We start from the raw sequence: 56,197 nt of genomic DNA, 5'->3' as shown, positions 1-56,197 counted from the left end.
GCTCCAGCAGCGCGATCAGCTCCCCCGACGCCAGCTCCGCCGCGCAGAGGTACCGCGGCAGCACGCTGACGCCGAAGCCCGCCAGCACGCCGGCCAGGACTCCGCGCAGGTCCGGGACCACGACCGCCGGCCCCGCGGACGGGCGCGTGCCCAGGACCGAACGCCAGTAGCGGCGGATGATCGGCAGGTCCTCGGCGTAGGCCACCAGCGGCGCCGTCCGGGGGTCGCCGGTGAAGCCGCGGGGGCCGACCAGGACGAACTCCTCGTCGGTCAGCGGGGTGGCCGTGAAGCCCCGGCCACGGGGGCGGATCGTCGAGACGACCAGGTCGAAACGCCGCTGCGCGAGCCCCGCCAGGAGGTCGTCGGCCAGGCCGAACGTCACCCGCAGTTCGAGCCCGCACGCCACCAGGCCGGCCAGCGCGGGCAGCACCCGGGCCGTGGTCAGCTCGGCGGGCCCGGCCAGGTGCACGGGCGCCGCGAACGGGTCGGGCCGCCCCGCGACGACGCCGGTGAGCGCGTCGATGTGCGGGGCGATCCGGGCGGCCAGCTCGTCGGCCACCGAGGTCGGGGTCACGCCGCGGGCGCACCGGACGAACAGCTGCTGGCCGAGCTGCTCCTCCAGGGCCCTGACCTGCGCGGTCACCGTCGGCTGGGACAGGCCCAGCGACGGTGCCGCGCGGGTCAGCGAGCCGGCCCGGTGGACGGCAAGGAACGTGCGCAGCAGGTCGAGGTCCAGCTCAGTCCTCGATCAGCTCGATCGAGTCCACGACGTTCGGGTAGAACGCGACGTGGTCCTTGATCGGCGCGACCGCGTCGTACGGCTTCTCGTACGTCCAGACCGCGTTCTCGCCCTTCACGTCGCCCGCGTTCAGCGAGTAGTAGCCGGCCTCGCCCTTGTACGGGCAGTACGTCTCGTGGCCGGTCCGCTCCAGCACCCCGGAGTCGACGTCCGCCAGCGGGATGTACTGGACCGCCGGGTACGTGGATTCCTGCAGGGTGAGTGCGTTGCGGCTGTCCGCGATCACGCGACCGCCCGCCTTGACCACCACCCGCGCCTTCGTCGGCTCGACGGTGATCGGGTGGTCCGGGCCCGGCTGCAGAACCTGCTTCGCCATGTCAGCTCCCTAAGAGTCCTGTGTACAGGGAGTAGCACGCCGGGCCCGGTGGTTATTCCACGCTCAGGGCAGGTAGTACATCGGGTTCGGCAGCTTGACCGGGCGCAGCGCGTGCCCGCCTTCGAGGTCGCTGAACTGGTCGCCGAGGTTGAGCACGATCTTCGTGCCGGTCGCCTCGATGTGCGCCCGCGTGCCGGACTTGTACTGGATGGTGGTGCAGGTCAGCCCGCACGGCAGGTAGTCCGGCGCGGTCGTCTTCGGCTTGAAGAACGCGCCGGCCGGGGCCGGGAAGCCCTCGCCGGCCAGGTTCTTCAGCGACTGCGGCCCCTGGAACTCGTTGCGGCCGGTCAGGAAGTAGACCTCGACGCCGTGCTGCGCCGCCCAGTTGGCCAGCTCCAGCACCGGCTTGTTCGCGACGAACGTGCCGTTGTCGATGGCCTGCTGCTGCTTGACCGGGTCGAAGCCGAAGTCGTTGTCGGCCTCCCAGCCGTAGGTGATCTCGGAGGTGTCGTCGACGTCGAGCACGATCGCCGGGCTCTTCACCCGGCCCAGCTGCTGCTGCAGGAAGCGCTTCGCGTCGGAGACGACCCGGCTGGTGTCCTTCACGAACCGGCTCGTGTCGGAGTAGTGGTGCTTGCCCGCGGCGTCGACGTAGTCGCCGTAGTACGCCTTGACGTCGAGCTTGACCTGGCCGATGTTGGCCGGCTCCTTCGACCGCGCGGCCGTCGATTCGTCCGAGCCGGCGAGCGCGGTGGCCCCCGAGGCGACGGTGGCGCCGATCGCCGCGGCGGCGGCGAGCTCGACGAGACCTGACCATTTCTTCGGCACGGCGACCCTCCGGTGAAACTCGGCAACTCGGGGAACCTACGTCACGTTCACCCGGAGTTCCACCCCTCGAAAGTTTCCGTTCACGTGATTCTTTCCGCACGACACAGGAACGCCACGGGTGAGCGCCCGATCCGCGTCAGCACCACCGACGCCTCCGCGCCGCCACGGGGTTTCAGGCGCCGCCGCAGCGCGTCCGGGTCGACGTCGAGGCCCCGCACCAAGATTTCCAGCCTGCCGACGTCGTGTCGCTTGAGGACGGCCTTGAGCGCCTTCTCGGTGTACGGCCCCTGCTCCAGGACCCGGAAGGCCCGCACGCCCGGTGGCGGGGTGTCACCGGTCAGGTACGCGATGCGCTCGTCCAGCTGCCACAACCCGTGGCGCGCCGCGTAGTGGCGGACCAGCCCGGCCCGGACGACGGCGCCATCGGGGTCGACGATCCACTCCCCCGGCTCGCGCGCGGGCAGCTCGTCCGGTTCGGCGTCGGTGACCGTCCACTGTGTCCCGTCCGAGCGCAGCACGGTCGCCCGGCGGGTGACGCCGGTGCCCAGGCCCCGCCAGAGGCAGGATTCGCGGACCTGGCCGTCCAGGGACACGAGTTCGACCTCGTCCGCCCACGGCGTGAGCGCGAAGTCGAGGCCGGGAGCGCACTTGATCGCCAGCGAACGCCCGGGGTAGGCCTCGACCAGCCCGTCGAGCGGCGGGGCGAAGTCGGCGGGTTTCCACGCCCGGCGCCCCGCCGAATCCCGGCGGGCCGGATCGGCGACGACGACCCCGGACCGGCTGGCCGGACGCAGGGCGTCGGCCCGCGCGAGCCCGAACGCGACCCCCGCGGCGGTTCCGTTGTGCCGGGCCATTTCCAGGCGTACCGGGTCCAGATCGGACCCCAGCGCGCGCCGGGCCACGCGGGCGATCTCGACGAGGTCGGCCCCCACCGAGCACGTGACGTCGTGGACGTCGAGCCCGGCCAGCCGCGCCGCCCGGTGCCGCGCGACCGGGGTGGCACTCGCCTGCTGAAGCGCGTCCGAGGTGAACAGCCAGCCGTCGGAATCCACTTTGGACGCGGCTTTGCGACGCAGGAGCACGGTTTCCAGCACCGCGCTCGCGTGTTCCGTGCCGACCAGGCGGCGCACGGCGGCGACGGACGCGATCGGGTCGGTCAGCGGCAGCGCCGAGACCTCGGCGAGCGCCGCCACCCCCGCGCCGGAACGCAGGTGGGCGACGTCGCCGAGGCTGAACGAATATCCCAATTCAGGACGGCCGCTTGGTCCCGGTGATCATGACGTTGTAGAACAGCTCGCGCGGCAGGATCTTCGCCAGGACCTTCTTGTCCACGGCGGACAGCCGCAGCCACAGGTGGTAGGCGAACAGCCGCCAGCGCACGGTGAGCTTCTCGGCCGGCACCGCGGCCTCGAACGTCCGGATCGGCCACCCGGCCAGCGCGGCGGCGAACTCCTCGGTGACCGCGCGGACGTCCTGGGCGCCGGCCCCGCGGGCCCACGTCTCCAGCTCCGACGGGTCGAAGGTGTGGATGTCGACGACGGCTTCGAGCGCCGCGGCGCGCGAGGACTCGTCCAGTTCGGACTGCGGACGCCGCCAGCCGCTCAGCACCGGCAGCTTCGTCACCCGGGTCGTCAGGAACCAGGTGAACTGGCCGAGCTTGCGGGCGTAGAAGTCGCCGATCTTGGTCGGCTCGCCGGCGAAGACGAACCGGCCGCCCGGCTTGAGCACGCGCAGCACCTCGCGGAACGCCGCCTGGACGTCCGGGATGTGGTGCAGCACCGCGTGCCCGACCACCAGGTCGAAGGTGTTGTCGTCGTAGGGGATGCGCTCGGCGTCGGCGACCCGGCCGTCGACGTCGAGGCCGAGCTTCTCGGCGTTGCGCAGCGCGACCTGGACCATGCCCGGCGAGAGGTCGGTGACCGAGCCCTTCTTGGCGACGCCGCCCTGCATCAGGTTCAGCAGGAAGAAGCCGGTGCCGCTGCCCAGCTCCATCGCGTGCTGGTACGGCTGGCCGTCCTCGCCCGCGACGGCGTTGAACACGTCGGTGGCGTAGGAGATGCAGCGCTCGTCGTACGAGATCGACCACTTCTCGTCGTAGGTGCCGGCTTCCCAGTCGTGGTAGAGCACGTTCGCCAGCTTGGGGTCGGCGTAGGCCGCCTGGACCTCTTCGGCGGTGGCGTGCGGGTTCGGCGCCGGGTCGTTCACGTCGGTCAAGGCGTCATTTCCCTTCGAACGTGGCCTTGCCGGGCCCGTTTTCGATGAACGACTTCATGCCGTTCTGCTGGTCTTCGGTCGCCCAGAGGGCGGCGAACAGGTGCGATTCGAGCTTGAGCCCGTTCGCCAGGTCGGTGTCGAGGCCGCCGTCGATGGCCGCCTTCGCCGCGCGCAGCGCCACGGCGGGACCGTTCGCGAACTGGGCCGCCCACTTGTGCGCGGCCGCGTAGACGTCGTCCGGGGCGACGACCTGGTCGACGATGCCCAGCGAGAGCGCCTCTTCGGCCTTGACGAACCGTCCGGTGTAGACGATGTCCTTGGTCTTGCTCGGGCCGATCAGCCGGGCCAGGCGCTGGGTGCCGCCCGCGCCGGGGATGACGCCGAGCTGGATCTCCGGCTGGCCGACCTTGACGTTGTCGCCGGCGACCCGCCAGTCGGCGGTCAGCGCCAGCTCCAGGCCGCCGCCGAGGGCGTACCCGGTGATGGCCGCGACGACCGGCTTCGGGATGTTCGCGATGGCCGCCAGCGTGCCGGTGAGGGTGGCGCCGAACTTCGCGATCTGCGGGTACGTGCGGGTGGCCATCTCCTTGATGTCCGCGCCGCCCGCGAAGGTCTTCTCGCCGCCGTAGAGGATCACCGCGCGGACGTCGTCGCGCTCGGTGGCTTCCTTCGCCAGCTCGGCGAGCTCGGCGGTGACCTGGGCGTTCAGGGCGTTGACCGGCGGGCGGTCGAGCCGGATCGTGCCGACCCCGTCCTTGACCTCGAGGGTTACGAACTCTCCCACGTCACTCCTCCTCGTTGAACAGGTGCCAGCAGGCTACCGGTCGGTAAGCCACACCTTAGCGACGGCGGGCGAAGAAGCGGTCGCCGGAACGCTCCAGCACGAGGTCCTGGTCGAACGTCTTGGAGAGGTTTTCGCTGGTGATGACGTCGTCGACCAGCCCGGACACCACCGCGTGGCCGTCGCGCAGGAGCAGCGCGTGGGTGAACCCCGGCGGGATCTCCTCGACGTGGTGGGTGACCAGCACCAGGGCCGGGGCGTCCGGGTCCAGCGCCAGCTCGGACAGCCGGGCGACCAGGTCCTCGCGGCCACCGAGGTCGAGGCCGGCGGCGGGCTCGTCGAGCAGCAGCATCTCCGGGTCGGTCATCAGCGACCGGGCGATCAGCGCGCGCTTGCGCTCGCCTTCGGACAGCGTGCCGAAGGTGCGGTCCGCCAGGTGCCCGATGCCCATCGCGTCCAGGAGTTCGGTCGCGCGGGCGGTGTCGAGGGTGTCGTACTCCTCACGCCAGCGGCCGAGCACCGCGTAGCCGGCGCTGACCACGACGTCCTTGACCAGCTCGTCGCCCGGCACGCGCTGGGCGATGGCCGCCGAGGTGAAGCCGATGCGCGGGCGCAGGTCGAAGATGTTGACCCGGCCGATCCGCTCGCCGAGCAGGTCGACCTCGCCGGTGGTCGGGTGCAGTTCGGCCGCGGCGAGGCGCAGCAGGGTGGTCTTGCCCGCGCCGTTCGGCCCGAGCACCACCCAGCGCTCGTCCAGTTCCACGGTCCAGTCGAGGCCGGCGAGGAGGTCGTTGGTCCCCCGGCGGACGCCGACACCGGCCATCCGGACCACGAGGTCGTCAAGTTCGCTGGGCTGGATCGGCTCGCTCACGAGGCCCATTCTGTCTGCCGTCGCGCGCGGGTGCGCACCCGCCCGGGTGAGACGGCGAACGGGCAGGTCGGAGCCCGTTCCACGAGGTGGAACGGCGCGAGCGGGAACGCCGGTTGTGGCACCATCCGGACCATGACCGCCGACGCGCCCGTGACCCCGGTGACCCGGGGCTCGTTCTGGCGCCGTCGCGCGATCGACCTGCTCCTCGTCGCTTCGGCCGGGTGTACGCGGGCGCGGCTCCGCTGATCCCTCGCGTCCGCTGACGCGTGCGGTGCCGCGCTGCTCGAGCGTCCCGATCACTCCACGTTGCGAGGAGCACCCGCGTTGACCACGTCCCTGGTTCGCCCGCCCGTCGAAATCCACCCGCAGCTGACCGACCCGCTCCTGCCCGAGCTGCTGCACCCCGCACGCCTACTCTGGACGCCGCGCGAGCTGGCCGAGCTGACCACCACCGTCACCACCGAACTGACCGCGGGCCTGCGGGGCATCCTGCGGTTCGACGAGGACCGCCGCTGGTGGGCCCGGCTGGCACTGACCGACGGCGTCGAGCTGTGGCTGCTGTCGTGGCTGCCCGGCCAGTCCACGAAGCCGCACGACCACGGCGGCGCGTCCGGCTCGTTCACCGTCCTGCAGGGTGAACTCGGCGAGGAGTACCGCTACCCGGGCGGCCCGATCCGGCGCCGGACGCACGTCGCCGGCGAAGGCCTCGGCTTCGGCGCCGGCCGCGCCCACCAGGTCACCGGCCTCGGCGACCGGCCCGCGGCGAGCGTCCACGCGTATTCGCCGCCGCTGGTGGCGACGCGGGAGTACGCCACGCTCGCCGACGTTCCGGCGGAAATCCCGCCGCTGCCCGCTATCGTCCGGTCATGAGCGCTGTCGATTCGCTGCTGACTTCCGCACGGTCCGGCTTGGACCGGGTGACGCCCGCCCGGGCCCGCGAGCTGCAGGAGGCGGGGGCGCTGCTGGTCGACATCCGGCCGCTGGCGAACCGCGAGGCGGAGGGCGAGATCCCCGGCGCGGTGATCGTCGAGCGGATCCACCTGGAGTGGCGGCTGGCACCGGACAGCGAATGGCGGCTGCCCGGGGTGACTCCCGATGCGACGGTGGTCGTGGTGTGCAACGAGGGCTATTCCTCGAGCCTGGCGGCGGCCGACCTGCAGCGGCTCGGCCTGCCCGGCGCGACCGACCTCGACGGCGGGTTCCGCGCGTGGGCCGCCGCCGGCCTGCCCGTGCAGGCCGGCGGGAGCCCCGCGGTGCCTTAGCAGCCCCCGTTTTCCACGCTACCGAAGGGGACCGACGGTTTTCAGCCGGCCAGCGTCGGGGCGATGTGCTTGGTGAACAGGTCGATGCCGGAGCGGTCGTACGCGGCTTCCGGGAAGTTGAAGATCGCGTACGACATGCCCAGCTCCCCCATCGCGGCGAGCTTCTCGGCGACCTGCTCCGGCGTGCCGGTGGCCGGGCTGTTCTCGAAGTTGGCCGCCCAGCGCTCGACGGCGTCGGCCTCGATGTACTTGCCGAGGTGGGACCGCAGCCAGGCCAGCTTGTCCCGGACGTCCTTTTCGGTCTCGCCGAGGACGATGTTGTGGTTGGCCGAGCGCACGATCGCGTCGAAGTCGGTGCCGACGTCCTTGCAGTGCTGCGCGAGGATCTCCGACTTGCGGGTGAACGTTTCCGGGTCGGCGGCGAAGTTCGTGTACTTCGCGTACTTCGCGGCGATCTTGAGCGTCTTCTTCTCGCCGCCGCCGGCGATCCACAGCGGGAGCCCGCCTTCCTGGGGCGGCAGCGGACGCAGGATCGCGCCGTCGGTCCGGTAGTGCTTGCCGTCCAGCGTGGACTTTCCGGTCGTCCACAGGTCACGCATGATCTGCACGCCCTCGTCGAGCTGGCCGAGCCGCTCGCCGGCGGACGGGAAGCCGTAGCCGTAGGCCCGCCACTCGTGCTCGTACCAGCCGGCGCCGATGCCCATCTCGACCCGGCCGCCGGAGATGAGGTCGGCGGTGGCGGCGACCTTCGCCAGGTAGGCGGGGTTGCGGTAGCCCATGCAGGTGCACATCTGCCCGAGCCGGACGGTCTCCGTCGCGGCGGCGAACGCCGAGATCAGCGACCAAGCCTCGTGCGTGGCCTCTTCGGTGGGGACGGGCACGGTGTGGAAGTGGTCGTAGACCCAGATCGATTCGAAGGGCCCGGCCTCCGCGTGTTTCGCGAGGCCGAGCATGGTCTTCCAGTGGTCCGCGGGGTCGATGCCGGCCAGGTCCAGCCGCCAGCCCTGCGGGACGAACATTCCGAAGCGCATGCGTCCAACCTAACGCCGCCCAAGCCGGGCTGCGCAACGATTTCCGGCTGGAGCAGCTCCAGGTCAGGCCAGCACCACGCGCGCCAGCTCCGCCGGCGTCGCCAGCAGGCCGTGCTTCGGCAGCACCCGGACCGTGTACCCGATCGCGCCCGGCCGCGGCAGCTTCACGCGGGCCGCGAACGCCCCGACCCCGTCGCCGGACATCGGGACCGTGACCGGGTCGCGGAGCTCGTCGTCGTCGGCCACGCGGCCGACCACCGCCTGGATGTCCACTTCGGACGGATCGAGGCCGGCCAGGTCGATGCGGGCCCTGATCGTCACCTCGGTGCCCACCACCAGGGGCTCGGTCGCCTCCACCAGCAGCTCCGAGTCGAAGATCCGCAGCCGCGGCCACGACACCTCGAGCTTCGTGCGGTAATCCGCCAGCGACAGCGCGCCGCGGTAGCCGTCGCCGGTGGCCGCCGCGACCGTGCGGGAGGCCGGCAGGTAGCCGTTGTCCACATACTCGCGGACCATCCGGGACGCCTGCACCCGCGGGCCGAGCGTCTCCAGCGTGTGCCACACCATCGACAGCCAGCCCGTGGGCACGCCGTCGGAGGAACGGTCGTAGAACAGCGGCGCGATCTGCTGGCCGAGCAGCTCGTACAGCGCCGCGGCCTCGAGGTCGTCGCGGCGCAGCGGGTCGGCGACGCCGTCGGCGGTCGGGATCGCCCAGCCGTTGCTGCCGTCGTAGCACTCGTCCCACCAGCCGTCGCGGATGGACAGGTTCAGGCCGCCGTTCAACGCCGACTTCATCCCCGACGTCCCGCACGCCTCCAGCGGCCGCACGGGGTTGTTCAGCCAGACGTCGCAGCCGCGGTAGAGGTACCGCGCCATCGACATGTCGTAGTCGGGCAGGAAGACGATGCGGTGCCGCACGTCCGCGCCGTCGACGAACCGGACGATCTGCTGGATCAGCTGCTTGCCGTTCTCGTCGGCCGGGTGGGACTTGCCCGCGACGACGACCTGGATCGGCCGCTGTTCGTGCAGCAGCAGCGTCCGCAGCCGGTCGGGGTCGCGCAGCATCAGCGTCAGCCGCTTGTACGTCGGGACGCGGCGGGCGAACCCGACGGTCAGCACGTCGGGGTCGAAGACCGAGTCCACCCAGCCCAGCTCCAGCGGGGAAGCGCCACGCTGCAGCCACGCGGCGCGCACCCGGCGCCGCACCTCGTGCACCAGCTTCTCGCGCAGCTCACGCCGCAGCTCCCACAGCTGGGCGTCGGAGACGCCGTCGCGCAGCGGCCCTTCGCCGACGTCGAGGCCCCATTCGCGGCCGAGCAGCGTGCTCAGCTCACGCGCCACCCACGTCGGGCCGTGGACGCCGTTCGTCACCGACGAGATCGGCACCTCGTCGTGGTCGAACCCGGGCCACAGCCGGGAGAACATCTTGCGCGTCACGCGTCCGTGCAGCTGCGAGACGCCGTTCGCGCGCTGCGCCAGCCGCAGGCCCATGTGCGCCATGTTGAACAGGCCGGGGTTGTCCTCGGCGCCGAGCGCGAGCACGCGCCGCGGGTCGATGTCGGGCACCAGCCTGCCGTCGTTGAAGTAGCGCTGCACCAGGTCCACCGGGAACCGGTCGATCCCGGCGCTGACCGGGGTGTGCGTGGTGAACAGCGTCCCGGCGCGGACCGCGGGCATGGCCTCGTCGAACGCGAGCCCGTCGGCTTGGACGATCTCTCGCGCGCGCTCCAGCCCCAGGAAGCCTGCGTGTCCCTCGTTCGTGTGAAACACCATCGGCTGCGGGTGCCCGGTGAGCTCGCAGTACTTCCGCACCGCCCGGAACCCGCCGATGCCGGCCAGGATCTCTTGCCGCAGCCGGTGGTCGGCGTCGCCGCCGTAGAGCCGGTCGGTGACGCCGCGCAGGTCTTCGTCGTTGGCCTCGGTGTCGGTGTCGAGCAGCAGCAGCGGCACCCGGCCGACGCGGGCCTGCCAGATCTGCGCGCACAGCTCGCGCCCGCCCGGCATCGCGACGCCGATCAGCACCGGCCGCCCGCCGACGGTCAGCAGCTCCAGCGGGAAGGCGTTCGGGTCGATCACCGGGTAGTGCTCGACCTGCCAGCCGTCGAGCGACAGCGACTGCCGGAAGTAGCCGTTGCGGTAGAGCAGCCCGACGCCGACCATCGGCACGCCCAGGTCGGACGCGGCCTTGAGGTGGTCGCCGGCCAGCACGCCGAGGCCGCCGGAGTAGTTCGGCAGCGCTTCGGTGACGCCGAACTCCATCGAGAAGTAGGCGACCGCGGACGGCAGGCCGTCGTCGTCACGGCGCTGGTACCAGCGCGGCTCCGACAGGTACTTCTCCAGGTCCTCGGCCGCGGCGCGGGCACGCGCGAGGAAGCCGTCGTCGACGGCGAGCTCGTCGAGGCGGGCCGGCGGCAGCGCGGTGAGCATCCGCAGCGGGTCGCGCACGGCGTTGAAGAGCTCGGCGTCCATCGACGCGAACAGGTCGCGCGTCGGCGGGTGCCACGTCCAGCGCAGGTTGGTGGCCAGCGCGCCCAGGCCGGACAGCGAATCCGGGAGGCTGGCGCGGACGGTGAACCGGCGGACTGCACGCATGGGAAGCGACGATATCGGGCCACCGGCTCGACTGCGCAGGGAGGACTTCGGGGATTACGTGCACGCTCGGCGAATGCCCTGGGTAGGGTCCTGCGCGTCGGGTACCGGGTGGGCACGAGAGCGAGTTGGACAGATGATCCCAGGGGGAGGACGGCGGGCGCTGGTCGCGCTGCTGGCCGTCGCGGCGGTCGCCGTGAGCGGGTGCAACAGCAAGGGCGGTGCGAACGGGGATCCGGCCAAGGACACCGGTGCGGGCTCGGTCTCCGGGCTGCCGGTGACGCACTTCGAGAGCGGTCTCAAGCCGGACGCGCCGACGCCGAGCCTGAACGTCCGCAACGCCCAGGGCGGCGAGGACGACAAGCTCGCCACCGCCGCGATCGACGACGTCCAGACCTACTGGGGCGAGATGCTGCCGGGCAACTTCGGCCGGCAGTTCGAGCCGGTCAAGTCGCTGCTGTCCTACGACGCGCAGACCGACACCGAGAAGACCGGCTGCGGCAGCGTGAAGAAGCTCGTGAACGCGTTCTACTGCCCGGTCGACGACTCGGTGGCGTGGGACCGCGGCGTGCTGCTGCCGATGCTGCGCCAGCGGTTCGGCCCGATGTCGGTGGTCGTGGTGCTCGCGCACGAGTTCGGCCACGCCGTCCAGTACCGGCTCGGGGACAAGGCGGGGATCACCAAGAACACCCCGACCGTGGTCAAGGAGCAGCAGGCCGACTGCTTCGCCGGCGGCTACTTCCGCTGGGTCGCCGAGGACAAGAGCAAGTACTACCGCGTCTCGACGTCCGAAGGCCTGAACCAGGTGATGGCGTCGATGTTCCTGATCCGCGACCAGGCCGGCACCAGCGCCGCCGACAAGGGCGCGCACGGCACGGCGTTCGACCGCACGTACGCCTTCCAGGCCGGGTTCGAGAAGGGCCCCAAGGAGTGCGCGGGGATGACGGCCGAGAACATCAAGCCCCGCCTCACCGAGCGCCCGTTCGACAAGGGCGACCAGGGCAAGGGCGACGCGAAGTTCACCGCGCAGACGGTCGCGCTGCTGAAGAAGAGCCTCGACGAGGCCTTCAAGGGCGCCGGGGTGACCGCCCCCGAGATCACCGACGGCGGCAGCTGCCAGACCACGCCGCCGGCGTCGTACTGCCCGGGCGACAACACCGTCAGCATCGACCTGGCGAAGCTGGCCCAGCTCGCCCAGCCGATCGACCGCGACGCCGAGATGAAGGGCGAGGACCCGGGCGGCATGGGTGACTTCGCGGCCTTCTCGGAGGTCGCCGCGCGGTACGCGCTGGGCATCCAGAAGGGCGTCGGCGCGTCGATCGACAACGCGAACGCGGGCCTGCGCACCGCCTGCCTGGTGGGCGCCTGGGCGGCGTTCACCAACCGGCCGGGCGACCTGCGGCTTTCGGCGGGCGACCTCGACGAGGCCATCGCGGACCTGCTGCAGCCGGAGAGCCTGGTGTCCGCGGACGTCAACGGGAAGCGCCCGGACAGCGGTTTCGACCGGGTCGAGGCGCTGCGTCGCGGGTACCTCGAGGGTTCGGCGGTCTGCTCGAAGCAGTACGCCTGATTTTGACGTGAAAAAGGGCCCCCACCGCGGTGGGGGCCCTTTTCGTCTCAGAAGAGGGCGCTCGCCAGGTCGCGGCGGGCCTTCATGACCCGGTCGTCGGCCGGGTCGAACAGGTCGAACAGGGCCACCAGGTGCTCGCGGACCTTGTTGCGGTCCTCGCCCGCGGTGCGGCGGACCGCGTCGATCAGGCGCTTGAACCCCGCCTCGACGTCGTTCTCCGCGATGTCCAGGTCGGCCGCGTCGAGCTGGGCCGCCAAGTCGGACGGGTCCGCGTCCGCCTTGGCGCGCGCGTCCGGGTCGGCGCTTTCGGCACGGGCGGTGAACTTGACCTGGGCCAGGGCGTTCTTCGCCAGCTCGTTCGCCGGTTCGACGTCGAGGATGCGCTCGTACGCGGCCTGCGCGGCGGCGAAGTCGCCCCGCTCGAAGGCCTCTTCCGCCTCGGTGAAGCGCGGGTCTTCCGGCTCCTCGGCCGGGCCGCCGCCGGCCGCCTCCGCGTCACGGATGCCGGGCAGCTTGTCGCGCAGGGCGTCCAGCAGCGCGTTGATCCACTTGCGGATCTCGGGCTCGGGCAGCGCACCGGAGAAGGCGTCGACCGGCTGGCCGCCGGCGATCGCGACGATCGTCGGGATGGACTGCGCGCCGAACAGCTGCGCGATCCGCGGGTTGGCGTCGACGTCGACCTTCGCGACGACCCACGCGCCACCGGACTCGCCGGCCATCCGCTCCAGGACCGGGGACAGCTGCTTGCACGGGCCGCACCACTCGGCCCACAGGTCGACGACCACGAGCTGGTGCAGGGACCGTTCCACGACCTCGGCCTGGAAGGTGGCCTCGGTGACATCGATCACGGCATCGCCCGAGGCGGGCCGCGGCGGCCCCTCGCCACCGGCCGGCCCTGCGGACGGGGCCGGCTGCCGTTGCGCCGCTTCGGCGCGGGCCTTGAGCGCGGACAGGTCGACCGCGCCGGAGAGGGCGGCGGACAGGGCCGCTGACTTCGCTGCAGATCCGCGTGGTTGTGTCACGGTTCCATCCTGGCACGCGCACCGGAGAAGTTTCACGGGGTGCCCGGCCCCGTCCACGGTGTGGCCGGTTCGGGCGCCGGCGGCGCGGGGTTCGAAAGCCGCGTGCGATCGCGGGCGGCTTTCGGCAGCGAGCTGGGCCGGCCTCCGGCCCCCGGTATCCAGCTTACCGACCGGCACCGACGATTCCGGGCCGCGCGCGCAGCCCCCGGGAACTGTCGGTGGCCCCCGGTAGCGTGGAAAACGGGGGCTGCTCAGCGGGTGACCGGGCCGATCCACGGGGTTTCCGCACGCTGCCCGGGCCGTCCGCTTGGCAGGGACGGCACCGCTGGGGCAGGCTCGGCCGGGTGCACATCCGGCGTGACGTGAAGGTGGGTCTCTCGGTCGCGGCCGCCGTCGTCTGGATCGGGGCCGTGACGCTGCTCATCGTGCACGAACCGGACCCCGGTGCGGCCACCCCGGCCGAGCTGCGCGACCGGCTCGCCTCGGCGCTCTCCGGCCACGACGCCGACGCCTTCGCCGACCTCCTCGACTACCCCGGCTCGGGCGGCGGCGACTTCGCGAAGGACTACGTCTCGGTGCTGGCCGACCGCGGGGTCCACGCCGTGCGCGTGGACCTGGGCCCGGACGTGGCCGCCCCGACCCGCGCGACGGTCTCCGGCGCCCTCGGCGACGGCCAGCCGTTCAGCTACCCGCTGACGGTGACGAGCGAAGACGGCCGCTGGACGGTCGCCTTCACCCCGCCCCTCCCCTGACCAGCCGGCCCGCGCACCTGGACAGTCGGGCCGCGTACCCGGACGGTCCGCCCGCGTACCTGGACGGTCGGCTCGCGTACCCGGACGGTCGGACGGCGTACCTGAAGGGTCGGACGGCGAGCCGACCGTTCCGGTACGCGAGCCGACAGGTGGGGAACGCGAGCCGACCGTTCCGGTACGCGAGCCGACCGGTGGGGAACGCGAGCCGGCCGTTCCGGTACGTCAGGACTCGCGGAGGTGGGCTTCCACCCGGTCCACCTTGGCTTCGAGCTGCCCCTCGAAGCCCGGCCGGATGTCCGCTTTCAGGACCAGGCCGACCCGGGCCGAGCCCTCGCCCGCGGCCTCGACCGCGCGCTTGACGACGTCCATCACCTCGTCCCACTCGCCTTCGATGTTCGTGAACATCGCGTTGGTCGAGTTGGGCAGGCCGGACTCGCGGACGACCTTCACCGCGCGGGCCACGGCCTCGCTCACTCCGCCGTCGGGGTCCCCGCCGGACGGGCTCACGCTGAACGCGACGATCATGCTCGGAAGTCCCTTCTTCGGTGGCCATTTCCGCCAGTCGTGCGACACCCGCCGGTACCCGCTGGTAACTTCGCGTGTCATGAACCGTCCGCTGCCGTTCGACCCGATCGCCCGCGCGGCCCGGATCTGGGAGGACCGCATCGGGCCCTCCGGGACCATGGCCGCGGTGACCGGGGTCATGCGGGTCCAGCAGATCATCCAGTCCGCGGTGGACGGCGCGCTCAAGCCGCACGGCTTGACCTTCGCCCGGTACGAAGCACTGGTGCTGCTCACCTTCGCCCGCAGCGCCAGCCTGCCGATGCGGGTGATGGGCGAGCGGCTCCAGCTGCACCCCACCAGTGTCACCAACATAGTGGACCGCCTGGAGCGCGACGGGCTCGTCAAGCGGGTCCCGCACCCGACCGACCGCCGCACGACGCTGGTGGAGATCACCGACGAGGGCCGCCGGCGCCGCGAGTCCGCGACCGAAGCCGTCACCGCCATCGACTTCGGGCTGAGCGGGCTGACCGAACGGCAGACCGAGCAGCTGACGGACCTGCTGACCAAGGTGCGCCGCGCCGCCGGGGACTTCAGCGAGTAAGCGCTCGACAGCGGAAAGGCCCGCACTCGGCCGAGTGCGGGCCTTTCTCACGCCTTGGGAATCAGACGGCGACGGGTTCCTTCACCTGGAACAGGCCGACACCGCCGTGGGTCAGCCGCTGCGGGCCGTCGAGCTTGCCGTTGCGCAGCGCCCACTTCTCGAACAGCCAGGTGAACAGCGGCGGGATGCTCGCGAGCAGCGCCAGGACCAGCGTCTTCGGGCGCCAGCCGAGCGGCTTCGCCACGGACAGGGAGACGACCACGTAGAGAGCGAAGATCACGCCGTGCACCATGCCGAGGACGGGCACGCCGCCCTCGTGAGAGGAGTGGACGACGTACTTGAGGAACATCCCGACAAGCAGCGCCGCCCAGGAGAGGGCTTCGGCGACTGCGGCCACGCGGAAAACTAGAGCGGCCTTGCTGGACACTTCTTCCTCCTGTGGGGTCTCACCACGTTGGTTCATGACACGAGAAAACGCCCGACACACCGTCCAAGGCGGACTGCCTGTGGACGTCAACGGCGCTGTCGGACGTGCTGATACCCAGTGTGAGGCGTGACGGCGCTCACCGGAACACCGGGGCCCGTGACGATGCTCACGGCCGTGGTCCATTGTGGTCTGAACCACGGCCGCGAGCGGTGGGTGACTACCCCGCGCAGGGCGAAGCCGGGGCGGCCGAAGGTGACGTCCCCCACTTCGCCGTCGCGTCGCCGGTGAGGCCGAAGTCGAGCGTCGTCCCGCGCTTCAGCTGGTCCACGTTGACGTACACGTGGTCACTCGGCCGCGAACCGACCTTCAGCCCCGAGACGTACTGCAGCTTCGAACCGTCCGCACCGGGCGCCTTGATCGTGACGTCGCGCCCGTTCTCCAGGTGCAGCACGGACTTCTCGAACCGCGGCGCGTTCAGCACGAAATTCCCAGTCCCTGGGACGGCGGGATAGAGCCCGAGCGCGCTGAAGACGTACCAGGCCGACATGGTGCCCAGGTCGTCGTTCCCGGTGACGCCGTTGGGCGCGTTCGTGAACAACGTGTGCGCCGCCCGCACGACCGTCGACGTCTTCGCCGGCTGCCGGGTGAGCGCGTACATCCACGGCGAGTGCAGGTCCGGCTCGTTGTTCGGGTTGTAGCGGAACTGGTCGTAGTAGTCGTACGGGCCGACGACCCAGTTCTCGCGCACCGCCGTCGCCGGGTTCTTCACCAGCTCGTCGTAGGCGAAGAAGTCGTCGAGGCGCTTCCCGGTGGCCGCCGGGCCGCCCATCCGCTGCATGAGGCCCGGCACGTCCTGCTGCACGAGCCACTGGTACTGCCACGCCGTGCCCTCGTGGAAGCCGTCCTGGCTCTGCGGGCTGTAGGGCTTGTCGGCGGGCGAGAACCACGCGCCGCCGAGGACCTTCGGCCGGAAGAAGCCGGTGAAGCCGCGGTCGGACTGGGTGGCATCCCACAGCGTCCGGTAGGTCCGGCCCTTCGCCGCCAGCGCCGCCGCGTCGTCCTTCTTGCCGAGCGCGGCCGCCATGACCGACAGCGAACAGTCACCGAGCGCATACTCCAGGGTGGCCGAAGCGCCGTGGTTCGGGTCGGTGTCCTGGCCCTTCTTCGGGAAGTCCGGGTCGTACTGGACGAACCCGTCCTTCTGGTAGCTCGCGTTGCCCGAGCGGCCCTGGAACGGCGACGCGGCGGGCGGGATCTCGCGCGAGTTCTGCAGCAGGGCCTGGTAGGCGTGCATCTCTTCGCCCGACAACGCGCCGAAGCGCCAGAGGTCGACCAGGAACGGCGTGACCGGGTCGCCGGTCATCGTGTTCGTCTCCTGGCTCGCGTACGCCCACCTCGGCAGCCAGCCGCCCTGGTCGTGGATGGCCAGGATGCTCTTCGCGATGTCGCGCGCCCGGTCCGGCCGCAGCAGCGCCAGGAGCTGGTTCTGCGTGCGGTAGGTGTCCCACAGCGAGAAGAAGTCGTAGTACGTCCAGCCGATCGCGCGGTGGACCTTCTTGTCGAAGCCGTAGTACCGGCCGTCGGCGTCGTTCGCCGTCAGCGGCTGCAGCAGCGCGTGGTAGAGCGAGGTGTAGAAGACCGTGCGGTCGTCCGGCGTGCCGCCCTTGATGTCCACAGTGGACAACTCGCGGCGCCAGGTGCGCTGGACGTCGGCCTTCGCCGCGTCGAACGACCGGATGTGCTCCGACGCCAGGTTCACCCGCGCGCCGGCCGCGTCGACCTGGGAGATCGCGGTGGTCGCGGTGACCTGACCGCCGCCGCCGAAGGTCAGCCAGGCGCCACGCAGGCCCGCGCCGCCGCTGGTCTCGCGGGACCCGGGCGTGCCACCGGCCGGCGACCACGTGCCCGAGGACTTGAAGGGCTTGTCGAACTTCGTCGTGAAGTACGTCGTGTAGGCCTTGCCGCCGCAGAACGCCTGCGACTCCACGGTGCCCTCGACGGTCCGGTCGTCGAGGACGCGGATGCTGCTGCCCGTCACCGGTTCCTTGTCGTTGGCCTGCCCGACGTTGACGAAGACGTTGGCGTCACCCGGTTTCGTGAAGGTGTACCGCTCGACCCCGGCCCGGGTCGCCGCGGTCGTCTCGACGTCGACACCGCCGTAGCCGGTCAGGTGGACCTTGTAGTAGCCGGGCTTGCCGACCTCGCCGTCGTGGGTGAACGGCGCCGCGTACTGCTTCTGGTCGAAGGTGGCGGGCTTGGTCGTGTCGAACGCCTTGCCGGGACCGATCTCTCCGGTCGTCGGCAGGGTCGAGACGAGGCCGCCCTGCTCCCAGCAGCCCGCGCCGGACAGGAAGAAGTGCCCGAAGCCGCGGATGGCCGTGTCGGTGTAGCGGTAGCCGGCGTAGTGCGAGGTGATGGGGCTGACCTGCGTCATCCCGAACGGCGCCGACGCGCCGGGGAACGTGTTGCCCTCGTCCTGCGTGCCGATGAACGTGTTGACGGCGTCGAGAGCGTCGCCGCCGGAAGCCGAAGCGGCAGCGGGACTCACCCCCGTCGCCACCACGGCGAGCGCCAGCGCGCCCGCCAGGACCTTGCTCTTCAAAACAGCCCTCCGGAGAACAGGAAAGGCCGCCCGCGCGGAACGCGGGCGGCCTTTCACGGATGGATCGTCACGCGCCGATGCCGATGGCGAACACGTGGAGCGCGCCGCCGCTGACGTTGTCCGGCAGCGTCACGCTCGCTACCGTCTTGCCCGCGGCCAGGGTGATCGGGTTGGTGCCGAACACCATCGTGCGAATCTGCTGCGGGTCGCTGCCCGAAGCGTTGCGGTACGGCGTCGACAGCACGATGCGGTTGCCGAACGCCGGCTGGGCGCCGCCGCCGCCGAGGGTCCAGTCGGAGAACCCGATGGTCGCGGTGGAGGTGCTGCCGTCGGTGTAGGTGATCGTCAGCGTGCCCGACGCGTTGCCGTTCGACGCCGAGCCGAGCAGCGCGAGCCGCCCGGAGCCCGTGACGTTGACCGTCTGGCCGCCGGCGACGACGTTGTCCGGGTCGCCCGCCGGGAACGACGGCCAGGTGAACTTGATGCCGTCACTGGTCACGGTGCTGCCCGGCGTTGCCCCGGCCGCGGCAAGGGCGTCGGCCGAGTAGCTCCAGCCGCCGCCGTCGAAGTTGGCCGCGCCGGAGTTCGCGTCCGGCGAGATGCCGGCGTTGTTCACCGTGGCCAGCCAGCTGTTCGGCTGGGCCACCAGCACCGTCAGGACGGCCTGCGAGGAAGCCACGCCGGGCGCGGAGAACGTCACCGGGATGCGGCGGGCGCCGTCGGCCAGCCCCGCCGGAACGGAAACCGTCAGCTCCGCGCTCGCCTTGCCCGCGGCGGGCACCGCGATGCTGCCCGTCGCCGGGGTCAGCGTGATCCCGTCGACGCTGCCCGCGCTGTAGGTCCAGGTCCGGGCGGTGCCGGAGAGGTCCTGGACCCCCACGGACGCCTTCGACGTCGACCCCGCGGGCGTCACCGCGCGCGCCGGGTCCACGAAGGACAGGCTCGGCTTCTCCTGCTCGCGGAACGACGGCGGGGCGTCGGCCGCCGCGCTGCCCCACGTGGTCGCCGTGGCGGAGCGGGTGTAGTCGAGCGTGCCGCCACCGGAGATCAGCGCCTCCGGCAGCCACGCCTTCGCGGCGGCACCGCCGTTGACCTTCAGGCTGCCCACGTAGTCGCCGGTGCCCGGCGCGTTGATGGTGACCTTCTTGCCCGAGCCGGTGGTGAGCACGGCGTGCTCGAAGCGCGGCGTGACGAGCAGCGTCTCGGCGCGGCCCGGGATCTCCGGGTAGATGCCGAGCGCCGACCAGACGTACCAGGCCGACATCTGGCCGAGGTCGTCGTTGCCGATCAGGCCTTCGGGACGCGGGTTGTACAGCTCGTCCATCGAGCGGTGCACGATCGCCTGGGTCTTGGCCGGGGCGCCCGCGTACGAGTAGACGTATGGCGCGTTGGAGTTCGGCTCGTTGCCCATGAAGGCGTAGGGCTCCTGCGTGCCCGCGTTCAGCTGGGTGAAGAAGGTGTCCAGCCGGGACTGGGTCGCGGTGTTCCCGCCGAACGCCGTCACGACGCCGCCCAGGTCGTAGGGCACCATCCACTCGTACTGCGCGCCGTTGCCCTCGACCCAGCCCTGCGAGCTGGCGGGGTCGTAGGTGCCGGCGAACGAGCCGTCCGCGTTGCGCGGCTGCAGGTGGCCGGTGCCCGGGTTGTAGAGGTTCTGCCAGTTCTGCGCGCGCTTCATGAACGTCGTGTAGGTCGCGCTGTCGCCGAGCCGCTTCGCGAACTGGGCGATGGAGAAGTCGGCGCTGGTGTACTCCAGGGTGTCCGCGCCGGCGCCCGGCACGTAACCGAGCTTCTGGTAGTCGTCCAGGCCCGGCCGCTCGGTGTAGCCCTGGGTCGGCTGCGTCGCGCCCTTGATCATGAGCAGCAACGCCTTCTGGGCGTCGAAGTCCCGTGCGCCGAACGCATACGCGCTCGAGACGATGATGTGGTACGGGTCGCCGTTCATGACGCCGGTGTAGTCGTTGGCGACCGTCCAGCGGTCCCACGAGCCGCCCTGCTCGGCGTAGGCCATCATCGACCGGACGATGTCCGAGGTCTCCTTCGGGTCGATCGTCGCCAGGAGCGGGGCCTCCGAGCGGTAGATGTCCCAGCCGGAGAAGTTGGTGTACATCGCGTGGCCCTTGTCGGCCTGGTGGATCCGCCCGTCGAAGCCGGGGTACTGACCGTCCACATCGGAGAAGACGTTCGGCTGGATCAGCGAGTGGTACAGCGAGGTGTAGAACGTCGTCAGGTCGGCGTCGGAGCCACCGCTGACGGCGATCTTGCCGAGCTGGTCGTTCCACGCCTTGCGCGCGCTCGCGGCCACCGTGTCGAACGACTTCTTGGTGTTCTCCGCCTTGAGGTTGGCCTTCGCGCCGTCGACGGACACGAAGGACAGTCCGACCTGGACGTTCACCTGCGCGCCGGTGAGGTTGGCGAAGGTGACGTACCCGCCGCTGCCCGGACCGGACACGGTCGTGTCCTGCGTCTTGGCCTTGGCCGGGCGCGCGATCGAGGCGTCGACGCCGTTGGGTTGCGCGACCTTCGCCTTGGCGCCGCCGGTTTCGGCGGCCTTGTTCGGCGTCACGGCGCCGTTCTTCCAGGTGCCGATCGACGCGAACGGCGTGTCGAACTTGGCCGAGAAGTAGACGCGGTAGCTGTTGCGCGCACCGCAGAAGCGGCCGCTCGTGGCCCAGCCGCTGATGGTGTCCTTGCCGATGGTGATGGACGCGTCGTCGGTGCCGTTGACCGAGCCGGACGTGTTGACCAGCAGCGTCGAGGACGCGCCGGCCGGGTAGGTCACGCGCGCGGAGCCGGTGCGCTGGGTCGCGGCCAGTTCGACCTTCGCGCCGCTGTCGAGGGTGACGTCGTAGGCGCCCGGGGTCGCGTGTTCGTTGGCGTGCGAGAACTTCGACGTGTAGTGGGCCGGGTCGGTCGCCGGGGAAGTCGTCACTTCACCGACATACGGGATGAACGGGATGTCCTGATAGGTCGAACAGCCCGCCCCGGAAAGGTGCGTGAGGCTGAACCCGGTCAGGGCGTTGTCGTCGTAGAAGTAGCCGCCGGGCTGGGATTTCACCGTGTCCGGGCTCCACTGGACCATCCCGAACGGTGCGACCGCGCCCGGGAACGTGTTGCCGGCACCGCCCCCGGTGCCGTGGTCGGCCCCACCGGGCCGGGTGCCCACGAAGGGGTTGACCCACTTCGCGTAATCCGTGCCGGCCGCCGCCGCGGCGGGCACAGCGGGAGCCACCGCCGCGGTCACCGCCAGCGTCAGGAAGGTCAAACCGGCTCTTAAGCGCGCTCGCGCCATGGCCATCGCCTCTCCACCTCGTCAGCGCGACCAGAAACGGTGTGATGACAACCTTGTCGCGCAGTCGGTCGAACCCGGCCACCTTGGGCAGTGGCTCACGAGACAGTCAAGGGACACGTCAAGACCTGTCCGCTTCCGGACAGCGTCATCAGCCGTCTGTCCTACGCCGTCGGTAGCCGAATCGGCACAATCCACGCGACAGGCGTTGACAAGCACCGGGGGCGTGGCGTTCAATCCCCGTCACTATGACAACGTTGTCTCCTCTCGGCCGGGACCGGGACGGCAGCACGCGCACCGCGAGCAGGCGAGCCACGATGAGCGACGTGGCCCGGCTGGCGGGCGTGAGCATCAAGACCGTCTCGCGCGTGGTCAACGACGAACCGGCGGTGCACCCCGACACCGCCGAGCGGGTCATGGCGGCCATCGAGCAGCTGGGGTTCCGGCGCAACCTGGGTGCGCGGAACCTGCGCCGCGGGTCGACGACCGGCACCATCGGGCTGATCGTCGAGGACGTCGGCAACCCCTTCTACTCCGAGCTGAACCGCGCGGTCGAGCGCATCGCGACGTCGTTCGGGCGCCAGGTGCTCACCGGCTCGTCCGAGGAGAACTCCGACCGCGAGCGCGAGCTCGTCCTCGAGTTCTGCGCGCGGCGGGTGGACGGCATCCTCGTCGTCCCGGCCGGCCTGCAGCACGGCTACCTGGTGCCGGAGATGCGGGCGGGCACGCCGGTGGTGTTCATCGACCGGCCGGCCGGCGACATCGTGGCCGACACCGTGCTGGTGGACAACCTCGGCGGCACCATCGAAGCCGTCACCCACCTGGCGCAGCACGGGCACCGGCGGATCGCGTTCCTCGGCGACAGCCCGGACATCTTCACCGCGGCCGAGCGCCTGCGCGGGTTCCGCGAGGGCTGCGTGCGCAACGGGATCTCCTACGACGAGTCGCTGGTGTCGATGGGGACCCCGACGCCGGACGCCGTCGGCAACGCCGTCAAGCGGCTGCTCGACGGCCCGGACGCGGCCACGGCGGTGATCGCGGGCAACAACCGGATCGCCGTGCACCTCCTGCGCGCCCTCGCGCACGCCGAGCACCGCCCGGCGATGGTCGGGTTCGACGACTTCGAGCTGGCGGACCTGCTGAACCCGCCGGTCACCGTGGTCGCGCACGACGTCAGCGCGCTGGGCCACGCCGCGGCCGAACTGCTTTTCGCCCGAGTACAGGGAGATCAGTCCCCGCCGAGAAAGGTAGTCCTGCCCGTGCATCTCGTCGCCCGTGGTTCCGGTGAGGTCGCCCCGTGACCCTCGAACCGATCCGGCTCCCCGCCAACCAGCCGCCGCAGTTCTACCGCGGCGGCGACGCCATCGCAGGCCTGCGCGGCGCGTCGCCGGACAAGAAGTTCGGCCCGGAGGACTGGGTCGCCTCGGCGACCACGATGTTCGGCCAGGAGACCAACGGCCTCACCCGGCTCCCGGACGGTGCCTGGCTGCGCGACGCCGTCGTGGCGAACGCCAACGGCTGGCTCGGCGCGAAGCACGTCGAGGCCCTCGGGACGTCGACCGGCTTGCTGGTCAAGCTGCTCGACGCGGGCCAGCGGCTGCCCGTGCACTTCCACCCGGACGACACCTTCGCGAAGCGCCACTTCGATTCCCACTTCGGCAAGACCGAGGCGTGGATCGTCGTCGGCACCTACGGCGACGACCCGCGCGTCTACCCGGGCTTCAAGGAGACGCTGCCGAAGGCGACGGTGGCCGAGTGGACGCGCGAGCAGGACGTGCCTTCGATGCTGGGCGCACTGAACAGCATCCCGGTGTCCGCCGGCGACACGGTCTACATCCCGGCCGGGCTGCCGCACGCGATCGGCGAGGGCGTGTTCGTCGTCGAACTGCAGCAGCCGACGGACTTCTCGCTCACCATCGAGTGGCGCGACTTCCTCGCTTCGCCGGAAAAGGGCCACCTGGGCCTCGGCTTCGACACCGCCATCGAGGCGCTGGACACCTCGGGCTGGGACGCCGAACGGCTGGACACGATCATCAAGCGCACCGCGGGCGACCGCTCGTCCAGCGTGGACCTGCTGGCCGGCGGCTCGGAACGGTTCTTCCGAGCGGAACAGCTGCGCACCGACGAGCTGACAACGTTGTCACTCGACCCGTCGTTCGCGGTCCTCGTCGTCCTCGACGGCGAAGGCACCCTGCGGACCGAGCACGGCGGCGAGCACGCCCTGGCCAAGGGCGACACCTACGTCGTCCCGTTCGACGCCGGCCAGACCGAGCTGTCCGGCACGGCGACGGTGATCCGCTGCCGGCCGCCGGCGCCGGAGGAGAGGCACGGATGAGCGAAATCCTGCTGGACGCGATCGACCTCACCAAGCACTACGGGTCCGTCGAAGCCCTGCGCGGCGCGTCGTTCCAGGCCCGCGCGGGCGAGGTGACCGCCCTGATCGGCGACAACGGCGCCGGCAAGTCGACGCTGGTCAAGTGCCTCTCCGGCGCGGAACAGCCGACGTCGGGGAAGATCGTCCTCGACGGCGAGGAGGTCCGCTTCGACTCGCCGACCACGGCGCGGCGGCTGGGCATCGAGACCGTCTACCAGGACCTCGCGGTCGCACCCGAGCTCGATCCGGCGGCCAATCTCTTCCTGGGCCGCGAGATCCACCGCAAGGGCATCCTCGGCAAGCTCGGGATGCTGGACAAGAACGAAATGCGGCGCCAGGCGATCGAGGAGTTCCAGCGCCTCGGCGTGACGCTGCAGAGCACCGACGTCCCGATCGGTTCGCTGTCCGGCGGGCAACGGCAGAGCGTGGCCGTGGCGCGTTCGGTCGTGTGGGCGTCGAAGGTCGTGTTCATGGACGAGCCGACGGCCGCGCTGGGGGTCGTGCAGCGCGAGCGCGTCCTCGACGTCATCAAGAAGGTGCGCGACAAGGGCATCGCCGTCGTGCTGATCAGCCACAACATGCCCGAGGTGCTGTCGGTGGCCGACCGCGTCGAGGTGCTGCGGCTCGGCAAGCGCGTCGCCCGGTTCACCGGCTCGGACACGAAGCTCGAAGACCTCGTCGCCGCGATGACCGGCGCACTCGTGCAGGAGGAGGCGGCGTGAGCGTGTCCACTCCCCCGAAGGAAATCCAAGAGTCACCCGAAGCGGGCTTCGGCAAGCGGCCGCTGGGCAAGCGCCTGATCGAGGCCAACACGTTCTGGATCGGGCTCGTCCTGCTGGTGCTGGTCATCCTGTTCAGCGTGCTCGCGCCGGACAGCTTCCCGACGCTGTTCACCTTCCAGACGCTGTTCATCGAGTCCTCGGTCCTGCTGATCCTGTCGGTCGGCATGACGTTCGTGATCATCACCTCGGGCATCGACCTCTCGGTCGGGTCGGTGCTGATCCTCGCGGGCATGGTCGCGGGCAAGGTGATGGAGGCGCTGTCCGGCGGCGACGCGTCGAAGGCCGGCTGGGGCGTGATCCTCGTCGGGCTGGTCGTCGCCGTGGTCACCGGCACGGTCTGGGGCGTGCTCAACGGCGTCCTCGTCGCGGTGGCCAAGATCCCGGCGCTGATCGTCACGCTCGGCACGATGGGGGCCGCGCTCGCCACCGCGTACCTGCTGAACGGCGGCTCGGACCTGCGGACCGTGCCGGCGGAGCTCACCAAGACCCTGGGCTACGGCACGTCCTTCGGCATCGTGCCCAACCTCGTGATCGTGGCCATCGTGATCACCGTGATCGGCGCGTGGCTGCTGCGGACGACGAAGTTCGGGCGGTACACGTTCGCGGTCGGTTCCAACGCCGAGGGCGCGCGGCGCGCGGGTATCGGCGTCACCGCCCACCTGCTGAAGGTGTACACGCTGACCGGCTTCCTCGCCGGGATCGCCGGGTTCCTTTCGCTGGCCTACTACAACTCGACCACCATCTCCGGGCACACCACCGACAACCTCAACGCCATCGCCGCGGTCGTGATGGGCGGGACGAGCCTGTTCGGCGGCGTCGGCACGATCCTCGGCACGGTGATCGGGGTCTTCATCCCCGCGGTGCTGCGCAAGGGCTTCAACATCATCCACGTCCAGGACTTCTGGCAGATGTTCATCGTCAGCTGGGTCCTGGTCGCCGCGGTCTGGTTCGACCAGCGCCGCCGTCGTCGCCGCAACTCCCGCTGAGTCCCCAAGTACAGTCCCCCAAAGTACAACGAGGTGCTTATGAAACTGACCAAGACTCTCACCGCCATGGGTGCCGTGGTCTCCGCCGCCGCCCTGCTCACCGCGTGCGGATCCGGCACGGTCGGGCAGAGCGGGTCCGGTGACTCCGCCAAGCCGGTCGGCGGCAAGAAGCTGGCGCTGATCCCGGGCGTGCAGGCCGAGCCGTTCTACATCTCGCTGCAGTGCGGCGCGCAGGCCGAGGCGGAGAAGCTCGGCTACGAGCTGACCACCCAGGCGCCGCAGAAGTTCGACGCGCCCCTCCAGACCCAGCTGGTCAACGCGCTCGGCGCGAACCCGCCGGCGGCGCTGCTGATCGCCCCGACCGACGACACCGCGATGCTGGCCCCGATCCAGCAGGTCAAGGCGCGCGGCACGAAGATCGTCGAGGTCGACACCGCGCTGAAGGACACCGGCGTCGCCGTGTCGTCCGTGTCCTCCGACAACTCCGCGGGCGGCAAGCTCGCCGCCCAGACGATGGCGAAGCTCGCGGCCGGCAAGAGCGGCTCGGTCCTGGTGCTCGACACGATCGCGGGCACGTCCACGACCGCCGCGCGCGCCAAGGGCTTCGAGGACGAACTCAAGAACACGCCGAACCTGAAGTCGATCGGCGTCCAGTTCACCCAGAACGAGCCGGAGCAGGCCGCGGCCAAGGTGACGGCGGCGCTCTCCTCGACCCCGGACCTCATCGGCGTCTTCGCGACCAACCTGAACACCGGCGAGGGCGCGGCGACCGGCCTGCGCAACGCGGGCAAGGTCGGCGCGGTCAACCTGATCGGCTTCGACGCGAGCCCGTCCGAGGTCGAAGGCCTCAAGAACGGCCAGTACCAGGCTCTGATCGCCCAGGACCCGGCCTCGATCGGCAGCCAGGGCGTCCAGCAGGCGGTCGCGGCCGTCGAGGGCAAGCCGGCGACGCGGAACCTCACCGCGCAGCTGCACTCGATCACCAAGGACGACATGGACGCCAACTCGCAGTACTTCTACAAGCAGAGCTGCTGATCCGCTGTCCGTCAGGGTCCTGCGGGTGCTGTGCAACCCCACTCGCAGGGCCCTGAACAGCGTTTTCACCGCGGGGAACATGGCCTGCCGGTCACCGCGGCAGGCAAACCGTTCACCGCATGGCCCGTTTCCCCGGAGCGGTGTTCCGCGTCACACTCATCTGCACATGCATCTGCACTACCGGATGCATGATCGCAGGGAGGGTGCGATGAAGTACGAGCGGCCGGCTTTGCACCGGACGATCTTCGCCGTGGACGTCGAGGGCTACGGCGACCAGCGCCGGACCACGCCACACCGGCTGGCGCTGCGCGACGGGCTGTACCGCGCGCTCTGCCGGGCGTTCGACGACGCCGGCGTCCCGTGGGCGGCCTGCCGGCGCGAGGACTGCGGCGACGGCGTCTTCGTCCTCGTCCCACCGGAGATCCCGAAGGGGCCCTTCGTCGAGTTCCTGCCCGCCGCGCTCGCCGTCGCGCTGCACCGGCACAACCGCACGCACGACCCCGGCGCCCGGATCCGGCTCCGGATGGCGCTGCACGCGGGCGAGATCGCCTACGACGACCACGGCGTCACCGCGCCGGCGATCAACCAGACGTTCCGGCTGCTGGAAGCCAAGCCGCTGAAGGAGGCGCTCAAGGCGTCCCGCGGCGTGCTGGCGCTGATCACCTCGGCCTGGTTCTTCGACGAGGTCGTCCGGCACAGCGACGATCTCGACCCGACGACGTTCCGGCCGGTGCCGGTGGCGGTCAAGGAAACGCGCACGACCGGGTGGATTTCGCTGCCGGACCGGCCGTACCCGGCGAACTCGAGCCTGCTGGGCAACGTCACGGCGATCGACCACTACCGGACCTGGCGCCGCTTCCGCCGCCACGCCCAGGTGCTGGCCGACCGCGACGGGCCCGCGTAGCCGTAGGATCTTTGCCCTGGACACCGCCGCCGAGGGGAGGCCCGACCGTGCACCTGCGCCCGGCGTCCCGCGCCGACCCGCTGCCGGTGCTCGCCGCCGCCCGCCGCGTCACCGACGACCTGCGCGACGGCCTGACCGGGATGCCCGCCCGCCGCGCCGCGCACCGCCTGCGCCGGCTCTTCGGCTTCCCGGGGCTCGGCCTCGCCGACCTGTCCGGTTCCCTGATGTGGTCGGGACGGCCCGGGCCGGACGCGGTCGTCGCGACGGTGCTCGACGGCGTCCTCCACAGCGAAGAACCCGGCTCGGCGCCGGAGGTCCTGGTGCTGCCGCTGCACGTCCGCGACGAGCTGGCCGGGGCGCTGCTGGTCGTCGGGGACGTCCGGGACGCGGTCGCGGCCCAGGCCGCCGACCTCGTCGTGCAGGCATTGGAACGCGGGCGGCTCGAGGCCTCGGCGGAACAGGCGGCGCAGGCCGAACTGCGGGCGCTGCGGGCGGAGATGTCCCCGCACTTCGTCTACAACGCCCTGACCGTGATCGCGTCGCTGGTGCGTTCGGACCCCGACCGCGCCCGCGACCTCATGCTCGACTTCGCCGACTACACGCGCTACAGCCTGGCTCGCCACGGCGAGTACACCGTCGTCGCCGAGGAGTTCCGCGCGATCGAGACGTACCTGGCGCTGCAGAAGGCGGTGCTCGGCGAACGGCTGCGCGTCCAGGTGCGGGTCGCGCCGGAGATCCTCGCCGTGGCCGTGCCGTACCTCGTGCTGGAGCCGCTGGTGGAGAACGCGATCCGGCACGGCATCGAGCCGCGGTCGGGCACCGGGCAGGTCCAGGTGCACGGCCAGGCGGAAGGGAACGACTGCGTGATCTTCGTCGAGGACGACGGGGTCGGCATGGACCCGAAACGGGCCGCGGACCTGCTGGCCGGCCGCATCGGCGAGGACGACCCGGCGGGGCTCGGACTGGCCAATGTGGACAGACGGCTGCGGGACGTCTACGGCGCCTGGTACGGCCTCACCGTCGAAACCGAGGTCGGCGCGGGCACCCGGGTGATCGTGCGGGTGCCGCGGTTCCAGCCGGGGGTGCTGCCGTGAGCGGGCTCCGGGTGCTGGCCGTCGACGACCTGCCGCCCGCGCTGGACGAACTCTGCCGCATGCTGGGCGAAGCGCCCGAAGTCGGCGAAGTCGTCGGAGCGGGTGACGCGCTGAAGGCGTTGAGGCTGCTTCAGGCGGATCGCTTCGACGCGGTGTTCCTCGACATCTCGATGCCGGGCCTCGACGGCTTGGAGCTGGCGTCGCTGCTGGCGAAGCTGAGCGAGCCACCGGTGATCGTGTTCGTCACCGCGCACGACGGGCACGCGGTCGCCGCGTACGGCATCGGCGCGGTCGACTACCTGCTCAAGCCGGTCCGCACCGAACGGCTGTCCGCGGCGCTGGCGAAGGTGCTGCGGATGGCGACCCCGGCGTCCCGGCCGACCCCGGACGCGATGGCGGCGCTCCCGGTCGAGTCGGGCGGGCGGACGCGCTACGTCCGCCGGGACGACGTCCTGTTCGTCGAGGCCCACGGCGACTACGTCCGCCTGCACACCCGCGGCGGGGTCCACCTGGTGCGGATGCCGATCTCGCGGCTGGAGGAGTACTGGGAGGGAACGGGGTTCAGTCGGGTCCACCGGGGTTTCCTGGTGGCGGTGGGGGCGGTGCTGGAGCTGCGCAGCGACTCGGCGGGCGGGTTGCTGGCCCACACGGAGGCCGGCGACGTCCCGGTCAGCCGCCGTCACGCGCGGGACCTGCGCGACCGGCTGCTGGAAGCGGCGCAGCGCGGCCAGCTCGGCTCGGATTCGCGATGAGCGACCACCTCCGGCCGGGCCCGCGATGAGCAAGATCCGCCGGGTCGCCGTCACCAGCCCGCAGACCCGCCTCGCCCACGCGCGCCGCCGGTCGCGCGGCCGCTGGCGCCAGCCCCGCCTGCCCGCGGGCGACACCCAGCGCGCCACCACCCTCTACACCGCCCAGCGCCGTCGCGGCATCCCCGCGCTGGTCCTCATGTTCGCGCTGCTGCTCGGCCTCCCCGGCGTCTTCGCGATCTTCCCGGCCCTGGACACCGTGCGGCTGCTGGGCATTCCGCTGTCCTGGCTGCTGCTCGCGGTCTTCCCCTACCCGGCGATGGCGCTGCTGGCCCGCTGGCAGCTGCGCCGCGCCGAGCGCCTCGAGGACGACCAGTGACCCAACGCACCCAATGTGGCCTTCGGTGCGTCCAACGCACCGAAGGCCACATTGGGGCGCTTGAGCGCGGCAGGGAGCGGTAGTGGGCGTCGCGCTCGCCGTCGCACCGGTCGTGCTCGTGACGCTGCTGATCGGCGTCCGCGGGGTCGCCGCCATGCGCACGACGTCGGACTTCCTCGTCGCGTCCCGCCGGATCTCGCCGCTGGTGAACTCGGCCGCCGTTTCGGGCGAGTACCTGAGCGCGGCCTCCTTCCTCGGCATCGCCGGGCTCGTCGTCAAGGACGGCATCGGCGCACTCTGGTACCCGGTCGGCTTCACCGCCGGCTACATCGCGATGCTCGTGCTCGTCGCCGCCCCGATGCGGCGCTCGGGCGCGCTGACCGTCCCCGACTTCGCCGAAGCCCGGCTCAACTCCCCCGCGCTGCGCCGCCTGGCCGCCGTGGTCGTCCTGGTGATCGGCACGATCTACGTCGTCCCGCAGTTCCGCACCGCCGGCCTGGTGCTCGCCGCGGTCGGCGGCACGCCGTACTGGGTCGGCGTGGTGCTGGCCGGCGCCGCGGTCAGCGTCACCCTGGCACTGGGCGGCATGCGCGCGGCGACGTACGTGCAGGCGTTCCAGTTCGTCCTGAAGCTGGTGCTGTTCCTCATCCCGGCGATCTGGCTGGTGCTGCAGGCCGGCGCGGTCAACCGGACCGACGCGCTCAACCCCGTCGAGTTCACCCACTTCGCCCGCGAGACGCCGGTGCGCTTCGAAGTCGACGTCACCATGGAGATCCGCGAACCGACCCCGGTCCGCCGCAACGGCGTCGTGGAAATCCTGCCACCGGGCGAGTTCACCGCGCACAGCCAGGACGAGGTCGTGTTCGGCACCGGCGCGGCCGTCCCGGCGGTCCGCGGCGGCGCCGAGCTGGGCGGGCCCGACTGGCGGCGCCCGCTGCTCGACCTCGGCGACCAGGGCTACCCGCTGCTGGGCACCTGGGCCGTGCTCATCGCGACCATGCTGGGCACGATGGGCCTCCCCCACGTCCTGATGCGCTTCCACACCAGCCCGGACGGCCGCGCCGCGCGCCGCACCGCCGCGATCACCGTCGCGCTGCTCGGCGTCTTCTACCTCTTCCCCGGCGTTTACGGCGTGCTCGGCCGGGTGCTCGTCCCCGGGCTGTACCTCTCGGGCGCGACCGACACCGTGGTCGTCGCCCTGCCGTCCCAAGTGGACAGTGGCTGGACGGGCGGGCTGTTCACGGCGCTGCTGACCGCGGGCGCGTTCGCCGCGTTCCTGGCGACGTCACTCGGCCTGCTGCTGGTGATGTCCGGCGCGCTTGCGCACGACCTCGTCCCCGGCGGGCTGCGGCGGCTGCGGATCGCCGTGTTCGGCGTCGCCGGGGTGATGGTGCTGCTGGCGCTGCGCTCGGCCGAGCTCGACGCCGGCGTCCTGGTCACCTGGGGCTTCACGGTGGCCGCGTCGACCTTCTGCCCGCTGCTGGTGCTCGGCATCTGGTGGCCGCGGCTGACCGCGACCGGCGGGATCGCCGGCGTGCTGACCGGGCTGGTGGCGTCGTCCGGCTCGATCCTGTTCGCCCTCGCCGGGCCGCCGTTGCACGGCTGGGTGGCGATTCTGGTCCAGCAACCGGCACCCTGGTCGGTACCGTTGGCGTTCGGCGCAATGGCGCTGGTCTCGCTGCGGGGCAGACCCCCCGGCTGGTCGACGGCGGCCATGCTGCGCCTGCACCTGGACGAACCCCGTTCGACGGGACCCCGCGACCGTTCGTCAACCGTTCGTCGTCTGGCCCGGCTGTTGAACCGCTGAATCTTCACACGAGACTCACACGTCCCTACGGTGTCGCACGTCACTTTCCGCAGCGTCGCAGGGAGCAGCAGCGATGAGCACGACGAACACCGGCGGGCCCCCGGACACGTCCGAGACCATCTGGGAACGAGCGCACGAAAGCACCGAGTTCCGCGAGCTGCGCAGCCGCCTGCGCCGGTTCGTCTTCCCGATGACGGCGGTGTTCCTCCTCTGGTACCTGCTCTACGTGCTCCTCGCGGACTACGCGCACGACTTCATGAGCACGAAGGTGTTCGGCAACATCAACGTCGGCCTGATCTTCGGCCTGCTGCAGTTCGTCTCGACGTTCGTGATCACCGGGCTCTACGTCCGGTACGCGAACCGGAAGCTGGACCCGGTCGCCGAGAAGATCCGTGAGGACATCGAAGGCGACTCTGCGAAGGAGCAGGCATGACGAACATCGCCGCGGGTGTGGAAGGCAGCAACCCGCTCCTCAACATCATCATCTTCGCCGCCTTCGTGCTCATCACCCTGGTGATCGTGTTCCGGGCCAGCCGCAACACGAAGACGGCGTCGGACTACTACGCCGCCGGCCGCGCGTTCACCGGCCCGCAGAACGGCATCGCCATTTCGGGTGACTACCTGTCGGCGGCGTCGTTCCTCGGCATCGCCGGCGCGATCGCCATCAACGGCTACGACGGGTTCCTGTACTCCATCGGCTTCCTGGTGGCGTGGCTCGTCGCGCTGCTGCTGGTCGCGGAACTGCTGCGCAACACCGGCAAGTTCACGATGGGCGACGTCCTCGCGTTCCGGATGAAGCAGCGCCCGGTCCGGGCCGCGGCCGCGACGTCGACGCTGATCGTGTCGTTCTTCTACCTGCTGGCGCAGATGGCGGGCGCGGGCGGTCTCGTCGCGCTGCTGCTCGGCGTCGAAGGCAAGGGCGCGCAGGCACTGGTGATCGCCGTGGTCGGCGTGATCATGATCGCCTACGTGCTGATCGGCGGCATGAAGGGCACCACCTGGGTGCAGATCATCAAGGCCGCGCTGCTCATCGTCGGCGCGCTCGTGATCACGCTCTGGGTGCTCGGCAAGTACGGCTTCAACTTCTCCCAGCTGCTGCAGGCCGCGGTCGACAAGGCCGGCAAGGCCGGGCAGACGTTGCTCGGCCCGGGCAAGCAGTACGGCGCCACCGGGACGTCCAAGCTGGACTTCCTCTCCCTCGGCATCGCACTGGTGCTGGGCACCGCCGGCCTGCCGCACGTCCTGATGCGCTTCTACACCGTGCCGACCGCGCGCGACGCGCGTCGTTCGGTGGTCTGGGCGATCGTCCTGATCGGCGTGTTCTACCTGTTCACGCTGGTCCTGGGCTACGGCGCCGGTGCGCTGGTCGGGCCGGACACGATCAAGAAGGCACCGGGCGGCGTGAACTCGGCGGCCCCGCTGCTGGCTCTGGAGCTGGGCGGGCCGGTGCTGCTGGGCCTGATCTCCGCGATCGCCTTCGCGACGATCCTCGCGGTGGTCGCCGGCCTGACGATCACGGCGTCGGCATCCTTCGCCCACGACGTCTACGCGAACGTCGTCAAGCGGGGCAAGCCCTCGCCCGGCTCGGAGGTCCGGGTTGCCCGGATCACGGCGGTCGTGATCGGCATCGTGGCCATCGGCGGCGGCATCCTGGCCAACGGGCAGAACGTGGCCTTCCTGGTGGCGCTGGCCTTCGCGGTCGCGGCGTCGGCGAACCTGCCGACGATCCTCTACTCGCTGTTCTGGAAGCGGTTCAACACCCAGGGCGCGCTGTGGTCGATCTACGGCGGCCTGGCCATCACGATCGTGCTGATCATCTTCTCGCCCGCGGTGTCGGGCAAGAGCACGTCGATGATCAAGTCCGTGGACTTCGCCTGGTTCCCGCTGAGCAACCCGGGCATCGTCTCGATCCCGGCCGCGTTCATCCTCGGCTGGCTGGGCACGGTCCTGTCCAAGGAGCACGACGAGAAGAAGTACGCCGAGATGGAGGTCCGTTCCCTCACCGGGGCGGGCGCCGAGAAGGCCGTGTCCCACTAGCTTCACCGACCCCGAAGGCCGTCGCGAGGGTGTTCCCGATCCCCTCGCGGCGGCCTTCGGCCATGCTCAGTACGGCAGCTTGCCCTGCGCAACGCCTTTCACGGCCGCCTCGAACTGCTTCCGCACGTACTGCCAGAGCCCGCCGCCCAGCGAAATCCTCGCCACCCCCAGTTCGGCGAGGTTTTCGAGGCCGGGGCCACCCGGCCAGGCGGCCGTGTTGACCGCACCGCCGGTCTCCCGCACGAACTCCGCGATCAGCTCCGGCGTGCGCAGGTGGATCGGGTACACGCAGTCGGCGCCCGCTTCGAGGTAGGCCTTCGCCCGGGCGACGCCCGCTTCGAGCGCTTCTTCCGGGTCCACGCCGCGGAAGGAGTCGACCCGGGCGTTGATCACCAGGCCGTCGCCCGCCGCCTCGCGCAGGGCGGCGATCCGGGCCGCCTGCTCACCGACCGGCCGGACGTCGCCGGTCGCGTGGTCGGTGTCCTCGAAGTTGCAGCCGACGGCCCCGGCGTCGAGCAGCCGGCCCGCCAGTTCGGCGCCGGACAGGCCGTAGCCCGACTCGGCGTCGACGGTGACCGGGACGCCGACCGCCTTCGCGATCCGCGCGGCGGCGGCGAACATCTCGGCCGCGGGTGCCTGCTCGCCGTCGGCGAACCCCAGCGCGGCCGCCACGGCGACCGAACTGGTCGCGATGGCGGGGAATCCGGCGGCCTCGACGAGCTTCGCCGTGTCGGCGTCCCAGACGTTCGGCAGCACCAAGGGCTTGCCGGGGACGTGCAGCGCCTTGAGCGCGGCGGCGGTCACGCGTCCCGCTTCGGCAGCGGCGTGTGGCTGGTGATGGTCATCCGGTTCCAGCTGTTGATGGCGATGATCTCCCAGGCGACGGCCTGGTACTGCTCCTCGGTGAACACCTGTACCGCCCGCTCGTAGACGTCGTCGGGGACGGTCTGCGTCGCGGACAGCTTGGTCATCGCCTCGGTGAGGGCGAGGGCGGCCTGCTCCTGCTCGGTGAACAGGTCGGTCTCGCGCCAGCCGTCGAGCACGAACAGCCGCCGCGGCGACTCGCCCAGCTCGAGCGCGTCGCGGGAGTGCATGTCGAGGCAGTACGCGCAGCCGTTGATCTGCGACGCGCGGGTCTTCACCAGTTCCAGCAGCTTGGGGTCGAGCCCCGCGTTGGCGCCGGCCTTGTTCACCTCGGCCTGCAGGTTCGCCATCGCCTGGTACAGCTCGGGAGCGCCCCCGAGCCCGATTCGCTTGGTCATGCCGTCCACGCTAGTGCGAACTGGTCCACGGGTATGGTCCAGTCACATGACGGAATCGTGGTCCAGTTCCGGGCTCGACGTCCACCTCGGCTGGCAGCCTTCGACGGGCCGCAGCGGGCTCGCGGCGGCGATCCGCGCGGCCATCCGGGACGGCCGGTGGCAGGCGGGCGCGGCGGTGCCCTCGACCCGCGCGCTGGCCCACGACCTCGGCGTCGCCCGCGGGACGGTCACGCGCGTGTACGCCGATCTCGCCGCGGAGGGGTACCTGCGCACGGCCCAAGGCGCGCCGACCCGGGTGGCGACGGCGGGTTCGCTGCCCCAGTCCGCGCCGCGGCCGGTCCCGCGCGACCCGGCGCCGCGCTGGGACCTGCGTCCGGGCCGGCCGGACCTGACGGCGTTCCCCCGGCAGGCGTGGCTCACCGCGACCCGCCGGGCCCTGCTGCGGACCCCGGCCTCGGCGTTCGGCTACGAGTCGGAGCTGGGCGCACCCGAGCTGCGCGACACCCTGGCCGGCTACCTGGCCCGGGCCCGCGGGGTGGTCGCCGACCCGGCGCGGATCGTGGTGTGCCACGGGTTTTCGCACGCCATCGCGGTGGTCTCCCGCGCGTTTTCCGGCCTGGGCGTCGGCGAACTGGCGTTCGAGAACCCGTCGATGGCGATGTACCGGTCGATCGCGGCGGCGCAGGGCCCGCGGATCGTCGGCGTGGACGTCGACGGGCACGGCATCGACGTGTCCGCTTTGGACAGTCCGGCGGTGGTCGTGACCCCGGCGCACCAGTACCCCACCGGCGTCACGCTGGCCCCGCCACGCCGGGCGGCGCTGGCCCGCTGGGCCAGCGAATCGGGGGCGTTCGTGCTCGAGGACGACTACGACGGCGAGTTCCGCTTCGACCGCCAGCAGGTCGGCGCGTTGCAGGCGCTCGCGCCGGAGCGGGTGGTGTACGCGGGAACGGCCAGCAAGACGCTCGCCCCGGCCCTCCGGCTCGCGTGGCTGGTGCTCCCGCGCTCGCTGGTGGAGCCGGTCCGCGCGGCGATGGCCGACAGCGGCTCGCGCCCGGCGGTGCTGAACCAGCTGGTGCTGGCCGAGCTGATCGACTCGGGCGCCTACGACCGGCACATCCGCCGCAGCCGCGCCGAGTACCGCTCCCGCCGCACCCGCCTCTTGGCCGCGCTGCCGGATTCCGTCCGCCCGCACGGCATCGCGGCGGGCCTGCACCTGCTGCTGATGCTGCCCCCGGACGGCCCCTCGGAGGCCACGGCCCTGGCGGCCTGCCGCCGCCGCGCGATCGGCATCGAGGGCCTGGCCGGCCACTGGATGACCCCCAACGCCCCCGGCGGCCTGATCGTCGGCTACGCGGCCACCCCCAAGCACGCCTTCACCGGCGCAACCCAAAACCTGGTAGAGGCCCTAGCCGAAATAACCCCCTAACCACCCCCTCAACTCCCGCCCCCCCGAACTCCTGCCCTCAATCACACGAACCGACCCTCCAGGCACGCGAACCGACCGCCCGAGTACGCGAGCCGACCCTCCAGGCACGCGAGTCGACCCTCCAATCACGCGAGTCGACCTCCCACTCACGGGTGATGCCCCTCCAATCACACGTGATGCCCCCTCAATCACGCATGAAGCCCGCCCGATCACCCGCGAAACCTCGCCAAGCACCCGTGATGCCCGCGGGCCGCCCCACCGGAGCGGCCCGCGACCACCGTCAGGACCAGCAGTCCGGCCGGACCCGCAGCAGTTCCGTGCGCAGCACCGGCGTGCCGTCGACCGGCGCCGGGTCCTCCGCGGTCGGCTGGATCCCGCCGGCCGCGACCTTGTCGAGCGTCCGCAGCCCCTCCGCACCGACCGTGCCGAACACCGTGTAGTTCGGCCGCAGCGCGGAATCCCCGTACACGACGAAGAATTGCGAACCGTTCGTGTCCGGCCCCGCGTTGGCCATCGCGAGCAAGCCGCGCGCGTAGACGCGCCGGGCGCCGGTCGGGTCGGTCGGCGCCGGCGGCAGGTCCACCGGCAGCTCGTCCTTGTACTTGTAGCCCGGCCCGCCCTCTCCGGTCGCGGTCGGGTCGCCGCACTGCAGCACCTTCAACGTCGGGTACGCGGTGAGCCGGTGGCACACCGTGTGGTCGTAGAACCGGTGCCGCGCCAGGTGCAGGAAGCTCTGCACGGTGCACGGCGCCTTCGCGCGGTCCAGCCGCAGCGGCAGCGCGCCCTGGCTGGTCGGGATGGCGACGTCGACCCTGCCGTGGCTCGGCGTGTGCCGCGGGTCGGGCGGCAGCGGCACCGGCCGCGCGGGCGGTTCGTCCGGGGTTTCGGTGTACTGGCAGGGCCCGTGGGTCGTCTTCGGCGGTGGCGCGTCGGCCGCCGCGGCGACGCCGTTCCCGGCCACGAACAACGCGCCCGCCGCCAGCGCGGTGAGAAGTGTCCTCTTCATCCTGCACGCCCTCCCAGTGATCGCCCGGTTCCGGAGCGCCCCGCAGTCTAGGGCCCGGCACCGACAGCCAGAACCCGCGAAAGTCGCCCCTGTCAGTCCATCGGGTGAACCTCGGGGCCCGCACCCCGGAAATTGTCGGACCCCCGGCGCACGATGGTCAGCACGCGGCAAAGCGCCGCCCGGCGAAGGGGTCCGACATGAGAAGAACCGTTGACACAGCAGGTATCCGACAGTTGCTGCAGGCACTGCTCGGGTTCTTGCGCGCCGCACCGGGGCGCGGCCGGAGGTCGTCGGACGGCGCGGTCATCGAGCCGCGGCAACGGAAAGCGGCGAGGGAGCGCCCCGGCCGCGACCGGTCAAGAGCCGCGCCGGAAAGACGTCAGCGCGATCAGGAAGGTGAGCACGATTCCCGCGGCGATGGCGAACACCGCCACCCGGATCCCCGCGCCGGTCGCGATCCGCAGCGCCTCGTCGTCCAGCCCGCGAGCGCCGGCGGTGGTGTTGGCGGTGGTGTTGGCGATGAGGACGAGCACCGCGAGCCCGGCCGCCGCGCCCACGCCGGAACCGGTGGTGACGATCCCCGAGGCGACACCCTGCCGGTGGCCGGGCACCCCCGTCGCCGCGGCGATGTACATGGCCGTGAAGACCATCCCGTCGCCGATGCTGACCGCGATCAGGCCGGGCACCAGCCAGGCGTACGAGCCGTCCGGCGTGAGCGCGAGCCCGAGCAAGCACGTGCCCACGGCGCCGGTGGCGAGCGCGCCGAGCAGGGTGCGCCGCACCCCGATCCGGGTCACGACGGAGCCGGCCAGCACCGAGCCGGTGACCACCACCGCGGTCGGCAGCAGGAACCCCAGCCCGGTGGTCAGGGCGTCGTAGCCCCACACGTCCTGGAAGTGGATGGACAAGAAGTACAGCAACGATCCGAAGGTGGCCGTGAACATGAACGCGACCACCAAGGCCAGGACGAGGCTCGGGTTGCGCAGCAGGCCGCGGGGCAGCAGCGGGTCCGCGCTGCGCCGCTCGATCACCGCGAAGGCCCCGAGCAGCAAGGTCCCCACGGCCAGGGCGGCCACGATCCCGGGCGAACCCCAGCCCGCATCCGGCCCACGGACCAGCGCGAACGCCAGCAAGGTCACCGCGCCGGTGACGCTGAGCGTGCCGGCCAGGTCGAATCGCCGGCTCACCGCACGCCGCCGGTCGGCGGCGATGAGTGCGAACGCCGGCACGATCGCGAAGCCGGCCAGCGGAACGTTGACGAAGAACACCGCGCGCCACCCGAAGCCCTGCGTGAGCACGCCACCGAGCAGCACCCCGATGACCAGGCCGGCGGCCCCGGCTCCGCCCCACACGCTCAGCGCGCGATTGCGGTCGCGCCCCTCGGCGAAGGTCGTGTTGATGATGGCCAGGGTGCTGGGAAAGACCAACGCGCCGCCCAGGCCCTGAAGCGCGCGGCCGGCGAGCTGCCACAGTGGCGCGGTGGCCAGTCCCCCGAGCACCGAAGCCACCGCGTAGAGCGCCAGGCCGGCCACCAGCATCCGGCGGCGGCCGAGCAGATCCGCGGCCCGCCCACCGAACAGCAGGAACCCGCTGGAGGCGATCGCGTACGTGCTGATCACCGCCTGCAGGGTCTGGGCCGAGTACCCCAGGTCCCGGCCGATCTCGGGCAACGCGACCACGACGATGTACTGGTCGAGGGAAACGATCAGCATCGCGAACGCCAGCAACGCGAGCAGCGCGCCGCGGCGGCCGTCGCGCACCACCGCGGGTTTCACGGAGGTCAGCTCCGGTTCGTACAGCATGCGTGCCTCCCGATCGTCGCGGCTGGACACCGGTGAACTGTACGCTTCAGTTCATATGAACTCAACAGTTCAGTTCAGGTGAACTGGACTGCCCAGTTCAGGCGGTCGGTATCCTGCGTGCATGACGGACACGCGACGGCGCCCGCCCACCGGCGAGCGCGCCGACCTCAAGCGCCGGGCGATCGTGGAGGCCGCCCGCGAGGTCTTCCTTGCTCGCGGCTTCGAAGCCGGGATCGACGTCATCGCCCAGCGGGCCGACGTGTCGAAGGTGACGATCTACAACCACTTCGGCAGCAAGAACGAGTTGTTCCACGCGGTCATCCACGACGCCCTCAAGGAGGCACTCCAGCAGTCGACGTCGGCTCTCGAAAAGAGCCTGGCCGAGTCCGAGGACATCCGGGAGATCCTCGTGCGGACGGCGCGAGGATGGGTGGCCGGGATGGCGCAGCCCCAGGTGCTTGCGCTGCGCGCGCTCGTCGCGAGTGAAGCGCAGCGGTTCCCCGAGCTCGGCCAGGCGTGGAAAGCCAACGGCCCCGACCTGACGTCCGCCATCCTGACCACGGAGTTCCGCAAGCGCATCGAGGCCGGCGAGCTCGCCATCCCCGACATCGAGCTGGCGTTGATCCAGCTCTACGCCCTCGTCCTCTACCCCCACTTCACTCACGCCGCCTACGGCGAACAGCTCGGAGAGGAGCGCACCCACGACCTCATCAACCGTGGCGTGGACATGTTCCTCGCCTACTACTCGGCCGGCGAACGAAGCGCACCGCCGGAGGCCGGCGTCAGCTCCGCAAGTCCATGATCAGCTCGTCGGCGGCGGCGAACGGATCGAGCTCCCGCGCCACGACCCGCTCCGCGACGCCGGCGAGCCGTCCTCCGCCGCGCAGGTCCACAAGCTCGGCCCGCAACCGCCGGAGCGCGATGGCCTCGACCTCGTCGCGCGCCCTGGCCACCCGGCGCCGGGTCAGCTCGTCGTGCTCGACGAGCCAGTCGTGGTGCGCGGCCAGCGCTCGCACGACCTCGTCCACACCCTCGCCCTTGGCCGCGACGGTCCGCACGATCGGCTGACGCCAGCTCGCTCCCCGGATCTCCCGCCGGGCCAGGGAAATCATCTGCTTGAGGTCGTGCACCGTGGCGTCGGCGCCTTCGCGGTCCGCCTTGTTGACGACGAAGACGTCGGCGATCTCCAGCACGCCGGCCTTCGCGGCCTGGATGCCGTCGCCCATGCCCGGGGCGAGCAGCACCACCGTGGTGTCGGCCAGCTTCACGACGTCCACTTCGGACTGTCCGACGCCGACGGTCTCGATCAGCACGACGTCGAAGCCGGCCGCATCGAGCACGCGCACCGCCTGCGGGGTCGCCCACGAGAGCCCGCCGAGGTGCCCGCGCGTGGCCATCGAGCGGATGAACACACCGGGGTCGGTGGCGTGCTCGGTCATCCGGATCCGGTCGCCGAGCAGCGCGCCGCCCGAAAACGGCGAAGACGGGTCGATGGCGAGGACCCCGACCCGCTTGCCCTCCGCGCGCAACGCGGTGAGCAGCGCCGAGGTCGACGTCGACTTGCCGACGCCGGGCGGTCCGGTGAGCCCGACGACCCGGGCCGGCCCGGTGTGCGGGGTCAGCGCCCGCGCGATCTCCGCGACGCGGGGGTGGGCGTCCTCGACGAGCGACAGCAGCCGCGCGACGGCACGGGGCTGTCCGTCCCGCGCGCGGCCGACGAGGTCGTCGAGGTCGAGTGGGCCGGCCACTTACGCGGACGGCACCCGCAGCAGCAGGGCGTCGCCCTGGCCGCCGCCACCGCACAGCGCGGCCGCGCCGAGCCCGCCGCCGCGGCGGCGCAGCTCGTGGATCAGGTGCACGGCGAGCCGGGCACCGGAGGCGCCGATCGGGTGGCCGAGGGCGATCGCGCCGCCGTTGACGTTGACCTTCTCCGGGTCGAGGCCGAGCTTCTCGGTGGAGACGAGCCCGACCGCGGCGAAGGCCTCGTTGATTTCGACGAGGTCGAGCGCGTCGGCGGTCAGGTTCGCCTTCGCCAGCGCGGCGAGGATGGCGTTCGACGGCTGCTCGTGCAGGCTCGCGTCGGGCCCGGCGACGACACCGTGCGCGCCGATCTCGGCGAGCGGCGTGATGCCGAGCTCCTCGGCCTTCGCCTTGCTGGCCACGATGACCGCGGCGGCGCCGTCGGAGATCTGCGAGGCCGAGCCCGCGGTGATGGTGCCGTCGGAGGCGAAGGCGGGGCGCAGCTTGGCGAGGCCTTCGGCGGTGGTGTCGGCGCGGACGCCCTCGTCGGTGTCGAAGACGACCGGGTCGCCCTTGCGCTGCGGGATGGAGACCGGCGCGATCTCGTCGGCGAAGTAGCCGTTCTTGATCGCCTCGGCGGCACGCTGGTGGGACCGGGCGGAGAACTCGTCCTGCTGCTCGCGGGTGAGGCCGTAACGGGAGTTGTACTTCTCCGTCGAGGCGCCCATGGCGACCTGGTCGAAGGCGCAGAAGAGCCCGTCGTAAGCCATGTGGTCGACGAGGGTGGTGTCGCCGTACTTGAAGCCGGAGCGCGACTTGGGCAGCAGGTGCGGCGCCTGGGTCATCGACTCCTGGCCGCCGGCGACGACGAGGTCGAACTCGCCGGCGCGGATCAGCTGGTCGGCGAGCGCGATGGCGTCGAGGCCGGAGAGGCAGACCTTGTTGATCGTCAGGGCGGGCACGCTCATCGGGATGCCCGCGGCGACCGCGGCCTGGCGGGCCGGGATCTGGCCGGCGCCGGCGGTCAGCACCTGACCCATGATCGTGTACTGCACCGCGTCCGGGGCGACCCCGGCGCGTTCGAGGGCCGCCTTGATCGCGACCCCGCCCAGCTGGGCACCCGTGAAGTCCTTGAGGGAGCCCAGCAGGCGCCCGATCGGCGTACGGGCGGCACCCAGGATCACGGAACCGGACACGGCGTCCTCCAAGCATCGGCGCATGGGCAGTTTTGCCGACCATACCCGGGAGCAGGCCTTCTTGATGGAGCCAGTGTGAGGCGGGGCACGCGACGATTCCGCCTCGCCGCGGCGCGCGAGCCCCCTATCCTGCCCCCATGAATGACGCCCTGCGGCCGTTCGTGACGGCCATCGACCACGTCGGCATCGCGGTCCCGGACCTGGACGCGGCCATCGAGTTCCACCGCGCGCACTTCGGCTTGGAGGTCGCGCACGAGGAGGTGAACGAGGAGCAGGGGGTCCGCGAGGCGATGCTCCGCGCTCCGGGCACGGCCGGCACGGAGACGCAGATCCAGCTGCTGGCCCCGCTGCGCGAGGACTCGGCGATCGGCAAGTTCCTGGCGAAGAGCGGCCCCGGGCTGCAGCAGCTGGCCTACCGCGTGTCCGATGTGGACGCCGCGGCCGCGGCCCTGCGCGAAAAGGGCCTGCGCATGCTGTACGAAGAGGCGAAGAGGGGCACGTCCGACAGCCGGGTGAACTTCGTCCACCCCAAGGACGCGGGCGGCGTGCTGGTGGAGCTGGTGGAGCCGGCGAAGGACGCAACCGCGCACTGACTCGTTCCCGCGCAACGGATCGGCACGAAAGCCGCGCGCCCGTGACAAGAAACGGGCGCGCGGCCAAGACGCCGGTGAGGGGCCGCGCACGCCAGCCCGGCTACGCAGGCGCGGCCTTGGACGACAGGGCGTCGGCGATGAAGGTCAGCTCGCCGTCGAACTCCGCCGGCAGGTCGTCTTCCGAATGGCGGGCCGTGGCGTGGCGATGGCTGACCGCGCGGGCCAGCAGCCCCGAAGCCCGATCCACGTCGGCCGGGGGCAACCCGCCGCCCGTTGCCGCCACGATCACCGCTCGGACCTGGCGGACCAGGACCTGGAAGCGCTCGTGGAGCGCGTCGCGGACCACGTGGTGGGTGTCGGCCTCGCGCCACAGCAGGTGCGACAACCCCAGGGACCTGCTGAACCGGTGGTCCAGTTCGCGGACCAGGCGCCGCAGGCTGCCCGCCAGGTCGCCCGGGACCACCACCACCGCCGGCTCGATGCGCTCGTCGGGCAACCGGGCGACGAGCGCCGTGAGCAGGTCGGCCTTGTGGCGGAAGTAGTAGTGCACCAGGCCCTTCGGGACCCCGGCCTGCTCCGCTATGCGCGAGGTAGGGGTGGCGTCGAAGCCGGACTCGGCGAAGAGCGCCTCGGCGGCGCAGAGGATGCGCTCCTTCGCCGAATCCTCGGTCATTCCCGTGCCTCCTGGGTCGTCAGTGCTGCCCGGCCGTGCGGTGCACGGCGTTCGCGACCGGCATCGCTGCCGCGCCGGCGATGACCGTCAGCACCCCGGCGATCCAGGACGTCCAGGATGCGCCGTTGAACTCCGTGTACCCCATCACCCACGGCGCGATGAACAGCAGCACGCCGAGGGCGATCTGGATGCCTTCGCCGTAGACCATGCCCGGCATCGCCAGCGAAACCGGGCCGTCGAGTGCGATCAGCGCGCCCAGGACGACCATCGTCCACATCACGGTCGTGTCCGTGCTCAGCCAAAGGGGTGAAAGAGCGGCGACCACCCCGATGACGACCTCGGCCCAGTCATGGGGCCGGGTCCACGCGCGCGTAGAGACTTCACTCATTCGTGCTCACCTCCGTCGGTGAAACTGCTGGTCGGGTGGGTGTACCCGCCGTCGATGATCCGCTTGACTGGCCGGCCGGTCAAGACCGGGCCGTCACGGTTCGGCGTGTAATCGTGCTGTCCGTCTCGTACAGTTGTGGTCGCGTGTTACCGGCGAGTAATTTCTGCCGCCAACGCCCCCCATCTCCGCGGAGGAACCGATGACGCAGCTCGGCGAGATCCAGCAGGCCATCCTGACCGGCGAGTTCGGCGCGGTCGGCTCGTTGCCCGTCCCCGAGAGCTACCGCGGGGTGACCGTGCACGCCGACGAGGTCGACATGTTCGAGGGCCTCGAGAGCCGGGACAAGGACCCCCGCAAGTCCCTGCACGTCGACGACGTCCCGGTGCCGGAACTCGGCCCCGGCGAAGCGCTGGTCGCGGTGATGGCGAGCGCCATCAACTACAACACCGTGTGGACGTCGATCTTCGAACCGATCCCGACGTTCAAGTTCCTGAAGAAGTACGGGAAGCTCTCGCCGCTGGCCAAGCGGCACGACCTGCCGTACCACGTCGTCGGCTCGGACCTGTCCGGCGTCGTGCTGCGGACCGGCGTCGGCGTGCACAACTGGAAGCCGGGCGACCAGGTCGTCGCGCACTGCCTGAACGTCGAGCTGGAGAGCCCGGACGGGCACAACGACACCATGCTCGACACCGAGCAGCGGATCTGGGGCTTCGAGACCAACTTCGGCGGCCTCGCCGAGATCGCGCTGGTCAAGGCCAACCAGCTGATGCCGAAGCCGGACCACCTGACCTGGGAAGAGGCCGCCTCGCCCGGCCTGGTCAACTCCACCGCCTACCGCCAGCTCGTCTCGCGCAACGGCGCGGACATGAAGCAGGGCGACGTCGTCCTGATCTGGGGCGCCTCGGGCGGCCTCGGCTCCTACGCGACGCAGTACGCGCTGAACGGCGGCGCCATCCCGGTGTGCGTCGTCTCCAGCCCCGAGAAAGCGGCGATCTGCCGGAAGCTCGGCGCCGAGCTGATCATCGACCGCAGCGCCGAGGGCTACAAGTTCTGGAAGAACGACACCGAGCAGGACCCGAAGGAGTGGCAGCGCTTCGGGGCCCGGATCCGCGAGCTGACCGGCGGCGAGGACCCGGACATCGTCTTCGAGCACCCGGGCCGGGAGACCTTCGGCGCGTCCGTGTACGCCGCGCGCAAGGGCGGCACGATCGTCACGTGCGCTTCGACGTCGGGGTACATGCACCAGTACGACAACCGCTACCTGTGGATGAACCTGAAGCGGATCATCGGCTCCCACTTCGCGAACTACCGCGAGTCGTGGGAAGCGAACCGGCTGATCGCGAAGGGTCTGATCCACCCGACGCTGTCGAAGACCTACGCGCTCGAGGAAACCGGGCAGGCCGCGCTGGACGTGCACCGCAATGCCCACCAGGGCAAGGTCGGCGTGCTCGCGCTCGCCCCGCAGGAAGGCCTCGGCGTCCGCGACGAAGAGAAGCGCGCGAAGCACCTCGAGGGCATCAACGCGTTCCGCGGCGCCTGAGCCACGGGCACGCCGGGAGCGGTCCCGCTCCCGGCGTCGGGAACCCCCGGAAAACCGCGCGATTCCGGCGGTTCCTTTCGGCGCGGCAGACGACGCGTTCGGCGCACCGCCCGGGTGCTCACCCTTCCGTGACCCGGCTGCGGCTACGGTAGGCCCCATGAGCCTTGGCGATGAACGGGAGCTTGTGCCGCTGGGAGCCGGCTTCGACGTGGCGAAGCGCGGGTACAGCCGAGCACAGGTCGACGAGCACCTCGAACGGCTGGACGCCGATCTGAAGATGCTCACCGCGGATCGGGACGCCGCCATCGCGCAGGCGGGCGACCTCGCCCGCCAGCTGGAGATCGCGCGCGGCGAGATCGCGGACCTGCGCGGGCAGGTCGACCGGCTCGCCCAGCCGCCGACGAGCGTCGAAGGCCTGTCCGAACGGCTGCAGCGCATGTTGCGCCTGGCGCAGGACGAATCCGCCGACACCCGCGCCCGCGCCGAAGCCGAGGCCGGGCACATCCGGGCGAAGGCCGAGACGGACGCGAGCGCCATGCGGGCCCGCTACGAGCAGCTGCTCACCGAGCTCGACCTGCGGCGCAAGGAAATGGAGGCGGAGCACCGCAAGGTGCTCGAGGACGCCCGCGCCGAGGCCAAGAAGATCACCGACGAGGCCGAAGCGGAGCGCAAGCGCCTCGACACCGAGTCCTCGGACCGCCGCACCAAGGTCGAAGAGGACTTCGAGATCGCGATGGCCGCGCGCCGCACCGAGGCGATGCGGGTGCTGGCCGAGCAGGAGGCGGCGAGCAAGGCCGAGGCCGCGCGCCGCGTCCAGGAGGCCACGCAGGACGCCGCCGACATCCGCGCGAAGGTCCTCGAAGAGGAGAAGGCCGCGAAGGCGGACCTCGACCGCCGCCAGCGGGAGTCGGTCGCGGAGGCGAACAAGCGCCGCCAGGACTCGATCACCGAGGCCAACGCCCGGCTCGCGGAGGCCGCCGACGAGGCGCGGCGCCGCGTGACGTCGGCCACGGAGGAGTCGAACCGGCGGATCACCCAGGCGAACGAGCGGGTCGACGCGCTGCGGAAGGTGCGCGGCGGGCTGGCCGAGCAGGTGCGTGCGGCGCGGGCCGTGCTGGCCGAGGCGCACACCGTCCTCGGCGACGACGTGAAGGTGCCCGCCGACGTCAAGGCCGACCTGGTCCCGGACGAAAAACCGGACGCCGTGGACGAGACCGAGCAGACGGTCCGGGTCACCGGCGCCGAGGAGACGATCCGGATCCGCGTCTCCGACGTGCCGAAGCCGAAGCCCGGGGCCAAGCCCGCGGCCAAACCGGCCCCGAAACCCACCCCCAAACCGGTGGCGAAGCCGGCTCCGCGGGCAAGCGGAGCGCAGAAAGCGACTGGCGAGTAACCTTCCACCCGACACGGGCGCGGACGACCCTGCACGGCCGGTACCGACCGGCTATCGTCCCTGCTCACGCGGGATCACCTGGAGGTTTTGCGCATGGGTGCGGCATATCGGACCGTGGTGGTGGGCACGGACGGCTCGGAGTCCTCGTTCGCGGCGGTGGACCGCGCGGCGGCGGTGGCCGGCGACGCGGGCGCCACGCTCGTCATCGCGTGTGCGTACTACCCGGCCAGCAAGTCCGACGTCGACAAGGCCCAGGACGTCCTCGGCGAGGAGGCGTACCAGGTCGTCGGCTCAGCGCCGGCGGAGGACACCCTGCAGTCGGCGCGGGACCGGGCGACGCGCGCGGGCGCGGAGAAGATCGACACGATCGCCGTGAAGGGCGACCCGGTCGACTCGCTGCGCAAGGTCGTGCACGAGCGCGAGGCCGACCTGCTGGTGGTCGGCAACCGCGGGCTGAACACGATCGCCGGCCGGATCCTGGGCTCGGTGCCGTCCGAGGTGGCCCGCAAGTCCGGCGTGGACGTGCTCATCGTCCACACGACCTGACGTGACCGATCCGAGCGAGGAACTCCAGCAGCGGCTCGAACGCGTCCTGCTCGGCGGCCGGCGGAAGTACACCCGGCTCGAAGTGGCGGAGAAGGCCGGCGTGCCCGACGAGCGGTCACGCCGGCTCTGGCGCGCGCTGGGGTTCGCGACCGTGCGCGACGACGAGGTCGTCTTCACCGACGCGGACGTCGAGGCGATGCGGACCGCCGATCAGCTGGTCCAGTCCGGGCTGATCGACCCGAGCATCGAGGTTTCGGTGACGCGCGCGCTCGGCCAGCACCTGTCGCGGCTGGCCGAGTGGCAGGTCGACATGCTCTGGGAGCTGGTCCGGCAGCAGCCGGAGCCGGGCCGCAGCGAACGCCAGGTGACCCGCCTGGTCGACCGGTTGCTGCCGGAGCTGGAGCGGGTGCAGAACTTCGTCTGGCGCCGCCACCTGGCGGCGTACGCGGGCCGGGCGTTCGCGGCCGCGGGCGACAACGTGGAGACGCGCACCGAGGTGGTCGGGTTCGTCGACATGGTGGGTTACACGCGGCTGACGCGCCAGATCGGCGAGGACGAGCTCAGCCGCGTCCTCGACGCGTTCGAGACCCTGGCGACGGAGGTGATCGCCGAGCACCACGGCCGCGTGGTGAAGATGATCGGCGACGAGGTCCTGTTCGTGGCGGACGCCCCGGTCGACGCGGCGGAGATCGCCTTGACGCTGACTGAGCGCACCTCTGCGGACGAGACGTTGCCGGCGGTCCGCGCCGGCATGGCCTCGGGCCGGATCTTGTCGCGGTTCGGCGACGTGTACGGCTCGGTGGTCAACCTGGCGGCCCGGCTGACCTCGGTGGCCCGCCCGGGCACGATCCTCGTCGACCGCGAACTGGCGGCCGAGCTGGCGGACGAGAAGGCCTACGAGCTGCGTGCCCGCAGGCCGGTGACGGTCCGGGGCTACAACCGCCTCCGCCCGGCAGCGCTGCGCCGGGCGAAGGAGACCCCGACCGGGATGTTCGCGAGTTCGCAGCAGCTGGCGGCGGAGATGCTCGGGCTCGCGACGCCGGAGGAGCGCGGCACGCCGCCGGAGGACCAGGTGACGGCGATGCCGGAGCCGAGGCCCCGCCGCCGGCGACGTCGCAAGCTCTGAATTCAGGCGTCGAAGTCCACCGTCAAGGTCTCCGAGACCGGGTACGACTGGCACGTCAGCACGAATCCCGCCGCGACCTCGGCCTCCTCCAGCGCGAAGTTCCGCCGCAGGTCCACCTTTCCCTCCGTCACGCGCGCGCGGCACGTCCCGCACACCCCGCCCTTGCAGGCGAACGGCAGGTCCGGGCGGAACTTCTGCGCCCCGTCGAGCACCGACGACGAACGCGGCAACGTCATCGGTGTCGCCCGGCCGTCCAGGACCACCGACACCTCGGACGACTCCCCCGCCACCGCCGGGTCGAGGTGCTCCACCGGGGCCGGCGGGGTGTCCACGTAGAACAGTTCCTGGTGGATGCGCTCGCGCGGCACGCCCTGCGACGCCAGCAGTTCCTGCGCTCCCGACACCATCTCGAACGGGCCGCACAGCCACCAGTGGTCCACCGAAGCCACCGGCACCAACGTGGAGAACAGCGTGCGCAGCTTCGGGACGTCCAGGCGGCCGGTGAACAGCTCCGCCTCGCGCGGCTCGCGCGACAGCACGTGGATCAGCTCCAGCCGCGACGGCGCACGGTCCTTCAGGTCCGCCAGTTCGTCCGCGAACATCACCGTGTCCGTGCGGCGGTTTCCGTACAGGACCGTCACCGTGGCGTCCGGGGTGGCCAGCAGCGACGACACGATCGACAGCACCGGCGTGATGCCCGAGCCCGCCGCGATCAGGACGTGGTGCCCGCCCGCGGACAGGTCCGGCGTGAACGAACCGGCAGGCGGAGCCACCTCGATGGTGTCGCCCGGGCGGACTTCGTTCACCAGCCACGACGAGAAATAACCGTCCGGGACCAGGCGGACGCCGACCCGCGGGGCCGCGCCCGCCGGGGCGCAGATCGAGTACGACCGGCGCTCGTCGCGCCCGTCGATCGAGCGCCGCAACGTCAGCGACTGGCCCGGCTTGAAGGCGTACTCGGACGCCAGCGACGAAGGCACGTCGAACGTCACCGCGACCGCGTCGTCGCACAGCCGCTCGACCCCGGCCACCGTCAGCTCGTTGAACCGCGCCACTTCAGATCTCCTTGACGTGCTCGAACGGCTCCAGACACGCGCGGCAGCGCCGCAGCGCCTTGCACGCCGTCGCGCCGAACCGGGACTGCTCTTCGGTGTCCGGGGAACCGCAGTGCGGGCAGGAAACCCGCGACACCGGCGCCGACAGCGTCAGCGGGATCGGGCCCGACCGCCTCGGGGCCGCGCCCGGCGGGGCGATCCCGGCCGCGGCCAGCTTCTCCCGCCCCGACGGTGAAATCCAATCCGAGGTCCAGGCCGGCGACAGCTGCGTCCGGATCTCGACGTCCGCGAAGCCCGCCGAAACCAGCGCGTGCTCCAGGTCGTCGCGCATGGTGTCCATCGCCGGGCAGCCCGTGTACGTCGGCGTGATCGCGACGACCACGCGCCCCCCGGCCTCGGACACCGAGCGCAGCACGCCCAGGTCCGCCAGGGTCAGCATCGGCAGCTCGGGGTCGGTGACCGTGGCGGCCACGGCCGCGGCGGTCACCATCGAGCGTCCGGCATCGCCCGGGCCACGCTCTGCAGCTCCGCCAGCAGGAACCCCATCTGCTCGGTGTGGACGCCGTCGCGGCCGGTCCGCCCGGAAACCCCGGCGAGCTCGCCGGACGACGGCCGGGACAGCGTCGAAGCCGCGAGGACCTGGTCCAGCACCGCATCGAACTCGGCCCGCAGCGAAGCCGCGTCGACCAGCTCGAGCGGGTGCGTGCGGAACAGCTCCCCCACGTACGGCCAGACCTCGTCCAGCCCCTCCTGCGTCCGCGAGTGCGACAACGGCGTCCCATCGCCGAGGCGGACCAGCCACTGCGCCGCGTAGTCGCGGTGGTAGGCCAGCTCCTTGACGCCCTTGTCCGCGATCGCCGCGAGCACCGGGTCCACCGAGGACTCGAGCCGCTGGAACAGCGCCAGCCGCCACGTCGAGAACACGAACAGGCGCGCGATCAGGTGCCCGAAGTGCCCGCCGCCCAGCTCGGCGAGCCGGACGTTGCGGAACTCGTTTTCGACGCGCGAGAACGCGAAAGAATCCTCGGTGCGCGAAGAGCCGTCGGCCTTGCCCGCGCGGGCGAGCAGCAGCCGCGCCTGCCCCAGCAGGTCCAGGGCGATGTTGGCGATCGCGACCTCGTCCTCCAGCTCGGGCGCGTTGGTGCACCACTCCTGGAGCCGGTGGGAGAAGATCAGCGCGTCGTCGCCCAGCATCAGGCAGTACGCGGCCAGTTGCGCGGCGTCCACGCCGGACGGCACCGAAGTGTCCACTCCGGACAGCGGGTCTTCGAAGCCGGTGCCGAACGCCCAGCGGGCGTCGTTCTCCTCGGTGATGGCCTCGTACACGTTGTCGAAACTCATATGTGCGGCACATCCTCGGGGATGTCGTAGAACGTCGGGTGCCGGTAGACCTTGTCGCCGCTGGGCGCGAAGAAGGGATCCTTCTCGTCCGGCGACGACGCCGTGATGTCCGCCGCGCGCACGACCCAGATCGACACGCCTTCGTTGCGGCGCGTGTAGAGGTCGCGGGCGTGGTGCAGCGCCATCTGGTCGTCGGCCGCGTGCAGCGACCCGACGTGCACGTGGTTCAGGCCGCGCTTGCCGCGGACGAACACCTCGTACAGCGGCCAGTCGTGCTTGATCGGGCCCGGGGCCGCGGGGACGCCTTCCAGGGGGATGGCGCCGTGGCCGCCTTCGGCCGTCAGGTCGGTCACTTGCGCTCCTCGTTCTTCTTCGAGGCGTGGGCGACGGCGGCTTCCCGCACCCACGCGCCGTCTTCGTGGGCGCGACGCCGGTGCGCGATCCGCGAAGCGTTGCAGGGCCCGTTGCCCTTCAGCACGTTCTTGAACTCGTCCCAGTCCACCGCGCCGAAGTCGTAGTGCCCGCGTTCGGAATTCCACTTCAGGTCCGGGTCCGGGAAGGTGACGCCGAGGGCTTCGGCCTGCGGCACCGACATGTCCACGAACCGCTGCCGCAGCTCGTCGTTGGTGTGGCGCTTGACCTTCCACGCCATCGACTGCGCGGTGTTCGGCGAATCGGCGTCCGGCGGCCCGAACATCATCAGCGACGGCCACCACCAGCGGTTGACGGCCTCCTGGACCATCTCACGCTGTTGCGAAGTCCCGCGCATCATCGTCATCAGCAGCTCGTAGCCCTGCCGCTGGTGGAAGGACTCCTCCTTGCAGATCCGGATCATCGCCCGCGCGTACGGCCCGTACGACGACCGGCACAGCGGCACCTGGTTGCAGATCGCGGCGCCGTCGACCAGCCAGCCGATCACGCCGACGTCGGCGAAGGTCAGCGTCGGGTAGTTGAAGATCGACGAGTACTTCTGCCGTCCGGTGATCAGCTTGTCGGTCAGGTCCGCGCGGTCCGCGCCCAGCGTCGCCGCCGCCGAGTACAGGTAGAGCCCGTGGCCGGCCTCGTCCTGCACCTTGGCCAGCAGGATCGCCTTGCGCCGCAGCGACGGCGCCCGGGTGATCCAGTTGCCTTCGGGCTGCATGCCGATGATCTCCGAGTGCGCGTGCTGCGCGATCTGCCGGATCATCGTCTTGCGGTAGCCCTCGGGCACCCAGTCGCGCGGCTCGATCCGCTGGTCGCGTTCGATGGTGTGCTCGAAGTGTTCTTCGAGCGACACAGTGGCGGTCACGGCTGCTCCTTCGAAACGAGCGTCAGGACGTCGTACTTGGCCACGGACTCGCCGTCGGCGTTGGTGACGTCGGCGTCCCAGCGGACCTCGCCGTAGTCCTGGTCGATCCGCGGGGTGATCTGCTTCGCGGTCAGCGTCACCGTCAGGGAGTCGCCGACCTTGACCGGGGTGAGGAAGCGGAGGTTCTCCAGGCCGTAGTTGGCCAGCACCGGGCCCGGCTCGGGCGAGACGAACAACCCGGCCGCGAAGGAGACGACCAGGTACCCGTGCGCGACGATCCCGCCGAACAGCGGGTTGGCCGCCGCGGCTTCCGGGTCGGTGTGCGCGTAGAACGTGTCGCCGGTGAACTCGGCGAAGTGGTCGACGTCCTCCTGCGTCACCGTGCGCGGCCCGGCGACCACCGAGTCGCCGATCTTCAGCTCGGCCAGGGACTTCCGGAACGGGTGGACATTACCTTCGGTGCGCGGCGCGCCGGTGACCCAGCGGCCGGTGACGGCCGAAAGGACGGCCGGCGACCCCTGCACGGCGGTGCGCTGCATGTGGTGCAGGACCCCGCGGATCCCGCCCATCTCTTCGCCGCCGCCCGCGCGGCCCGGACCGCCGTGGACCAGCTGCGGCATCGGCGAGCCGTGCCCGGTGGACTCCTTCGCGTCCTCGGCGTCGAGCACCAGCAGCCGGCCGTGGAACGGCGCCGCGCCCAGGACGACCTCCCGGACGAACTCCTTGTCGGCGCTGACGATCGAGCCGGCCAGGCTGCCGCCGCCGCGGGCGGCGAAGTCGACGACCTGCTCGGTGGACGTGTACGGCATCAGCGTCGAGACCGGGCCGAACGCCTCGACCTCGTGCGGCTCGGTGCGCTCCGGGTCGGCCTTGAGCAGCACCGGCGAGATGAAGGCGCCGCGCTCGGCGTCGGCGTCGACGACGTCGATGCGCTCGGGGTCGCCGAACACAACGCTGCCGGCGTCCAGCAGCGCCTTCAGCGACCGCCGGACCTCCTCGCGCTGTTCCAGGCTGGCCAGCGCCCCCATCCGGACGCCTTCGGACGTGGGGTTGCCGACGGTCACCTTCGCGAGCCGCTCGGACGCGGCGGCGGCGACGTCGTCGAGCAGGTCCGCCGGGACGAACGCGCGGCGGATCGCGGTGCACTTCTGGCCCGCCTTGACCGTCATCTCCGTGGTCAGCTGCTTGACGAACAGGTCGAACTCGGTGGTGCCCTTCACGGCGTCCGGGCCCAGGATCGAGCAGTTCAGCGAGTCGGCCTCGGCGTTGAACCGGACGGCGTTGCGGATGATCGCCGGGTGCGCGCGCAGCTTCTGGGCGGTCGACGCCGAGCCGGTGAAGGACACCAGGTCCTGCGCGGTGACGTGGTCCAGGAGGTCGCCGACGCTGCCGGCGACGAACTGCAGCGTTCCCTCCGGCAGGAGCCCGGATTCGATGATCAGCTCGACCAGCCGCGCGGTCAGGTACGCCGTCGAGCTGGCCGGCTTGACCAGGCTCGGGACCCCGGCCAGGAACGCCGGTGCGAACTTCTCCAGCGGACCCCACACCGGGAAGTTGAACGCGTTGATCTGGACGGCGACGCCCCGCAGCGGGGTCGCGATGTGCTGGGCGACGAACGTGCCCCCGCGCGAGAGCGGCTCCACCGCGCCCTCGACGTAGACGGTGTCGTTCGGCAGCTCGCGCTTGCCCTTCGAGCCGTAGCTGAACAGGACGCCGATGCCGCCGTCGATGTCGAACTTCGAGTCACCGAGCGTGGCGCCGGTCTTCGCCGAGATCGCGTACAGCTCTTCGCGGTGCTCGCGCAGGTGCGACGCCAGGGCCTTGAGCAGGGCCGCCCGCTGGTGGAACGTCAGCTCGCGCAGGGCCGGGCCGCCGACCGTGCGGCCGTACGCCAGCGCGGCCGCGAAGTCGACGCCCGCCGACGAGATCCGGGCGACCTCCTCGCCGGTGGCCGCGTCGTGCAGCGGGACGCCCTCGTCCGCCGCCGTGTGCCAGCTCCCGGAGACGTAGCTGCGCAGCAGTGCCATCAGGTCCCTCTCGCCGAATTACCTACCGGACGTTCAGTTAATCGCATGGTAGCCGCCGGACCCGAAGATCGGAAGACCTCGACGCTTGACACCGGCCCCGACCACTGCCTTTACTGAGCGGCACCGCGAGGTGACCGTCCATTCGGTCAGTCCATCCATGCCCCCGCCGCCACCCTCAGCGGAGGCGCTTCGCGCCGCAGGTCTATTCGGACGGAGAGCAGATGACCAACGCCGCGCACACCATGTTCGCCGCCGACGAGGCCTCGCGCGCGTTGGGCATCGAACTTGTCGAAGCGAGCGAAGGCCGGGCTGTCGCGACCATGACGATCACGCGCGCGATGGTCAACGGGCACGACATCGCGCACGGCGGGTACGTCTTCCTGCTCGCCGACACGGCGTTCGCCTGCGCCTGCAACACCCACGGCCCGGTCACGGTCGCCGCGGGCGCGGAGATCTCCTTCGTCGCGGCCGGCCGGCTGGGTGACCACCTCGTCGCCACGGCCACCGAGCGCACCCGCTACGGCCGCAACGGCATCTACGACGTCACCGTGCACCGGGAGACCCCCGGAGGGCCCGAGGTCGTCGCCGAATTCCGCGGCCGCAGCCGCGTCCTCTCCGCGAAACGGGACTGACCATGATCGAGACGGACATCGGCGCGGACGAGCTGGCCGCCCTCCAGCTGGAACGTCTGCAGTGGACACTCCGGCACGCCTACGCGAACGTGCCCGCCTACACGCGGAAGTTCGACGAAGCCGGCGTCCACCCGGACGACTGCAAGGAACTGGCCGATCTGGCGAAGTTCCCGTTCACCACCAAGCAGGACCTGCGGGAGAACTACCCGTTCGGGATGTTCGCGGTGCCGCAGGAGCAGGTGCGGCGCATCCACGCCTCCAGCGGCACCACCGGCAAGGCCACCGTCGTCGGGTACACCGAGCAGGACATCGACACCTGGGCGACGGTGATGGCCCGCTCGATCCACGCCGCCGGCGGGCGGCCGGGGCACAAGGTGCACGTCGCCTACGGCTACGGCCTGTTCACCGGCGGGCTCGGCGCGCACTACGGCGCGGAGAAGCTGGGCTGCACGGTGATCCCGGCCTCCGGCGGGATGACCGCGCGGCAGGTGCAGCTGATCACCGACTTCAAGCCCGAGGTCATCATGGTCACGCCGTCGTACATGCTGACGCTGCTCGACGAGTTCGAACGCCAGGGCGTCGACCCGCGGGCGAGCTCGCTCAAGGTGGGCATCTTCGGCGCCGAGCCGTGGACCGAGCAGATGCGCGCGGAGATCGAGGACCGGTTCGCGCTCGACGCCGTCGACATCTACGGGCTGTCGGAGGTGATGGGCCCGGGTGTCGCGCAGGAGTGCGTCGAGACGAAGGACGGCCTGCACATCTGGGAGGACCACTTCTACCCGGAGGTGATCGACCCGTACTCCGAGGACGTCCTGGCCGGCGGCGAGACCGGCGAGCTCGTGTTCACCTCGCTGACCAAGCAGGCGCTGCCGATCATCCGCTACCGCACCCGCGACCTGACCGAGCTGAACCCGGGCACCGCGCGGCCGGCCTTCCGGCGGATGGCCAAGGTCACCGGGCGCACCGACGACCTGATCATCCTGCGCGGGGTCAACGTCTTCCCGACGCAGATCGAGGAGATCGTGCTGCGGACGGCCGGGCTGAGCCCGCACTTCCAGCTCGTCCGGTCCACGCGCGGCCGGCTCGACCACCTGACCGTGCTGGTCGAGGCCCGGCACGACGCATCCGGCGACGACCGGGCGCGGGCGGCCTCGGAGCTGGTCACCGGCGTGAAGGACGGCGTCGGCGTGACGGTGTCGGTGGACGTCGTCGACCCGGACACGCTGGAGCGGTCCATGGGCAAGATGCGGCGGATCGTGGACCAGCGGGACAAGCCGTGACGGCCCCGCGGCGCGGGCGGCCCGGCTACGACCTCGAATCACTGCTGCAGGTGGCGGTGAAGCTGTTCAACGAGCGCGGCTACGACGGCACCAGCATGGAGGACCTCTCCCGCAAGCTCGGCATCACGAAGTCGGCGATCTACCACCACGTGCCCAGCAAGGAGGAGCTGCTGCGGCTGGCGGTCGACCGCGCTTTGGACGGGCTGTTCGAGGTCGCGTCGGAGACGGCTCAGCTCGACGGGCGCGCGATCGACCGGCTGGAGCACCTGGTGCGC

General features: G+C 71.2%; 55 protein-coding genes (2 of these 55 running past the window's edge). 27 read left to right on the top strand and 28 right to left on the bottom strand.

Annotation, left to right across the window (positions count from 1 at the left end; translation table 11 throughout):
* The 7 genes from AB0M30_RS19750 to AB0M30_RS19720 form a co-directional block, all read right to left on the bottom strand.
* Positions 1 to 721: the 5' portion of a LysR family transcriptional regulator gene (locus AB0M30_RS19750; protein WP_364585673.1), read on the bottom strand. 110 nt of this gene lie to the left of the window's left edge; only the first 721 of its 831 coding nucleotides appear in the window; the start codon lies at positions 719 to 721; its stop codon lies beyond the left edge, outside the window.
* Between the two features lie 16 nt (positions 722 to 737).
* Positions 738 to 1,115, bottom strand: coding sequence for a DUF427 domain-containing protein (locus AB0M30_RS19745; protein ID WP_103335349.1), 378 nt, complete (start codon positions 1,113 to 1,115; stop codon positions 738 to 740).
* Positions 1,116 to 1,178: 63 nt separating this feature from the next.
* Entirely contained in the window at positions 1,179 to 1,943 is a 765-nt protein-coding gene (locus AB0M30_RS19740) for an HAD family acid phosphatase (protein WP_364585471.1), read from the bottom strand.
* Between the two features lie 80 nt (positions 1,944 to 2,023).
* The gene (locus AB0M30_RS19735; protein ID WP_364585469.1) at positions 2,024 to 3,190 is read right to left on the bottom strand and encodes a class I SAM-dependent methyltransferase; all 1,167 of its coding nucleotides are present in this window, start codon (positions 3,188 to 3,190) and stop codon (positions 2,024 to 2,026) included.
* 1 nt (position 3,191) lies between these two features.
* Positions 3,192 to 4,157, bottom strand: coding sequence for a class I SAM-dependent methyltransferase (locus tag AB0M30_RS19730; RefSeq protein ID WP_103335345.1), 966 nt, complete (start codon positions 4,155 to 4,157; stop codon positions 3,192 to 3,194).
* Positions 4,158 to 4,161: 4 nt separating this feature from the next.
* The gene (locus AB0M30_RS19725; protein WP_364585467.1) at positions 4,162 to 4,941 is read right to left on the bottom strand and encodes an enoyl-CoA hydratase-related protein; all 780 of its coding nucleotides are present in this window, start codon (positions 4,939 to 4,941) and stop codon (positions 4,162 to 4,164) included.
* Positions 4,942 to 4,996: 55 nt separating this feature from the next.
* Complete coding sequence (locus AB0M30_RS19720; protein ID WP_034284427.1) at positions 4,997 to 5,818, bottom strand: ABC transporter ATP-binding protein; 822 nt, start codon at positions 5,816 to 5,818, stop codon at positions 4,997 to 4,999.
* A 315-nt stretch (positions 5,819 to 6,133) separates the two neighbouring features.
* Between AB0M30_RS19720 and AB0M30_RS19715 the strand changes: the two genes are divergently transcribed.
* Both AB0M30_RS19715 and AB0M30_RS19710 read left to right on the top strand, forming a co-directional pair.
* Positions 6,134 to 6,679 (top strand): cysteine dioxygenase family protein, encoded by a 546-nt coding sequence (locus AB0M30_RS19715; protein ID WP_364585465.1) that lies wholly within the window; start codon positions 6,134 to 6,136, stop codon positions 6,677 to 6,679.
* Entirely contained in the window at positions 6,676 to 7,071 is a 396-nt protein-coding gene (locus tag AB0M30_RS19710) for a rhodanese-like domain-containing protein (protein ID WP_364585463.1), read from the top strand. Before AB0M30_RS19715 ends, AB0M30_RS19710 begins: the two co-directional genes overlap by 4 nt.
* Before the next feature lie 41 nt (positions 7,072 to 7,112).
* On the opposite strand, the gene AB0M30_RS19705 is transcribed toward AB0M30_RS19710, so the two are convergent.
* On the bottom strand, positions 7,113 to 8,102 hold the full coding sequence (locus AB0M30_RS19705; RefSeq protein ID WP_364585461.1) for an LLM class F420-dependent oxidoreductase: 990 nt from the start codon (positions 8,100 to 8,102) through the stop codon (positions 7,113 to 7,115).
* Positions 8,103 to 8,165: 63 nt separating this feature from the next.
* Positions 8,166 to 10,694: an alpha-glucan family phosphorylase gene (gene glgP, locus AB0M30_RS19700; RefSeq protein ID WP_364585459.1), complete on the bottom strand. Its 2,529-nt coding sequence runs from the start codon at positions 10,692 to 10,694 to the stop codon at positions 8,166 to 8,168.
* 133 nt (positions 10,695 to 10,827) lie between these two features.
* Here glgP and AB0M30_RS19695 point away from each other — a divergent pair, with 133 nt between their 5' ends.
* A complete protein-coding gene (locus AB0M30_RS19695) occupies positions 10,828 to 12,261 on the top strand; it encodes a neutral zinc metallopeptidase (protein WP_364585457.1) in 1,434 nt (477 codons plus the stop codon).
* A gap of 47 nt (positions 12,262 to 12,308) precedes the next feature.
* Here AB0M30_RS19695 and AB0M30_RS19690 read toward each other — a convergent pair whose 3' ends face one another.
* Complete coding sequence (locus AB0M30_RS19690) at positions 12,309 to 13,283, bottom strand: tetratricopeptide repeat protein (protein ID WP_364585455.1); 975 nt, start codon at positions 13,281 to 13,283, stop codon at positions 12,309 to 12,311.
* A 344-nt stretch (positions 13,284 to 13,627) separates the two neighbouring features.
* Here AB0M30_RS19690 and AB0M30_RS19685 point away from each other — a divergent pair, with 344 nt between their 5' ends.
* Positions 13,628 to 14,035 (top strand): hypothetical protein, encoded by a 408-nt coding sequence (locus AB0M30_RS19685; RefSeq protein ID WP_364585453.1) that lies wholly within the window; start codon positions 13,628 to 13,630, stop codon positions 14,033 to 14,035.
* A 222-nt stretch (positions 14,036 to 14,257) separates the two neighbouring features.
* Here the strand turns inward: AB0M30_RS19685 and AB0M30_RS19680 are convergent, their stop codons facing one another.
* Entirely contained in the window at positions 14,258 to 14,560 is a 303-nt protein-coding gene (locus AB0M30_RS19680; protein ID WP_360169561.1) for a thiamine-binding protein, read from the bottom strand.
* A 79-nt stretch (positions 14,561 to 14,639) separates the two neighbouring features.
* Here AB0M30_RS19680 and AB0M30_RS19675 point away from each other — a divergent pair, with 79 nt between their 5' ends.
* Positions 14,640 to 15,140, top strand: coding sequence for a MarR family transcriptional regulator (locus AB0M30_RS19675; RefSeq protein WP_364585451.1), 501 nt, complete (start codon positions 14,640 to 14,642; stop codon positions 15,138 to 15,140).
* A gap of 61 nt (positions 15,141 to 15,201) precedes the next feature.
* Here the strand turns inward: AB0M30_RS19675 and AB0M30_RS19670 are convergent, their stop codons facing one another.
* From AB0M30_RS19670 to AB0M30_RS19660, 3 genes are all read right to left on the bottom strand, one after another.
* Positions 15,202 to 15,567 carry a DUF3817 domain-containing protein gene (locus tag AB0M30_RS19670; RefSeq protein ID WP_364585449.1) on the bottom strand — a complete coding sequence of 122 codons (366 nt, stop codon included), beginning with the start codon at positions 15,565 to 15,567 and terminating at the stop codon, positions 15,202 to 15,204.
* A 217-nt stretch (positions 15,568 to 15,784) separates the two neighbouring features.
* Positions 15,785 to 18,169 (bottom strand): GH92 family glycosyl hydrolase, encoded by a 2,385-nt coding sequence (locus tag AB0M30_RS19665; protein WP_364585447.1) that lies wholly within the window; start codon positions 18,167 to 18,169, stop codon positions 15,785 to 15,787.
* Positions 18,170 to 18,236: 67 nt separating this feature from the next.
* A complete protein-coding gene (locus tag AB0M30_RS19660; protein WP_364585671.1) occupies positions 18,237 to 21,461 on the bottom strand; it encodes a GH92 family glycosyl hydrolase in 3,225 nt (1,074 codons plus the stop codon).
* 314 nt (positions 21,462 to 21,775) lie between these two features.
* Here AB0M30_RS19660 and AB0M30_RS19655 point away from each other — a divergent pair, with 314 nt between their 5' ends.
* The 12 genes from AB0M30_RS19655 (at position 21,776) to AB0M30_RS19600 (ending at position 33,605) form a co-directional block, all read left to right on the top strand.
* On the top strand, positions 21,776 to 22,759 hold the full coding sequence (locus AB0M30_RS19655; protein ID WP_285988917.1) for a LacI family DNA-binding transcriptional regulator: 984 nt from the start codon (positions 21,776 to 21,778) through the stop codon (positions 22,757 to 22,759).
* Positions 22,756 to 23,793: a mannose-6-phosphate isomerase gene (locus tag AB0M30_RS19650; RefSeq protein WP_364585445.1), complete on the top strand. Its 1,038-nt coding sequence runs from the start codon at positions 22,756 to 22,758 to the stop codon at positions 23,791 to 23,793. The genes AB0M30_RS19655 and AB0M30_RS19650 overlap by 4 nt, the downstream gene beginning before the upstream one ends.
* Positions 23,790 to 24,554, top strand: coding sequence for an ATP-binding cassette domain-containing protein (locus AB0M30_RS19645; protein ID WP_364585444.1), 765 nt, complete (start codon positions 23,790 to 23,792; stop codon positions 24,552 to 24,554). The genes AB0M30_RS19650 and AB0M30_RS19645 overlap by 4 nt, the downstream gene beginning before the upstream one ends.
* Complete coding sequence (locus tag AB0M30_RS19640; RefSeq protein ID WP_364585442.1) at positions 24,551 to 25,600, top strand: ABC transporter permease; 1,050 nt, start codon at positions 24,551 to 24,553, stop codon at positions 25,598 to 25,600. Before AB0M30_RS19645 ends, AB0M30_RS19640 begins: the two co-directional genes overlap by 4 nt.
* A 39-nt stretch (positions 25,601 to 25,639) precedes the next feature.
* Positions 25,640 to 26,635, top strand: coding sequence for an ABC transporter substrate-binding protein (locus tag AB0M30_RS19635; RefSeq protein ID WP_364585440.1), 996 nt, complete (start codon positions 25,640 to 25,642; stop codon positions 26,633 to 26,635).
* Between the two features lie 208 nt (positions 26,636 to 26,843).
* Positions 26,844 to 27,539, top strand: coding sequence for a hypothetical protein (locus AB0M30_RS19630; RefSeq protein ID WP_364585438.1), 696 nt, complete (start codon positions 26,844 to 26,846; stop codon positions 27,537 to 27,539).
* Positions 27,540 to 27,586: 47 nt separating this feature from the next.
* The gene (locus tag AB0M30_RS19625; RefSeq protein ID WP_364585436.1) at positions 27,587 to 28,633 is read left to right on the top strand and encodes a histidine kinase; all 1,047 of its coding nucleotides are present in this window, start codon (positions 27,587 to 27,589) and stop codon (positions 28,631 to 28,633) included.
* On the top strand, positions 28,630 to 29,385 hold the full coding sequence (locus AB0M30_RS19620; protein WP_364585434.1) for a LytTR family DNA-binding domain-containing protein: 756 nt from the start codon (positions 28,630 to 28,632) through the stop codon (positions 29,383 to 29,385). The genes AB0M30_RS19625 and AB0M30_RS19620 overlap by 4 nt, the downstream gene beginning before the upstream one ends.
* Before the next feature lie 25 nt (positions 29,386 to 29,410).
* Complete coding sequence (locus tag AB0M30_RS19615; RefSeq protein WP_364585433.1) at positions 29,411 to 29,761, top strand: hypothetical protein; 351 nt, start codon at positions 29,411 to 29,413, stop codon at positions 29,759 to 29,761.
* Positions 29,762 to 29,843: 82 nt separating this feature from the next.
* Positions 29,844 to 31,568 carry a cation acetate symporter gene (locus tag AB0M30_RS19610; RefSeq protein WP_364585431.1) on the top strand — a complete coding sequence of 575 codons (1,725 nt, stop codon included), beginning with the start codon at positions 29,844 to 29,846 and terminating at the stop codon, positions 31,566 to 31,568.
* A 73-nt stretch (positions 31,569 to 31,641) separates the two neighbouring features.
* Entirely contained in the window at positions 31,642 to 32,001 is a 360-nt protein-coding gene (locus tag AB0M30_RS19605) for a DUF485 domain-containing protein (RefSeq protein WP_364585430.1), read from the top strand.
* Positions 31,998 to 33,605 carry a cation acetate symporter gene (locus AB0M30_RS19600; protein ID WP_364585428.1) on the top strand — a complete coding sequence of 536 codons (1,608 nt, stop codon included), beginning with the start codon at positions 31,998 to 32,000 and terminating at the stop codon, positions 33,603 to 33,605. The genes AB0M30_RS19605 and AB0M30_RS19600 overlap by 4 nt, the downstream gene beginning before the upstream one ends.
* Positions 33,606 to 33,671: 66 nt before the next feature.
* Here the strand turns inward: AB0M30_RS19600 and AB0M30_RS19595 are convergent, their stop codons facing one another.
* Together AB0M30_RS19595 and AB0M30_RS19590 are read right to left on the bottom strand one after the other, a co-directional pair.
* Positions 33,672 to 34,409: an isocitrate lyase/phosphoenolpyruvate mutase family protein gene (locus tag AB0M30_RS19595; RefSeq protein WP_364585426.1), complete on the bottom strand. Its 738-nt coding sequence runs from the start codon at positions 34,407 to 34,409 to the stop codon at positions 33,672 to 33,674.
* Positions 34,406 to 34,867 carry a carboxymuconolactone decarboxylase family protein gene (locus tag AB0M30_RS19590; protein ID WP_364585425.1) on the bottom strand — a complete coding sequence of 154 codons (462 nt, stop codon included), beginning with the start codon at positions 34,865 to 34,867 and terminating at the stop codon, positions 34,406 to 34,408. Before AB0M30_RS19590 ends, AB0M30_RS19595 begins: the two co-directional genes overlap by 4 nt.
* A 46-nt stretch (positions 34,868 to 34,913) precedes the next feature.
* Here AB0M30_RS19590 and AB0M30_RS19585 point away from each other — a divergent pair, with 46 nt between their 5' ends.
* Positions 34,914 to 36,296: a PLP-dependent aminotransferase family protein gene (locus AB0M30_RS19585; protein ID WP_364585423.1), complete on the top strand. Its 1,383-nt coding sequence runs from the start codon at positions 34,914 to 34,916 to the stop codon at positions 36,294 to 36,296.
* A gap of 280 nt (positions 36,297 to 36,576) precedes the next feature.
* Here the strand turns inward: AB0M30_RS19585 and AB0M30_RS19580 are convergent, their stop codons facing one another.
* On the bottom strand, positions 36,577 to 37,302 hold the full coding sequence (locus tag AB0M30_RS19580; protein WP_364585421.1) for a peptidylprolyl isomerase: 726 nt from the start codon (positions 37,300 to 37,302) through the stop codon (positions 36,577 to 36,579).
* A gap of 356 nt (positions 37,303 to 37,658) precedes the next feature.
* Entirely contained in the window at positions 37,659 to 39,104 is a 1,446-nt protein-coding gene (locus tag AB0M30_RS19575) for an MFS transporter (protein ID WP_364585419.1), read from the bottom strand.
* Positions 39,105 to 39,225: 121 nt separating this feature from the next.
* Here AB0M30_RS19575 and AB0M30_RS19570 point away from each other — a divergent pair, with 121 nt between their 5' ends.
* On the top strand, positions 39,226 to 39,906 hold the full coding sequence (locus tag AB0M30_RS19570) for a TetR/AcrR family transcriptional regulator (RefSeq protein WP_364585418.1): 681 nt from the start codon (positions 39,226 to 39,228) through the stop codon (positions 39,904 to 39,906).
* Here the strand turns inward: AB0M30_RS19570 and meaB are convergent.
* Both meaB and AB0M30_RS19560 read right to left on the bottom strand, forming a co-directional pair.
* Positions 39,887 to 40,852 carry a methylmalonyl Co-A mutase-associated GTPase MeaB gene (gene meaB / locus AB0M30_RS19565; RefSeq protein ID WP_364585416.1) on the bottom strand — a complete coding sequence of 322 codons (966 nt, stop codon included), beginning with the start codon at positions 40,850 to 40,852 and terminating at the stop codon, positions 39,887 to 39,889. The two genes, AB0M30_RS19570 and meaB, sit on opposite strands and share 20 nt — an antisense overlap.
* Entirely contained in the window at positions 40,853 to 42,040 is a 1,188-nt protein-coding gene (locus tag AB0M30_RS19560; protein WP_364585415.1) for an acetyl-CoA C-acetyltransferase, read from the bottom strand.
* Positions 42,041 to 42,177: 137 nt separating this feature from the next.
* Between AB0M30_RS19560 and mce the strand changes: the two genes are divergently transcribed.
* Entirely contained in the window at positions 42,178 to 42,633 is a 456-nt protein-coding gene (mce, locus tag AB0M30_RS19555) for a methylmalonyl-CoA epimerase (RefSeq protein ID WP_103335290.1), read from the top strand.
* A gap of 100 nt (positions 42,634 to 42,733) precedes the next feature.
* Here mce and AB0M30_RS19550 read toward each other — a convergent pair whose 3' ends face one another.
* Both AB0M30_RS19550 and AB0M30_RS19545 read right to left on the bottom strand, forming a co-directional pair.
* A complete protein-coding gene (locus tag AB0M30_RS19550) occupies positions 42,734 to 43,306 on the bottom strand; it encodes a TetR/AcrR family transcriptional regulator (RefSeq protein ID WP_364585414.1) in 573 nt (190 codons plus the stop codon).
* Positions 43,307 to 43,325: 19 nt separating this feature from the next.
* Positions 43,326 to 43,694, bottom strand: a complete 369-nt coding sequence (locus AB0M30_RS19545) for an SPW repeat protein (RefSeq protein WP_364585413.1) — start codon at positions 43,692 to 43,694, stop codon at positions 43,326 to 43,328.
* Between the two features lie 199 nt (positions 43,695 to 43,893).
* On the opposite strand from AB0M30_RS19545, the gene ccrA reads away from it, so the two are divergent.
* From ccrA to AB0M30_RS19525, 4 genes are all read left to right on the top strand, one after another.
* Entirely contained in the window at positions 43,894 to 45,234 is a 1,341-nt protein-coding gene (gene ccrA / locus AB0M30_RS19540) for a crotonyl-CoA carboxylase/reductase (protein ID WP_364585412.1), read from the top strand.
* Between the two features lie 184 nt (positions 45,235 to 45,418).
* Entirely contained in the window at positions 45,419 to 46,627 is a 1,209-nt protein-coding gene (locus tag AB0M30_RS19535; protein ID WP_364585669.1) for a chromosome segregation protein, read from the top strand.
* Positions 46,628 to 46,720: 93 nt separating this feature from the next.
* Entirely contained in the window at positions 46,721 to 47,173 is a 453-nt protein-coding gene (locus AB0M30_RS19530) for a universal stress protein (RefSeq protein WP_103335282.1), read from the top strand.
* 1 nt (position 47,174) lies between these two features.
* On the top strand, positions 47,175 to 48,299 hold the full coding sequence (locus AB0M30_RS19525) for an adenylate/guanylate cyclase domain-containing protein (protein ID WP_364585411.1): 1,125 nt from the start codon (positions 47,175 to 47,177) through the stop codon (positions 48,297 to 48,299).
* Positions 48,300 to 48,301: 2 nt separating this feature from the next.
* Here AB0M30_RS19525 and paaE read toward each other — a convergent pair whose 3' ends face one another.
* From paaE to paaZ, 6 genes are all read right to left on the bottom strand, one after another.
* The gene (gene paaE / locus AB0M30_RS19520) at positions 48,302 to 49,354 is read right to left on the bottom strand and encodes a 1,2-phenylacetyl-CoA epoxidase subunit PaaE (protein WP_364585410.1); all 1,053 of its coding nucleotides are present in this window, start codon (positions 49,352 to 49,354) and stop codon (positions 48,302 to 48,304) included.
* Position 49,355: 1 nt separating this feature from the next.
* A complete protein-coding gene (gene paaD, locus AB0M30_RS19515) occupies positions 49,356 to 49,844 on the bottom strand; it encodes a 1,2-phenylacetyl-CoA epoxidase subunit PaaD (RefSeq protein ID WP_364585409.1) in 489 nt (162 codons plus the stop codon).
* Positions 49,838 to 50,695 (bottom strand): 1,2-phenylacetyl-CoA epoxidase subunit PaaC, encoded by an 858-nt coding sequence (gene paaC, locus AB0M30_RS19510; protein WP_364585408.1) that lies wholly within the window; start codon positions 50,693 to 50,695, stop codon positions 49,838 to 49,840. Before paaC ends, paaD begins: the two co-directional genes overlap by 7 nt.
* Positions 50,692 to 50,976 carry a 1,2-phenylacetyl-CoA epoxidase subunit PaaB gene (gene paaB / locus AB0M30_RS19505; protein WP_285994100.1) on the bottom strand — a complete coding sequence of 95 codons (285 nt, stop codon included), beginning with the start codon at positions 50,974 to 50,976 and terminating at the stop codon, positions 50,692 to 50,694. The genes paaC and paaB overlap by 4 nt, the downstream gene beginning before the upstream one ends.
* 68 nt (positions 50,977 to 51,044) lie before the next feature.
* Positions 51,045 to 51,983: a 1,2-phenylacetyl-CoA epoxidase subunit PaaA gene (gene paaA / locus AB0M30_RS19500; RefSeq protein ID WP_364585407.1), complete on the bottom strand. Its 939-nt coding sequence runs from the start codon at positions 51,981 to 51,983 to the stop codon at positions 51,045 to 51,047.
* The gene (gene paaZ / locus AB0M30_RS19495) at positions 51,980 to 54,010 is read right to left on the bottom strand and encodes a phenylacetic acid degradation bifunctional protein PaaZ (RefSeq protein WP_364585406.1); all 2,031 of its coding nucleotides are present in this window, start codon (positions 54,008 to 54,010) and stop codon (positions 51,980 to 51,982) included. The genes paaA and paaZ overlap by 4 nt, the downstream gene beginning before the upstream one ends.
* A gap of 221 nt (positions 54,011 to 54,231) precedes the next feature.
* On the opposite strand from paaZ, the gene paaI reads away from it, so the two are divergent.
* The 3 genes in view from paaI to AB0M30_RS19480 are tightly spaced (at most 2 nt apart) and all read left to right on the top strand, a layout consistent with a single transcriptional unit that may run on beyond the window.
* Complete coding sequence (paaI, locus tag AB0M30_RS19490) at positions 54,232 to 54,642, top strand: hydroxyphenylacetyl-CoA thioesterase PaaI (RefSeq protein ID WP_364585405.1); 411 nt, start codon at positions 54,232 to 54,234, stop codon at positions 54,640 to 54,642.
* A 2-nt stretch (positions 54,643 to 54,644) separates the two neighbouring features.
* Positions 54,645 to 55,922, top strand: coding sequence for a phenylacetate--CoA ligase PaaK (gene paaK / locus AB0M30_RS19485; RefSeq protein ID WP_364585404.1), 1,278 nt, complete (start codon positions 54,645 to 54,647; stop codon positions 55,920 to 55,922).
* A protein-coding gene (locus tag AB0M30_RS19480; protein WP_364585403.1) for a TetR/AcrR family transcriptional regulator crosses the window boundary here: on the top strand, positions 55,919 to 56,197 show its start. The gene runs 309 nt beyond the window's last position; only the first 279 of its 588 coding nucleotides appear in the window; the start codon lies at positions 55,919 to 55,921; the stop codon falls past the right edge of the window. The genes paaK and AB0M30_RS19480 overlap by 4 nt, the downstream gene beginning before the upstream one ends.

Source organism: Amycolatopsis sp. NPDC051716 (assembly GCF_040681595.1).
GTDB lineage: Bacteria > Actinomycetota > Actinomycetes > Mycobacteriales > Pseudonocardiaceae > Amycolatopsis.
Note: the sequence above shows the minus strand (reverse complement) of the source record. Positions and strands in the feature narration are given on the sequence as shown.

Bases quoted from the DNA above. Each gene is read 5' to 3' on its own strand.
- paaZ (WP_364585406.1), bottom strand. From the start codon at position 54,010: ATGGCACTGCTGCGCAGCTACGTCTCCGGGAGCTGGCACACGGCGGCG.
- AB0M30_RS19615 (WP_364585433.1), top strand. From the start codon at position 29,411: ATGAGCAAGATCCGCCGGGTCGCCGTCACCAGCCCGCAGACCCGCCTC.
- AB0M30_RS19655 (WP_285988917.1), top strand. From the start codon at position 21,776: ATGAGCGACGTGGCCCGGCTGGCGGGCGTGAGCATCAAGACCGTCTCG.
- paaC (WP_364585408.1), bottom strand. From the start codon at position 50,695: ATGAGTTTCGACAACGTGTACGAGGCCATCACCGAGGAGAACGACGCC.
- paaK (WP_364585404.1), top strand. From the start codon at position 54,645: ATGATCGAGACGGACATCGGCGCGGACGAGCTGGCCGCCCTCCAGCTG.
- AB0M30_RS19720 (WP_034284427.1), bottom strand. From the start codon at position 5,818: ATGGGCCTCGTGAGCGAGCCGATCCAGCCCAGCGAACTTGACGACCTC.
- AB0M30_RS19550 (WP_364585414.1), bottom strand. From the start codon at position 43,306: ATGACCGAGGATTCGGCGAAGGAGCGCATCCTCTGCGCCGCCGAGGCG.
- paaD (WP_364585409.1), bottom strand. From the start codon at position 49,844: ATGGTGACCGCCGCGGCCGTGGCCGCCACGGTCACCGACCCCGAGCTG.
- AB0M30_RS19570 (WP_364585418.1), top strand. From the start codon at position 39,226: ATGACGGACACGCGACGGCGCCCGCCCACCGGCGAGCGCGCCGACCTC.
- AB0M30_RS19745 (WP_103335349.1), bottom strand. From the start codon at position 1,115: ATGGCGAAGCAGGTTCTGCAGCCGGGCCCGGACCACCCGATCACCGTC.
- AB0M30_RS19695 (WP_364585457.1), top strand. From the start codon at position 10,828: ATGATCCCAGGGGGAGGACGGCGGGCGCTGGTCGCGCTGCTGGCCGTC.
- AB0M30_RS19575 (WP_364585419.1), bottom strand. From the start codon at position 39,104: ATGCTGTACGAACCGGAGCTGACCTCCGTGAAACCCGCGGTGGTGCGC.
- AB0M30_RS19630 (WP_364585438.1), top strand. From the start codon at position 26,844: ATGAAGTACGAGCGGCCGGCTTTGCACCGGACGATCTTCGCCGTGGAC.
- AB0M30_RS19705 (WP_364585461.1), bottom strand. From the start codon at position 8,102: ATGCGCTTCGGAATGTTCGTCCCGCAGGGCTGGCGGCTGGACCTGGCC.
- AB0M30_RS19530 (WP_103335282.1), top strand. From the start codon at position 46,721: ATGGGTGCGGCATATCGGACCGTGGTGGTGGGCACGGACGGCTCGGAG.
- AB0M30_RS19585 (WP_364585423.1), top strand. From the start codon at position 34,914: ATGACGGAATCGTGGTCCAGTTCCGGGCTCGACGTCCACCTCGGCTGG.
- glgP (WP_364585459.1), bottom strand. From the start codon at position 10,694: ATGCGTGCAGTCCGCCGGTTCACCGTCCGCGCCAGCCTCCCGGATTCG.
- paaI (WP_364585405.1), top strand. From the start codon at position 54,232: ATGACCAACGCCGCGCACACCATGTTCGCCGCCGACGAGGCCTCGCGC.
- AB0M30_RS19675 (WP_364585451.1), top strand. From the start codon at position 14,640: ATGAACCGTCCGCTGCCGTTCGACCCGATCGCCCGCGCGGCCCGGATC.
- AB0M30_RS19680 (WP_360169561.1), bottom strand. From the start codon at position 14,560: ATGATCGTCGCGTTCAGCGTGAGCCCGTCCGGCGGGGACCCCGACGGC.
- AB0M30_RS19710 (WP_364585463.1), top strand. From the start codon at position 6,676: ATGAGCGCTGTCGATTCGCTGCTGACTTCCGCACGGTCCGGCTTGGAC.
- ccrA (WP_364585412.1), top strand. From the start codon at position 43,894: ATGACGCAGCTCGGCGAGATCCAGCAGGCCATCCTGACCGGCGAGTTC.
- AB0M30_RS19635 (WP_364585440.1), top strand. From the start codon at position 25,640: ATGAAACTGACCAAGACTCTCACCGCCATGGGTGCCGTGGTCTCCGCC.
- AB0M30_RS19545 (WP_364585413.1), bottom strand. From the start codon at position 43,694: ATGAGTGAAGTCTCTACGCGCGCGTGGACCCGGCCCCATGACTGGGCC.
- AB0M30_RS19660 (WP_364585671.1), bottom strand. From the start codon at position 21,461: ATGGCGCGAGCGCGCTTAAGAGCCGGTTTGACCTTCCTGACGCTGGCG.
- mce (WP_103335290.1), top strand. From the start codon at position 42,178: ATGAATGACGCCCTGCGGCCGTTCGTGACGGCCATCGACCACGTCGGC.
- AB0M30_RS19645 (WP_364585444.1), top strand. From the start codon at position 23,790: ATGAGCGAAATCCTGCTGGACGCGATCGACCTCACCAAGCACTACGGG.
- AB0M30_RS19590 (WP_364585425.1), bottom strand. From the start codon at position 34,867: ATGACCAAGCGAATCGGGCTCGGGGGCGCTCCCGAGCTGTACCAGGCG.
- AB0M30_RS19580 (WP_364585421.1), bottom strand. From the start codon at position 37,302: ATGAAGAGGACACTTCTCACCGCGCTGGCGGCGGGCGCGTTGTTCGTG.
- AB0M30_RS19605 (WP_364585430.1), top strand. From the start codon at position 31,642: ATGAGCACGACGAACACCGGCGGGCCCCCGGACACGTCCGAGACCATC.
- AB0M30_RS19600 (WP_364585428.1), top strand. From the start codon at position 31,998: ATGACGAACATCGCCGCGGGTGTGGAAGGCAGCAACCCGCTCCTCAAC.